Raw genomic sequence first — 45,700 nt, forward strand, 5'->3', positions numbered from 1 at the left:
GGCGGCTTCCGGACGGGAGCCGACGGCGAATGTGCCGTCCTCGGTGAAGAAGGACGCCCACTCCTCGATGCTGCCGTCGTCCAGCAGTTGCATGTGGTGGGCGTAGAACTGCTCCACCGACGCCCGCACCATGGCGTCCGTCCCGGGCTTCGTCTGCGTGGTCATTGCGGTCCGGCTCCTTCGGTCGCATGGTCCCGGGCCGACGGCCCGGTCGAGTCAGAGCTTCGCCTACGCGCTTCGAGAACCGATCGAAGCATCCATGGACTGGAGCGGGTCGATCGTCCGGTCGTGCAGCACCGCTTCCTGGATTCGCCGGAGTTCGTTGGAGGGCCTGAGACCCAGTTCCTCGGACAGGACACGGCAGGTTCTGGAGTACGCCTCCAGCGCCTCGTGCCTCCGGCCGATTCGGCCCAGGGCCAGGACGAGCAGGCCGTGGTACCACTCGTTGTAGGGGTGCTCAACTATCAGGGCCCGCAGTTCCGCCACCATCTGGTGGTGACGGCCCAGCCTGAGGTCCGCTCCGATCCGGAGATTGAGTGCCTGCATGCGCTGCTCCTCCAGCGCTGCGATGTATCCGCCCAGGACCGGACCCGGTTCCACGTTGGCGAGCGGCGCCCCTGGCCACATGTTCAGGGCCTCGCGGAGCTTGACGGTGACCAGATCCGGTCGGCCGGCCTCCATGAGCCGGTGTGCGTCGGCGGTGAGGCGCTGGAAACGCGTCAGGTCGACCTGCTCGGGATCGATCAGCAGGGCGTACCCCGGCGGCTTGGTGATCAGTACGTCCTTGCCGGTACCCGAGGAATGGCCGTCGGCGAGGAGCCGACGCAGCTGATAGACGTAGGTCTGCGCGGTCGTCGCGCCGCTGCGGGGCGGGTTGTCCTCCCACAGCTCCTTGATGATCGTTTCGAGCGCGACCACGTGGTTGGTGCGGGCGAGCAGCAGAGCGAGCGTCGCCAGGGCTCTGGGAGCGGTCAGAGCACAGGGCCGTTGGTCGTTCCAGACTTCTAACGGACCTAAAATTCTGAACTGCAGCATGAATGGAGTCCCCCTCTTCCAGATCAGCTTCAGGACAACCTGAATATAGGAAGAGATGCGTCGCTTAGCGCAAGGGATCATCCGAAGGACGCTACGGGGCGGGCCAGCGGATACCGGAACTGACCCACGAGGCAGCCCTGGGTATCTTTCGACCTCGGCAATGTGCTCCACATGTCCTGGCCCGCGTGTTTAAGAGCTTCGAACGCGGGTTCCGCAACCCCGGCCGCCGAACATATCCGGTTCCGGCGGAGCGGTATAGTTGAACGCTAACTAATCGCTTCTACAGTGAAAAGTTCGGCACAGAAATCGCCATCATTCCGTAAAGCCGTCGGCATGCGACTGGTCTGCGGGCTCAGGCACACCTGTGAAGAAGGCAGCGATCACCCGGCTGATTTGCGCCCTGGCAGCGGCGACGGCCGCAGGCGCGAACGCGCCGGTCCCCACTGGACGCGGCTCGACTGGGCGGATGCTTGCCGGGGTGAGCCACGGGGCGGCCCCGCGCGGGTGGCCGGTCACGCCGGGGGGCGGAAATGGCGGTCGATCGACAGCAAGAACTCCGCCACATCGGGCTCAACATCGGGGCACAGCCGCTCGGGATGGCCCGGGGGCGGCCCGACGAGAGCGGGGGGATCGGGCGGCGGCGGTGACACGTACATCGTTCCGCAGGCCATGAGGGCCTGACAGATCCATCCCCACTCGAACCCGGCGAGCATGTGCCGGATCTTCCTTATCATCCGACACGGAACCGGTTGATGGCGTCCAGGTGACGGGCCCGCAGATCCGGCGCGGTGACGCCAAGCCCTTCCTCGGAGGCCAGTGCGAGTACGCCCACCTTGCCCCGGTGCACATTACGGTGCACGTCGTGGACAGCCTGGGCCGCGTCGTCGAGGCGATAGGTGCGGCTGACCGTGGGGTGGACGACCGCGCGCCGGACCAGGTCGTTGGCCTCCCATGCCTCGCGGTAGTTAGCGAAGTGCGTACCGATGACGCGCTTGAGGTTCATCCACAGGTAACGGTTGTCGTACTCGTGCGTGAAGCCACTGGTCGAGGCACACGTCACCACGGTGCCGCCGCGGCGGGCCACGAACACGCTGGCACCGAAGGTCTCCCGTCCCGGATGCTCGAAGACGATGTCGGGGTCACGACCGCCGGTGAGTTCGCGGATCTTCGCGCCGAACCGCTTCCACTCCGCCGGGTCCTGGGTGTGCTCGTCCCGCCAGAAGCGATAGCCCTCGCCCCCGTCAGTCCCACGGTCGATGACCAGTTCGGCACCCATCGCCCGGCAGATCGCCGCCTTCGCGGCGCTGGACACGACGCAGACCGGGGTCGCGCCGGCGGCCAGCGCAAGCTGCGTGGCGTAGGAGCCCAAGCCACCCCCCGCCCCCCAGATGAGGACCACGTCGCCGAGTTTCATGCCCGCGCCGTTGCGTGACACGAGCTGCCGGTACGCGGTGCTGTTGACGAGTCCAGGGGCCGCAGCCTCCTCCCACGTCAGATGGGCCGCCTTCGGCATCAACTGATTGGCCTTGACCAGCGCCAGTTCGGCCAGGCCACCGAAGTTGGTCTCGTATCCCCAGATCCGCTGCTCGGGGTCGAGCATGGTGTCGCTGTGTCCGTCGGGGTGCTCCAGCTCCACCGACAGGCAGTGGGCAACCACCTCGTCGCCCGGATTCCAGGCGTTGACGCCCGGACCGGTGCGCAGGACAACCCCGGACAGGTCCGAGCCGAGGACGTGATAGGGCAGGTCGTGGCGGCGGGCCAGGTCGGAGGTCCGGCCGTAGCGTTCCAGGAAGCGGAAGGTCGGCACGGGCCGGAAGATTGAACTCCACACCGTGTTGTAGTTGACGGATCCGGCCATCACCGCCACCAGGGCCTCGCCGGGCCCGAGGTCGGGCACCGCCACCTCCTCGACCCGGAGGCTCTTGCGGGGATCTCGGTCACGGTCCGCCATCCCCTCGAACATTCCGGCCTCCTCGCGCCGGACGGTCACCGCACGGTAGTGGTTGGGCAGCCGCATGGCCGCGACATCACCGCTGGAACGGACCCCGCTCAGCAGGGCGTCACGTATCTCGCGCATCATCGGGCTCCTTCGGACGTCAACGGCTCATCGGCTCGGAGAGGATTTCCAGCACGGCCACGGACCAGGCGAAGCCGGCCCCGGCGCTCACCAGGACGCAGGTCTGACCCGGCGCCAGCGCGCCGGTCCAGGCGAGGTGGTCCAGTCCGGCGATCTGGTCGCCCGCACCCAGGTGCCCGACGCCGCTGCCCCACGACCAGGTGGTCCGGGCCGGGTCGATGTTCAGTGGGCGGAAGAACTGTAGATCCATCTTGGGGTGGCCCAGATGGGGCACGACGAACCAGTCGACATCGTCGACGCCCACCCCGGCCTCGGTCAGTGCCTGTCGAAACGCCTGTTGCTGGCCCGATCTGAGCCGGTCGATCAGAGTGCTGACGCCGAAGTCCCGCAACATCTGCGCGCGATGCTTCTCGATGCTGATCGGCGACCGTATACCCAGCGGGACCTCGCCGAACGGGTCGTCGCCGCGCCCCATGCTCTCCAGCTCAGGGTCCGAGACGGTCACCAGGCTGCGGAGCCGGGCGAAGCCGCCCTCGGCGGACAGGACCAGCGCCGTCCCGCCGTCACCGCACACGGTTCCCGGGTCGGTGTTCCAGCGATCGAACCCCGGCAGGCAGAAGCGGTCCCCGGTGGTGATGAGCACCGCCCGGCGGCCCCGCCCGGCCTCCAGGTACGCCACACCCAGTTCCAGCGCCGCCATCCCGCCGTTGGACAACTGGCGGACCTCGCTGGACAGGCAGTCGTTGCCCACGGCCGCCTGCTGGATGTACGAGGCCGGCGCCCACAGGTCGTGTCCCTGGAAGTAGGTGCACGCGTGAAGTACCAGGGAGATGTCTTGCGGGGCGGTGCCCGCCCGGTCGATCGCCCGGCGCGCCGCACGGAGCGCCATCTCCGGTCCCGAATCCACGGAGACGCACACCGAACGCATTCTCATGCGCCGGATCGTTCGTGCGTCGCACAGGCCCGCCTCCTGTGCCACTGCGACATCCATCGGGGCGGGCAAATCCAGCCCCGTACCGGCTATGTAGAGGCCCTCGACCCTCACCGCATCTCCTTTCGGGCGACGGACACACACATCTTCGCGGCGAGTTTGGGGCCGGGTTGTCGTGCTCGCTTCGAGAACGGACCGAGAAGCCGTTGTTCGAACCATCCTCCGACGCATCTCTGACGAATCTTGAAACCTTCGCCGTCCAATGCACTCATCGCGACGAAAGGTGAGCGGATGGCGACGCCGACCGACGAGCACCTCTTGCGGGTCGCTCTGCTCTTTCCCGGTCAGGGAGCCCAGCACCCGAGAATGGCCGCCGGGCTGTATGGACGGCTGGACGTCTTCACCGAGGCGATGGACGAGGCGTTCGAGTTGCTCGGTGATGAGGGCAAGCGACTGCGGGACACCTGGCTGTCCCGCCGGCCACCGGCCATGTACGACGACGTGACGGTCGCGCAGCCACTGTTGTACGCGGTCGACCTGGCCCTCGGCCGGCTGGTGCTGAGCTGGGGCGTACAGCCGGTCGCGATGCTGGGGCACAGCGTCGGGGAACTCGCCGCCGCAACCCTGGCCGGGGTGCTCGGCGCCGAGGACGGCTTCCGGCTGATGCGCGGACGGATCCGGCAGTTCGCCGACACACCGGCGGGCGGCATGCTCGCGGTGGCGGCGTCCACCGAGGAGGTCGAGGACGTACTCGGTGACGGCGTCTATCTGGCCGCCGTCAACGCCGCTCGGCAACTGCTGCTGGCGGGGCGGCGCGAGGACCTGGATGGGGTGGCCGTCCTGCTGCGGGAGAGGGGTCTGGTGTGCCGGGACGCCCGGGCCAGACAGGCCTTCCACAGCCCGGTGGTCGACGGTGCCGTCACCGCGTCGTTGCCCGACTGGCGGGCCACGCCGCTCGCTCCGCCCGGGCTGACGGTCTACTCCGCCTACACCCAGGCGGTGCTGACCGCCGACACAGCACGCGATCCGGTGTTCTGGGCCCGGCAGGCTGCCGAGCCGGTGCTCTTCGCACCGACGCTGGACCGGCTGCTCACCGACCACGATTGTCTGCTGGTCGAGGCCGGCCCCGGCAACAGTCTGACCACGCTGGCCCGCCGCCACCGCGCCGTGGTGAGGGGCCCCAGCCGGGTGTTGCCGCTGCTGCCCGACCAGCCACAGGGGGATGAGGCGGACCTCGAGTCGGTGCTGGCGGCACGGGAACGGATCCGGCACCTGCCGGTCCAGCAGCCGGCTGTCTGAGCGGGCGCCGGTAAGCGGCCCCGGCCCCCCACGGACGACCCTTGTCGCGGTTTCTCAACGGAGGATGAGATGCAGGGAACACAGTCGCCACCGGCACCGTCGGCAGGCGAAGCCATCGCGGTCGTCGGGCTCGCCTGCCGGTTTCCCGGCGCGGCCAACAGCACCGCGTTCTGGCGGCTGCTCGTCGAGGGCCGGGACGCCGTGGCCGAACCCGTCGACCACCGCGCCGGCCGCGCGGCGGCCGGCTACCTCGCCGGAGTGGACCTGTTCGACGCGGAACTCTTCGGGATCTCGGCGCGGGAGGCTGCCGCCATGGATCCCCAGCAGCGGCTACTGCTGGAGATCGCCTGGCAAGCCCTGGAGGACGCCCGGATCGCCCCGGACTCGCTGCACGGATCGGACACCGGCGTCTTCGTGGGAGCCTGCGCGGACGACTACGCGCTCCTCTCCCGGGCCCCCGGGAGCAGCACGATGTCGCCGTACACCCTGACCGGCACGGGCAGGGCCTTCCTCGCGAACCGGCTCTCCTACACCTTCGGTCTGCACGGCCCGAGCCTCACCACCGACACCGGTCAGTCCTCGTCCCTGGTGGCCATCCACCAAGCAGCCGAGAGCTTGCGGCGGGGCGAGTGCGACATCGCCATAGCCGGTGGGATCCAGCTCAACCTCGCCGTCGAAAGCGACGCCGCGGTCGAGGCGCTCGGCGCGCTGTCCCCCACCGGGCGCTGCCGCACCTTCGACGCGCGGGCCGACGGCATCGTCCGCGGCGAGGGGGGCGGCCTGCTCGTCCTCAGGACGCTCAACCGGGCGGTGGAGGACGGCGACCGGATCTACTGCACTCTGCTGGGCGGAGCCGTCAACAACGACGGGCGCGGTGCGGGGCTGACCGCACCTGGTCAGGAGCCTCAGCAGCGAGTGCTCAGCCAGGCGTACACGCGCGCCGGGGTGGAGCCGCGCGAGGTGGCGTACGTGGAGCTGCACGGCACTGGGACCAAGGCGGGCGATCCGATCGAGGCCGCAGCCCTGGGCGCGGTCCTCGGGCACGGCCGCCCGGCCGGTGCTCCGCTGCTGGTGGGGTCGGTCAAAACCAACATCGGCCACCTGGAGGGAGCCGCAGGGGTGGCCGGCTTCGTCAAGACGGCGCTGAGCCTCTTCCACCGGGAGGTCCCGCCGAGCCTGCACTACCAGGAACTCAACCCGGCCATCGAAGCGCAGGCACTGGGGCTGCGGGTCTGCGTCAAACGGAGCCCGTGGCCGACCGACCGGCCCCTCACGGCGGGTGTCTCCTCGTTCGGCCTCGGCGGTACCAACTGTCACCTGGTCCTGGGTGAGCCGCCCCGGGCGACGCAGCCGGAACGCCGGACACCTCCCGGGCCACTGCCCTGGGTGCTGTCCGGCCACACCACTGCGGCATTGCGCGGGCAGGCCGCCAGCCTCGCCGACTTCCTGGCGGACGATCCGGCGGCGGACCCGGCGGCGCTCGGCCTGTCCCTCGCGACCACCCGGGCCACCTTGCGCCACGGCGCCGCCGTCTTCGGCGGCGACCGGGCCACGCTGTCCGCCCGGTTACGGGCAGTTGCCCGCGGCGAGCGGACCGAGGGGGTCCTCGGTGGACTGCGCAGCGGCGGCGCCACCGCCTTCCTGTTGCCGGGCCAGGGCATGCAACGGCAGGACATGGGGCGCGAGCTCCACCAGGCATACCCCGTGTTCGCCCGATCCTTCGACGAGATCAGCGCGGCGATGGAGCCGGCGCTGGGCGCGAGTCTGCGCGAGGTGATGTGGCGGCGGGACGACTGGCTCGACCAACTCACCTACACCCAGCCCGCGCTGTTCGCGGTCGAGGTCAGCCTCTACCGGCTGCTGGAGTCGTGGGGCATCGTCCCCGACCACCTCGTCGGGCACTCGCAAGGCGAGATCACCGCGGCGCACCTCGGCGGCATCCTGTCGATGGAGGACGCGGCCGTCTTCGTGGTCGAACGCGGCCGTCTGATCGGCACGCTGCCGGCGGGCGGAGCGATGGTCGCCTTGCAGGCGGAGGAGGCCGAGGTGCGGGCCGCGATCGATGAGCGGGCGCCCGGGTCGGTCGGCATCGCGGCGATCAACAGCCCCCGCTCACTGGTGGTGTCCGGGGCGGAGACCGAGGTCGAAGCGGTCGCCGAGCGGTTCACGGCGCTGGGCCGGCGAGTCCGTCGACTGCGAATCGGCGTGGCCGGCCACTCCCCGCTGATGGCACCTATACAGGACGACCTGCTGGCAGCGGCGCGCCGTATGACGTTCCACCGGCCCCGGGGTCCGGTGATCGTGTCCTCGGTGACCGGGCGGGTGAACCAACCCGGACAACTGGACACCCCCGAGGCCTGGGCGGAGCACCTGTGCGCGACCGTACGGTTCGGCGAGGCGGTGCGAACGGCACACGAGTTGGGGGCGCGGTTCTTCACGGAGACCGGCCCCGGCCACGGGCTGACCACCATGGCCGGGGAAGTCGTCGGCGGCGGCGAGATCTTCACCACGCCACTGGCCACCTCGGACGAACTGGGCGGTGTGGCCGAAGTACCGGCGGCCGCCCATCTGTTCGGCCGGCCGGTGGACTGGCGGGCCGTGTATGGGCCCGATGTGCCGACAGCCGACCTGCCCGGGTACGCGTTCCAGCGGAATCCGTACTGGCTGGGCACCGAGACCGAGAACGCGCCGGTCACCGCGGATCCCGTCCGCCTCACCGACGTGACCGGCCTCGTCCTCGGCCTGACGCTGGAGGTTCTGGGTCGCCCCCGGGACACCCAGCTCGATCCGGACCAGACCTTCAACGACCTGGGCATCGACTCGCGGATGACCCTCACGCTGCGCAACCGGCTGGCGCAGAGCATCGGAGCGCCGCTGCCCGCCACCCTGCTGTTCGACTTCCCCACCCCGACCGGGCTCATCGAAGCCCTGCGGTCGGAATTCTCACGGTAACGGCCGACCGAAGTCCCCGTTCGAGAAGGGCACTGCTGAAGCGATGACTGATGCCGATGATTTCCGGCCGTATCCGGACGACGCGATCGTGGTCGTCTCCATGGGCTGCCGCTATCCCGGGGGCGTCCGTTCCCCCGAGGATCTGTGGCAACTGACTCTCGCGGGCACGGACGCAGTCTCCGACTTCCCGGCGGATCGTGGCTGGGTGATGGAGGACGTGTACGACCCGACGCCCGGCACGAACAATAAGTCCTACACCCGCAGCGGCGGCTTCCTGGAGGACGCCGACCGGTTCGACGCTCGTTTCTTCGGCATCTCCCCGCGCGAGGCCGCGGGAATCGACCCGCAGCAACGGCTGCTGCTGGAAGTGGCCTGGGAGACGTTCGAGCGGGCCGGGCTCGACCAGCCGACGCTGCGCGGCAGCAACACGGGCGTGTTCATCGGTGCGATGGCACAGGACTACGGGCCCCGGCTGCACGAGGACAGCCAGGGTGCGGGCGGTTACCGCATCACCGGCAGCACCACCAGCGTCGCCTCCGGGCGGATCGCGTACTTCTTCGGACTCCGGGGGCCGGCCCTGACGGTCGACACCGCGTGCTCGTCCTCGCTGGTGAGCATCCACCTGGCCGCGCAGGCCCTGCGCGGCGGTGAGTGCGATCTCGCGCTGGCCGGCGGAGCGGCGGTGATGCCGACACCCGGTCTGTTCATCGACTTCAGCCGGCAGAACGGCCTGTCCGCGGACGGCCGGTGCAAGGCGTTCTCCGACGACGCCGACGGCACCGGGTGGGCGGAGGGAGCCGGTCTGCTGCTGCTGGAACGCGCCGCCGACGCGGTCGCCCGGGGCCACCGCGTCCTGGCCGTGCTGCGCTCCAGCGCGGTCAACCAGGACGGCGCCAGCAACGGGCTCACGGCACCGAACGGCGCGGCCCAGCAGGAGGTCATACGGCAGGCCCTGGACCGGGGCGGTCTGCGCCCGTGCGACGTCGACGCAGTGGAGGCGCACGGCACCGGGACGCCTCTGGGGGACCCGATCGAGGCGCGGGCCCTGGCGGCCACGTACGGCAGGGAGCGGGCCGGCCGCGAGCCGCTGTGGATCGGATCGCTGAAATCCAACATCGGGCACGCCCAGGCCGCCGCCGGTGTCGGTGGTGTGATCAAGATGGTGCAGGCGATGTCCGCGGGTTCACTGCCGGCCACCCTGCACGCGGAACGGCCCAGCCGGCACGTCGACTGGGAGAACTCGGGCCTCGCTCTGCTGACCGAGGCGCGCCCCTGGCCGACGGTGAAGCGTCCGCGCCGCGCCGCGGTCTCCTCCTTCGGCATCAGCGGCACCAACGCGCACGTCATCCTGGAGGAGGCGACGCACCGTTCCGCGGAGCCGGAGCCGGAACAGGGTGCGGCCGAGGGGCCGTACGTGTGGCCGGTGTCCGGCCCGACAGCCGAGTCGCTGGCCGTCCAAGCCGCGGTGATCCGCGACTTCGTCCGCGAAAACCCCGCCTCGCACCCGGCGGACGTCGCCCGCACCCTCGTCGCCCGGACTCGGTTCCGGCACCGGGGTGTGGTGGTCGCCGACCGCAGGGAGGACCTCCTGGCAGGACTGGAGACGCTGGCCTCACGGGGACCGGTGCCTCCTGCCCCTGGCCGCTACAAGTCCCCGACGCTCAGCCGCGGTGAGGCGGCTGGCGACCAGCGGCCGGTGTTCGTCTTCCCCGGCCAGGGCTCGCAGTGGCGTGAGATGGGCCTGGAGCTGATGGAGTCCTCGAAGGCGTTCCGGGAGTCGATGCTGGCCTGCGCCGACGCCCTCGCACCGTACTGCGACTGGGAACTGATGGCCGCCCTGCGGGGCGAGGCCGCCGACACGGTGGACGTCGTGCAGCCCACCCTGTTCGCCGTACTGGTCTCGCTGGCGCGGCTGTGGCGGTCGTTCGGTGTCGAGCCGGGCGCGGTGGTGGGGCACTCCCAGGGGGAGATCGCCGCTGCGCACGTGGCGGGCGTGCTGAGTCTCGCGGACGCCGCCAAGGTGGTGGCCCTGCGCAGCAGGGCGCTGCGCACGGTCGCGGGCACCGGTGGCATGGTCTCCGTGCCGTTGCCGCTCGCGCGGACCCAGTTCCTGCTGGACACCCTCGGCGGCCGGGTGAGCGTCGCGGCCGTCAACGGTCCGTCGATCACCGTGGTGGCCGGAGAGTCCACCGCGCTCGAGGAGCTGCTCACGGCCTGCGCGCGCGAGGACGTCGAGGGCCGTCGGGTCGAGGTGGACTACGCCTCACACACCGGTGACATGGACGTCCTGCGTGAGCAGTTGGCTGTGGACCTGGCGGATGTGACGGCACGGCCGGGCACCGTACCGATGTATTCGACCCTGACCGGCAGGGTCGCTGACACCACCACGATGGACGGCTCCTACTGGTTCGAGAACCTCCGTAACACCGTGCGGTTCGATCCGGCGGTACGTGAGCTGGTCAGGGACCGCAGCCGGGTGTTCGTGGAGATCAGCCCTCACCCGGTGCTCACCTTCGGAGTGCAGCAGATCCTCGACGACATGGGTGTCGAGGGGACGGTCCTGAGCAGTCTGCGGCGCGGCAGCGGTGGGATCGGGCAGTTCCTCGCCTCGGCGGCCGCCGCCCACTGCGCCGGCGTCCGGGTGGACTGGTCGACGGCTCCCGGGCAGGGCACGGTCACCGTGCTGCCCTCCTTCCGCTTCGACCGCAGCCGGTACTGGCTGACTGCCACGTCGGCGCAGTCCTCCGGTGCGGTCCCGGCCCTGTTGGCCAGCGCCGTTGATCTGCCGTCCGGGCAGAACGTGATGACCGGTGAGATCTCCACCGGCCGGTTCCCCTGGATCGCGGACCACGTGGTGGATGGAACGACGCTGTTTCCCGCCACGGCGTTCCTGGAGGTCCTCGCGGAGGCCGGAGCCCAGCTCGGCTGCGCCGCGGTGGCGGAGCTGACCCTGCGCGAGCCGCTCGAGGTTCCCGACGGCGCCGCCGTCGACCTGCGGGTCCTGGTGGAGCCTGCGCACGGTGATGGTCTGCGAGTGCTGACGGTCGACTCACGAGTTCGGGGCACGGACACGTGGCACCGGAACGCGGACGCCGTGCTGGATGCGCGGAGCACCGCGCCGCAGACGGCACCGGTGGCATGGCCGCCGGCCGGCGCGACCCCGATGGACGTCGACGACGCCTACGGCCGACTGGCGGAGCGGGGTTACCACTACGGTCCGGCATTCAAGGGACTGAGGGCCGTGTGGGTGCGGGGCGCGGAGGTGTTCGCCGAGGTGGCACTGCCTGCCGCGGCCCGGGACGGCGCCGGGTTCACCCGTATCCACCCGGCACTGTTCGACGCGGCGCTGCATCCCGCGGCACTGCGTCAGGACGGAGGCCTGCTGGTCCCGTTCACCTGGCGTGACGTCACGCTGCGGCCTACTGGTGCGAGCATCCTGCGGGTGTCGGGCCGGATCGAGCGGGGGCGCTGCTCGCTCATGGTCACCGACGCGAGCGGCGCGGTGGTGGCGAGCGTCGGCTCGCTGACACTGCGGCCGTCCATGGGCGCCGACCGCGGCAGTCTGCTGGACGTGACCTGGCGGCCGGTGACTCCCGGTACCCCCCTGGCACCGCAGGCGTGGGCTTCGCTGGGCTCCGGTGAACTCAGGGCCGCGCGCGACTACTTCGACTTGGACGCGGTGCCGCACCCGGCGCCGGAGGTGGTCGCGGTTGTCTTCGACGGGCGGGGCACGCTGCCCGGCGCGATGGCCGACGCGGCCGAGAGCGCCCTTGAGCTCCTGCAACGCTGGCTTCTCGTGGGACGCTTCGCGTCCTCGACCCTGGCGGTCGTCACACGGGAGGCCGTCTCGGTCACCGGTCGGGAGCAGGTGGCGGGACTGGCCGGGGCGACCGTCTCGGGTCTCGTCCGGACCGCACAGGCGGAGCATCCCGGACGTGTACTGCTCATCGATGTCGACGGTGACCCGGCCTCGCTCGACGCGTTGCCCACGGCGCTGGCGTGCGGGGAGCCGGAGATAGCGGTGCGTGCCGGCAGGCTGTACGCGCGACGACTCGCACTGCCCGCTGAGCCGGAGCTGAACGTGCCCCCGCAAGGCGGAAGTTGGCGACTGGACGTAACCGCCAAGGGCACTTTGGACAACCTGGCGTTGCTTGCGCACCCCGAGGCCGACGCGCCGCTGGGTCCGCGGGAGATACGGCTGGAGGTGCGGGCCGCCGGACTCAACTTCCGTGACATCGCGGTCGGCCTCGGGCTGGTGTCCAGCGAGAAGACCATGGGGAGCGAGGGTGCCGGCGTGGTGACCGAGGTCGGCGCGGAGGTGACCGGGACGGCGGTCGGCGACCTGGTGTTCGGCGTCTTCGAGCGCTCCCTCGGCCCAGTGGCGGTGGCCGACGCGCGCATGGTCCGCCCCGTCCCGCAGGGCTGGTCGTTCGCCCAGGCGGCAGCCGTCCCGATCGTCTTCATCACCGCTTACCAGTGCCTGGTCGAGGTCACCCGTGTGCGGGCGGGTGAGTCGGTGCTGATCCACACCGCGACGGGCGGTGTCGGCATGGCGGCCATCCAGTTGGCCCGGCACCTGGGCGCGGACGTCTTCGCGACGGCCGGCCCCGGCAAGCACGGTGTGCTGCGGGCGTTGGGCATCCCCGAGGACCACATCGCCTCCTCGCGGTCGCTCGACTTCGAGCAGCAGTTCCGCGACGCCACAGGCGGCCGGGGCGTGGATGTCGTGCTCAACTCGCTGGCGGGTGAAGCGATCGACGCGTCCCTTCGGCTACTGGCGCCGGGCGGCCGGTTCGCCGAGATGGGCAAGACGGATATCCGGGACGTCGAACGGACGGTGGCGGAGCACCCTGGGATCAGCTACGCGGCCTACAACATCCTCGGCATCGACCCGGACCGGATCGGCGAGGTACTCGACGAGGTGATCGCGCTCTACGCGAGCGGCGCCCTCGACCATCTGCCCCTGACCACCTGGGACGTACGGGAGGGCCCGCGCGCGCTGCGCTCCCTCAGCCGGGCGGAGCACCGGGGCAAGATGGTCGTGACCATGCCCCGCTCCCTCGATCCGGAGGGGACGGTGCTGATCACCGGAGGCACCGGAGCCCTGGGCGGCCTGGTGGCCCGGCATCTCGCGACGGCGTACGGGGCCCGGCGGCTGCTGTTGGTGAGCCGGCGGGGCGAGGCGGCCGAGGGCACCGCCCGGCTGACGGCCGAGCTGACGGCCCTCGGCGCCGAGGTGACCGTAGCCGCCTGTGACGTCAGCGACCGGGCACAACTCGCGCGGCTCATCGAGCAGCACCCGCCGGCCGCCGTCGTCCACGCAGCCGGGGTGCTCGAGGACGGCCTGCTCACCGGCATGACGACCAAGCAGCTCGCCCGGGTCATGCGGCCCAAGGTCGACGCCGCATGGCACCTGCACCAGCTCACCGAGCACCTCGACCTGTCGGCCTTCGTCCTGTTCTCGTCGGCGGCCGGAGTGCTGGGGGAGGCGGGCCAGGGCAACTACGCCGCCGCCAACACGTTCCTGGACGCTCTGGCCCAGCACCGCCGGGCCGTGGGCCTGGAGGCGACCTCGCTCGCCTGGGGGTTCTGGGAACAGCGCGGCGGCATGACCGCGCACCTCTCGCGAACCGACGTCGAGAGGCTGCGCAGGTCCGGGATCGCACCGCTGGCCACCGACCGGGCACTGGAACTGCTCGACGCCGCCCTGGCCTCCGGCAGGGCGCTGACCGTACCGATCCGGCTGGACCTGACCGCTTTGCGGGGCGAGCGGGCGACGAAGGTGCTGGAAGAGTTGCTGCCCGACGATCGTGGGGCGGGTGTGCCAATCGCCGCGGGCACGCAGGCGCCGGTCACGGCGCCCGTGCCGGACGCCTTCGGGCCAGACGCGCTGCGGCAGTTCTCGTCGAAGGCCCAGGCGGCGGCGCTGATGACCCTGGTGCGTCAGCAGGCCGCCGAGGTCCTCGGCTACGGCAACACCGACGAGATCCAGCCGGACCTGAGTTTCAAGGAGCTGGGGTTCGACTCGCTCCTCGGCGTCGACCTGCGCAACCGCCTCAACGCGGTCACGGGACTCCGGCTGCCCGCCGAGGTGGTGATCCAGAACCCTACGCCCGAGCTGCTGGTCGGCTTCATCCGGTCTCAACTGACGCACCCCTGACTCGCGAGCACAAAGAGTCCTGGATCAGGACTGGACAACCGCCTGACACAGTTCGGGCGCGGTTACCCAAGGAGGACTTCTGATGGACCACCAGCACGCTGGCACTGCCCTGGTCACTGGTGGGACCAGCGGCATCGGACTGGCGACCGCTCATGAACTGGCCTCGCGTGGCTTGCGCGTCTTCCTCTGCGCACGCGACGGCGACCGGGTCGCCGCGACCGTGGCCAAGTTGCGGTCGGAGGGCTTCGATGTCGCGGGCACCGCGTGCGACGTGCGCAGCGCGGACGACATCCTGCGGACCGTCGAGCAGGCGAGCGCGTTCGGCGAGATTGGCGTCCTGGTCAACAATGCCGGTCGCAGCGGCGGCGGCGTGACCGCGCAGATAGCGGATGACCTCTGGCACGAGGTATTGGAGACCAATCTGACCAGCGTCTTCCGCATGACCAAGGCGGTACTCAACAGCGGCCTGCAAGAGCGGGGCTGGGGGCGGATCATCAACATCGCCTCGACGGCCGGCAAGCAGGGCGTCGTCTACGGCGCGCCGTACTCCGCCTCGAAGCACGGTGTCGTCGGCTTCACCAAGGCCCTCGGCCTGGAGCTCGCCGGTAGCGGCATCACGGTCAACGCGGTGTGCCCCGGGTACGTCGAGACGCCGATGGCCCAGCGCATCCGGGCCGGTTACGCCGAGCACTGGCAGATCACCGAGGAGGACGTGCTGGCCAAGTTCAGCGGCAAGATCCCGCTGGGCCGCTACTCCACCCCGGACGAGGTCGCCGGCCTGGTCGGCTACCTGACCACCGGCACGGCGGACGCCATCACCGCCCAGGCCATCAACGTGTGCGGCGGGCTCGGCAACTTTTGAGCCACCCGACCGTGCACGGACACGCCACACCCGCGCGTCACGACCCAGCCATCACAGTGAGGAGGGAGACATCAGTGAGCGTCACACGGGTGACCCACCGGATCGATGTCCCTGCGCCTGCGTCCGTGATCTACGACATCATCGCCGACGTCGGCTCCTGGCCCCTGTACTTCCCACCGACCATCCGCGCTGAGCGGGTGTCGGGCGACGCGAGTGACGAACGCATCCGCATCTGGGCGCTCGCGAACGGCGAGTTGCGGACCTGGATCTCCCGGCGTCGGCTCGACCGGAGCGCCCTGTGCATCGAGTTCGAGCAGACGGAGCCCCGTGACCCGGTCGCCGAGATGAGCGGAGCCTGGCAGATCGAGGAGCGCGCGGACGGGACGTGCCACGTCACGCTGGTTCACACCTACCGGGCCACCGGGGACGACCCGGAGAACCTCGCGCGCATCACCCATGCCGTCGACACCAACAGCCGGTCCGAATTGGACGCGCTCCGGGCGGCCGTTGAACGGCACGCGGACGAGCACGAGGTGCTGGTCGTCTTCGAGGACTCCGACACGGTCACCGGCTCGCTCGAGGAGGTGTACGACTTCGTCTACGACGTCGCGAAGTGGCCGGACCGCATCCCGCACGTCTTGCGCATGGAGGCCACCGAGAACGTCCGGGGACTGCAGTTCATGGAGATGGACACCAGGTCGCCCGACGGCTCGGTGCACACCACGCAGTCCGGGCGAGTGTGCGTGCATCCGGAGTCGATCGTCTACAAGCAGACCCGGCTGCCCGGTCCGCTGCTGGCACACACCGGCGAGTGGGTCTTCGAGACCGTGGCGGACGGCCGGATCCGGGTCACCTCCCGGCACCGGGTGCTCCTCGACGTCGACGCGCTCACCGCGCTCCCCGAGCCGCCCGCGTCGCTGGCCGCTGCGCGGACGGCGGTGCGCAATGCCCTGGGCGCCAACAGCCGGGCCACCATCGCCGCGGCCAAGGCGTACGCGACGGCCGGCGACTCTGCCGGCCGCCTCTGACCGCACGTACCCGCACCACCACACACGAGAGAGGTAACGACCATGGCTCAGATGACTCTCGACGAGCTCAAGGGCTTCCTGCTGCGCGCGATGGGAGAGGACGACTCGGTCGACCTCTCGGGGGACATCCTCGACCAGAACCTGACAGACCTGGGCTTCGACTCCCTGGCGGTCATCGACACGACGAGCAAGGTCGAGCAGCACTACGGGGTCAAGCTTCCGGAGGATGTCGCCTCCGCTATCACGACACCCGGGGAGCTCCTCGACGCCGTCAACAGCGCGCTGAGCGTGGCCAAGTGACGACTGCCGCCCCGGATGAGAAGAGGCGTCGGACATGACCGGGATCTTCGCCGAGCAGGTCGCGGCCGAGCACGAACCGGTCGCGAGGGCACTGATGCTCGGCTACCTCAACCGGGCGGCGGCCCTCCACGGACAAGGATATGCCGACCGTGCGACCGTGGACACGGCCATGCGGCTGGGCTGCGGGCTGCCCGAGGGGCCGTTCGAGATGATCGACCGGCTGAGCACGGACGAAGTGCGCCGGTCCTTGACCGAGCTGTGGGCGGCGACCGGTGACGACACCTACGCCCCGGCCCCCTGGCTGCGCTCGCCCGGCCGACCGGTCCCCCACGCCCCTGCGCCCGCCCCCGGGCCCGGGGACGCCGCGTCGGCGGCTCCCGTCCGCCGCTTCGGCGTATTCGGCTCGGGCACGATGGCTCGGGGGATCGCCGAGTCGGCGGCCCGCAGCGGCGTCCCGACCGTCGTGGTGGCGCGTTCCACGGACAGCGCCGAGCGGGCCAGGGCCGATGTCGAACAGTCGCTGGAGCGGTCGGTGCGTCGGGGCCGGACGACCGCCGCCGCGGCGGCCGGGGTGGCTGCGCTGCTGCGATACACCACCGACCAGGACGCTCTCGGTGACCGCGATCTCGTGGTGGAGGCGGTGGCTGAGGATGCGCGGGTCAAGCGGGACGCATTCGAGGTGCTCGGGGCCGTGTGCGCACCGGGAACCGTCCTGGCGACGACCACGTCCAGCCTCTCGGTCACCATGTGCACGGCCTCGGCCGGGCGGCCCGGTGAGGTTCTCGGCCTGCACTTCTTCAACCCAGCGCCGGTGATGAAGCTGGTCGAACTGGTCCGCACCCCGACGACCACCGCGGCCACCGCCGCGGCCGCGCGGGCGTTCTGCGCCACGCTCAGCAAGGTGGTGGTGGACTGCGCAGACCGGGCGGGCTTCATCGTCAACTACCTGCTCTTCCCCTATCTGGCACGGGCCATCCGGTTGCTGGAGACGTCCGCGAGTGGGGCCGGGGAGCGGTACGGGACGGCGGTACGGGTCGACGAGGCGGTGGTCGCGGGTTGCGGCTTCCCGGTGGGCCCGTTCGCGCTCCTGGACATCATCGGCCTGGACGTCTCCGCGGCCATACTCGACCGGCTTCACCTGGAGTTCGCGGAGCCCGACTTCGAACCGCCGGCGCTGCTGCGCCGGATGCTGGACGACGGCTGCCTCGGCCGCAAGAACGGCCGGGGATTCCGTACCGTCTGAGGGCGACCGACACGCACGTGGCCACCGAGGAGTGATGATGACCGCTGACCTGCTGGACCGGGTACGGGATTTCGCCGCCGCGGAACTCATGGACCGGGAGGGCTACTTCGACGCCCGGCCGGAGGTTCCGGTGCCGGCCTCGGCCGCACTGCACCAGGCGGGGCTGGCCAACTGGTGGCTGCCCGCCGAGTACGGTGCCGCGGGTGCCTCTCTGGAGACCAGCGTTGACATCGTCTCCGAACTCGCTTACGCGGACGCCGGTTTCGCGTTCTCGTCGTTCCTCTCGATCTTGGGCACCACTATCCTCCAGCTCTTCGCGGATCCGTCGACGGCGGCGGAGCACTTGGGCCGGATGGGCCGCGACGGCGGTTTCTGCGGCATCCTGGTGAGTGAGCAGGACGCGGGCAGTGAGCTGGGTCGGACCTCGACGACGTACACGGTCCGTGACCGCCAGCTGCTGCTCAACGGGGACAAGTACTTCTCCACCAACACTGACGCGGCGGACTTCCTCCTCGTCGCGGCTCGTTCGGAGCAGGACGAGTCGGAGTTCAGCGTGATCATCGTCCCGCGGGACGCGTCCGGTGTCGAGATCGTCAAACGCTGGGACATGATCGGCATGCGCGGCTCGGGCACCTACCAGGTGCGGTTGAACAACTGCGACGTCCCGGTGGAGAACCTGGTGCCGGGACATGGTCTGCGCCATCTGGAGGCCGGCCTCAACGCCAGCCGCATCCTGATCGCAGCCACCGCCATCGGCGTCTCGCGCCGGATCCGGGACCTCTCGATGCAGTATGCGGCCACCAAGAAGGTCAAGGGCGCGTCGCTGATCAACAACGCGGTTTTCGCCGGCAAGCTAGGGCAGATCGAGATGTATATCGACGTGATGCGCAACCAGTGCCGGGCCGCGGCGGCCCAGTTCGACGAGGCGGTGTCTTGCGGTGATCCGGGGAGCACGCTGTACCGCATGGGCACGCTCAGGTCGGCCCTCGCCGCGAAGATGTACTGCGGACAGGCCGGCTGGGCTGTGGCCACCATCGGTTCGGAGATGTTCGGTGGGCTCGGGTACACCGAGGACCACCCCATCGGCAAGCTGGTCCGCGACCTCCGTTACGTCGGCCTGGTGGAAGGTGGCGACGACGTCATCCGGGACCTGCTCTACACCCGTTATGTGATTCCCGTGGCCAGACGCCGCTGACCGAAGTGCCTTCCCGCCCTCCGCCCGTGGGCACACGGCCGCGTGCCTCCACCGCCTGCGGCTGCCGCTTCGCCGTGCTCGCTCGCCGTGCCCCGCGGCGACCGCTGATATCAGGTGCTCCGGTCATGCCCTGAGTCAGCGGTTGTTGCCCGGCAGGGAGACAACGACTGAAGTCGGCCAATGGCACGCTGAGGGGGGTGGGGTCCGCTACCGGCTTCCGCCAGGTCCCGTTCAGCAGATGCTGCGGCAGGCCCGCGGGCGGCGGTGGCCGGCCGGTTCCGCCCGTCACCAGCCGTTCCTTCGCTCCACCGGGGCCGGCAGACCCCGGGCCTAGTCCTGTATCCGCCGTCGTGGATCCGCCCAGGCGAGCCGGCCTGTCCTGGGCCGCTACAAGAGACTTATCAGCCTCGCCACATAGTGCACCGTCTTAGAGTTGCATTGCGACCCAAGTAACCCCGTGTCAAGCTATTTCGAAAAAAAGTCTGGTTGAGCGATGAGTGTCCTGAGGAAAGGTGCTTCGTGGCGGCCCGTCTCTATACGGGCTGCCCGTTTCATATGTAGGAAGAGCTGAAGGGACAGCGAGGCGTCGACATGAGCGATCCCACGGACATAGTTCTGGTCAGCGGGAGCACCCTGTTCCTGGAAGGGTTGTGCCGACTCCTCAGCGATGAGGGGGACATGAGGGTCGTGGGCGAGGCGAGGACTGCGGAACGGGCCCTGCGCATGGTGGCGTCCGAGCACCCCGACATCGTCGTCGTCAGCAGCGACATGAAGAATGGCGCGGTGGCGACGATTCCCGAGCGCGTACTGATGACCGGGGTCGGCAGCAAGGTCGTGGTGGTGGGCACGGAGATATCACCGCCGCACGTACGCGAACTCGTGCGCCTGGGTATCTCTGCCTATCTCCCGGTGAGCGCCACACACAGTGAATTGAAGGCGGTAATACGGTCGGTGGTCGCCGACGCGGAGCGGGTGACCATTTCTCTCACGCGGGACGAGGTCAGACATATCTACGGCTCGGAGAAGGGGAGCCTGACCCGCCTGGAAGTCAATATTCTCGAAATGGTGGCGGCTGCCATGACCAATGGCCAGATCGCCAGCCGGCTCTCCCTGAGCGAAGCAACCGTGAAACGACATCTGCGCAAGATATTCCGACGGCTCGGCGCGGTGTCACGCCTCGACGCGGTGAACAAGGCGAACAACGCGCACATTCTGGTGTGACGGTTCGGCCCCTCGTTGTCGCGCGCATTCCGCTTCCAGTTCCGCAGCCGGGGTGTACGGCGGTCGGGGAGGCCCACCCCCTGACCGCCGTACCCCCTGCGAGGCACGCCTGGGATGGCCCTCAGGGGCGCGTGACCACCAGTGCCGAGGCGAAGCCCCCGCGACCGCGGGCCAGGACCAGCGCCGCGCGGATGTCCAGCGGCCGACCGGTTCCAGTCACCAGGTCGATCCGGTGATCGGTCCGGCTCGGCGCCACGTTGACCGTCGGCGGTACCGTACGGTCCCGGATGGCCAGCAGTGCCGTCGCAACGTCCAGCGGCGCCCCGCCCGACAGCAGGCGCCCGGTCATCGTCTTGGGGGCGCTCACCGGTATACCGCCGTCCCCGAAGAGCGCGGACAGCGCCGTCGCCTCGGCCCGGTCCAGCGACGGAGTGCCCGCCGCATCGGCGAAGACCACGTCGATGTCCGAAGCCGTGAGGTCGGCGTCCGCCAGGGCCGTACGGGCGGCCCGCAGCAGGCCGTCCCCGCCGGACTCCGCCGGCGCCGGGTCGAACGCGGAGCCGTACCCGGCGATCAGCCCGTGGATCCGGGGAGCCTGGCGGCTCTCGGCGTCGGCGCGGGACTCCAGGACGAGGATGGCACCTCCCTCACCGATCGCGTGCCCCGCCGCGTCGGTGTCGAATGGCAGGTAGGCGCGGTCGGGGTCGGTCCGTGTACTCACCTCCCGGGCGGAGGACTGGATCGCTGCGCCGTAGGGGCAGATGAGGCCGTCCATGCCGCCGGCGGTCATCACCGCCACGCCCTTGCGGACCCGGCGCCGGGCGAAGGCGAGGGCGTCCAGGCCACCGGCCTGCTCGGAAATCACGACGCCGCCGGGGCCCCGCATGCCGTTCTTGATGGAGATCTGGCCGGTGTGAACGGCGTAATACCACGCGAAGGACATATAGGCGCTCACCGACTCCCAGCCGGTGCCCCACAGTTGCTGGAGCTCACGCTGGCCAAACTCCAGCCCGCCAGTCGAACTGGAGACTGATACGCCCATGGAGAACTCGGGGAGTTCCTCGGGCCGGATCGCCGCGTCCTCCAACGCGAATGCGGAGGCGAAGATCGACAAGCGGGTCAGCCGGTCCGTCTGCGGCACGAGCTTCTTGGCGAAATCCTTCTCGGCGTCGAATGCGGGAATCTCGCCGGCCACGCTGACCGGATAACCGGTCGCGTCGAACCTGCTGATCGGGCGGATGCCTGAAACCCCGTTCAGGGTGGACTTCCAGAATGCGTCGGACCCGACGCCGTTCGGTGCGGTCACACCGATCCCGGTCACCACGACGTCCTGCTTCATCACGCGTCACGCTCCACATTGGCCAGTACCATCGCGCTCTGGAATCCGCCGAACCCACTGCCGACGGTCAGTACGGCGTCCAGTCGCTTCTCCCGGGCGGTCAGCGGCACATAGTCCAGGTCGCAGGCTGGATCGGGCTCGCGCAGATTGGCAGTGGGCGGCACCACCCCGTGCTGCATGGCCAGGGCACAAGCCGCGATCTCGATCGAGCCGATCGCGCCGAGCGAGTGGCCCACTGCCGCCTTGATGCCGCTCATGGCGGTCTGGTAGGCGTGCCGGCCCAGGCTCCGCTTGACCGCCGCCGTCTCGTGCAGGTCGTTCTGCTTCGTGCCCGACCCGTGGGCGTTGATGTAGTCGATGTCCACGGGGTTGACCCGCGCCTCGGCCATCGCCGCGTTAATGGCTTCCGACATCTCGCGGCCGTCGGGTTTCAGCCCTGTCATGTGGAAGGCGTTGCAGCGAGTGCCGTAGCCGGCCACCTCGGCGTAGATCCGGGCACCGCGGCGTACCGCGTGCTCGTACTCTTCCAGCACCAGGACGGCCGAGCCTTCACCGAGGATGAGGCCGGTGCGGGTGCGGTCGAACGGGCGGCAGGCACTGGCCGGTTCGTCGTTGCGCGCCGAGGTGGCCTTGATTACGTCGAAGCAGGTCAGGGTGATGGGCGAGAGGGGCGCGTCGGTGGCGCCGGTGATCATGATGTCCGTGTCGCCGTCGCGTATCAGCTCGGCCGCGTAGCCGACCGAGTCGATGCCCGAGGTGCAGCCCGTCGATATGACGGCCGCGGGGCCCAGGGCGCCGGTGCTCAGCGCCACCTCCGAGGCGATGGAGCTGGGCAGGAAGTAGTCGTACAGGTGTGGGACCGCGAAGGAGGGATCCACTAGCCAGTCCGCCCCCGAGTTGCTGAGGACGGCGTACTCCCGCTCCATCGTGGTCGTGCCGCCCACCGCGCTGCCGATGGCCACGCCGGTGCGCTCGGCGCTGTGCCCGTCGATCCGCAGCCCGCTGTCCTCCACAGCCTCCGCCGCCGAGACCATGGCGAGCTGGGACACCCGGTCGGTACGACGGACCTGCTGCCGGGTCAGGCCCAGGGCGAGGGGATCGAAGTCGCATTCGGCGGCGACCCGGCAGCGGTGTCCCGAAGCGTCGAACTGGGTGATCGTCCGCGTCGCCGTCGCGCCGCTGCTGAGCAGGTCCCAGAAGGGTTTCTTGCCGATGCCGCCCGGTGCGGTGACGCCGATGCCGGTGATCACGGCCCTGCGGGTCATACGAACTCCTTCACAGCGGCGGCGAGCATGTCCAGCTGCCGCACATCGGTCGAGCAGGGGATGAAGGTGACTTCGTCACAGCCGGCCTGCCGGTACGCGGCGACCGCCTCCGCGATCGCCTCGGGAGTCGTCAGGGCGCTCCCGGCGATCAACTGGGCCACCGGACCGGCGAACGCGTAGTAGGACCCGAGGTGCCGCTGTGCCTCCTCCACCCCGTCCGGACCCAGGGAGAAGTACGTCTGGGCGACCAACGTGGGCCGGCCCACGCGGCCGTGTTCCTTCCAGCACTCCAGTGCCTGTCCGGCCCGCTCGGCGAACTGCAGGGGCGGCGCGACGACGACGGTGCCGGCCCCGTACCGGGCCATCCGTACGAGAGCGGCGCGGCTGCGTCCGCCGACCAGGATGGCGGGGCGGTCATCGTGCAGGGGCGGGCCGATCGACCCGTCGCCCCAGAGCCTCCTCAGGTCCTCAAGCAGCCGGTCCAGGTCCTGACCCCGGCGGTGAAAGTCGGTGCCCGAGATCTCGTGGTCGTCCGCCCTGATGCCAGCCGCCACGCCCAGGACCAACCGTCCCCCGGACATCCGGTGGATCGTCGCGGTCTGCTTGGCCAGCAGGGCGGTGTTCCCCCGATAGGTGGGGACGAGTACCTGGGTGGACAGCCTGACGTGCTCGGTCACTGCCGCCGCCGCGGCCAGCGCGACCAGCGGCTCGGCCCCGTCGCACACCAGCCGGTCGAGCACCGCGAGACCCGAGAAGCCGTACTCCTCCGCACCCTCCGCCCACGCCTGGAGTTGTCCTGTGGTCAGACTGCCGATCATGGTCGGCAGGCCAACGCCAATGTCCATGGCCCGGTCCTCTCCACTCACTTGTTCTTGACGGCGAAGTCGGTGAAGGCCGTGGCCGCGCGCTCGAAGCGCAACGCCGCGTGCGTGGAGGCCACCGAAATGTCGCGCCAGTGACGTTGCAGCGGGCTCTGGGTGTCCTGGCCCCCGGTGCCGGCCGTCTGCATGAGTTCATGGGCCGAGGCGACCAGCATGCGGCTCACATGCGCGGTGTCCCTGGCGTTGCGGACGCCGTGTCGGCGGGCCTCTCCGGTATCAAGTGCGGCCGCCGCCCGCTCGGAGAGAAGGGTGGCGGCGTCCAGATCGGCGGCTGCGCGCGCCAGGGCCGCGTCGTTGACGGCCGTCCCGGAATTGGGGGCACCGTGCACGGCCGCTGCCCGCTTGCCCGTCACCAGAGCGGTGTACGCCGCGAGCATGCCGCCCGCCGCGCCCAGGATTGGGGCTACACAGGTGAGCCCACCCACCGCCATCAGCGGCACGTTGTGCTGCACACGGTCGGAGACGCTATTGGTTCCTGCGGCGACCTCAGCGAGCGCGACCGACCGATAGGCCGGAACCGTGACGTCGGACAGCACGACCATGTGACTGCCCGTACCGCGCATGCCGACGGTGTTCCACGTCCGCTCCACGGTGAAGTCGGCCCGGGGCACAGCGAAGAAGCGCGGCGCCGGCGCGCCGGGCCCCTGCCGGGGACCGGCCAGCAGCGCCCAGTCGGCGAACAGGGCGCCGCTGACATAGCTCCAGCGCCCATTCAGGACGAAACCGTCACCGACGGCGTCCGCGCGGCCCGACGGCACGAGCCCGGAGACCCACAGGGTGTCGGGACTGTCGCTCCAGAACTCCTCCTGCGCCTCGATCGGCAGGTGGGTGCAGAAGCGGGCGGAGTAGGCGAACATCGTTCCGCACCAGGCGGCCGAGGCACAGGAGCGGCCAATCAGCGCCGCCGCCCTGGTCATGTCGGTGAAGGTGCCGTCGCTGCCACTCCACTTGGCCGGGACGAAATGGCGCGGGAACCCGGCGGTGGTCAGCGCCCGCACCACCTCCGCATCGAGCTCGCCGGTCCGGTCCGCCTCGGCCGCGTGCTGCCCTGCCAGCTCCGCGGCACGGCGGACACGGGACGCCATGTCGTTGGTCAGCGTGTCTGCCACGTCTTCTGCTTCCTTCTCGTCCGTACCGATGTCCGGGACAGTGCGGACCGGGCGTCCGACCCCGCGCTGTATCCGCAGGGTGCAGGCATCGCTTCGACGTCCGATCCAGACGCATCGGAAGCCGTCGGCGGTCACCGGGGCCCGGTGACCGCCGACGGGCCGCTTCGAACGACTCTCTACGGCGCCTTGAACGAGGCCCAGGAAGGTGGCCAGGTCAGTACCCCGTCCCAGCGAGGAGGGTTCATGCCCGAACAGCCGATCCCGGACGTACGCAAGTCGGTGACCGTCCCGGCCTCCGCCGAGGAGTGCTTCAAGGCGTTCACCGAGCGCCTGTCCGACTGGTGGCCCCCCTCCCACGTCCTATTGCGCAAGGAGCGCGCCGGCCTCGCCTTCGAGCCGGGCGTGGGCGGCCGTTACTACGAATGGGACGTCGAGGGGACGGAGGTCGACTGGGGCCGCGTACTGGTCTGGGAACCGCCCTATCGACTGGCCATGACCTGGCGGGTCGACGGCCGGTTCCAGTCGATTCCCGATGATGAGCGGGCCAGCGAGATCGAGGTGGAGTTCAAGCCGGTGGACGACCATACGACCGTGGTGGAGCTGGCCCACGTCAAGCTCCACAAACATGGCGACGATGCGATGCGGATCTTCACCGCACTCGCCGGGCGAAGCCCGGGCGAGACTCTGGAGCGTTTCGCCAAGGCCTTGTGATGCCCGTCCCCCCTGTCCACAGAGCCGACGGAGTCCGTGCCGTGACCGAACTGGGCGACGCTCTGCTCGTCAAACCCGACGCCTCAGCGCTGCGTACTGCGATGGGGCGCTTCCCGACCGGGGTGGCCCTCCTCACTCAGGGCTGCGGGGACACCGCTCAGGCACTGACCGTGAACAGTCTGGTGTCCGTTTCCCTCGACCCGCTGCTCATCCTCGTGTCCGTCAAGCGGAGCGGACGGATGCGGCCCGGCGTGGTGCGGTCCGGGAGCTTCGTCGTCAACATCCTCACGCAGGCGCAGCGCGCCCTGTGCGTCGAGTTCGCCCGCCCCGACCGGCCCGAGGGCATGCGGATGATGCGCAGAACCGACGCGGTTGAGGGATTCACTGGCAACCCGGTGATCCCCTCGGCGGCGGCACTGGAGTGCGTGCTGCACGCCGAGGTGCCTGCCGGTGACCACGTCCTGCTGATCGGACGGGTGACCGTGATCCACCCGGGCGCTCCGGACACCCGGCCGCTGGTCTTCCACCAGGGCTCGTTCTTCGGCCTGTCCCCCATCGAGGAGGTTCCATGAACGCCCCTCCGCTTGCCCCTGCCGCGCCCACGCTGCGCGAGATCGCCGACGGGGTGTACGCCTTCGAGCAGCCATCCGGCGGCTGGTGCCTCAACAACGCCGGTCTGATCACGGACGGCCGCCGGTCGGTACTCGTCGACACCGCCGCCACCGAGCGGCGCGCCCGCCGTCTGCGGGCGGAGGTGGAGCGGATCGCCCCGGGTGGTCCGGACGTGGTGGTCAACACCCACTTCCACGGGGACCACGTCTTCGGCAACTTCCTGTTCTCCCCAAGGGCGACGATCGTCGCGCACGAGGGCACCCGCTCGGACATAGCCGACGCGGGTTTCGGCCTGCGCGGGCTGTGGCCCGACGTCGAATGGGGAGACCTCGAGCTAGTGGTTCCCGATCTGACGTTCCGGGACTCCCTGACGTTGCGTGTCGGGGACCTGACGGTGGAACTGATCCAGGTCGGGCCGGCGCACACCGCGGACGACGTGGTGGCCTGGATACCAGAGCGGCGGGTGCTCTTCACCGGCGACGTGGCGTGGTCGGGAGTGACGCCGTACATCCTGATGGGGTCGGTTCGCGGCTCGCTGGACGCCCTGGAGCGGCTGCGGGCCCTTGGCCCGCTCACGGTCGTCGCCGGGCATGGCCGGGTCGGCGGGCCCGAGGTGCTGGACGCCACCGAAACCTATCTGCGTCGGCTGGACGAACTGGCTCGGAAGGGCCTGGCCGAGGGGGTGTCGGCGCTGGAGGCCGCGCGTTCGGCCGATCCGGACGAGTTCGGCACGATGATCGACGCCGAACGGCTGGTGGGCAATCTGCACCGCGCCTACGCGGAGCTCCAGGGCCTCGCGCCGGGCGCCCGGATCGATGTGGCGGCCTCCGTGACGGAGATGTTCGAGTTCAACGGTGGCCCACCGCAGTGCCTCGCATGAGCCAGCGGGCGCCGCCTCCAGGATGGAGAGCAGCGTCCGCACAGTTACCGCTCAGATCCGCGTCTACGACACCACACACCCGACCCGACCCCGATACACGTACCGGATCGGCCTGTCCAACGAACTGATCCTCGCCGTGTCCCACCCTCGTCGAGTCGCAGTCGGCCGGGCGGGGAACCGCCCGGCGCACTTCGCCCGTCGAGCGCCACCAACAAACGGCACGCCAGAACCGGGAGTTGGACAGCGCGTGCGACATGGGGCCCTGGCCGGGGCCCCTTTTTGCGGGCCCCGGACGCGTGCTGGTGTGCGCGCACGATGGTGGAGTCCACCGAGACTGCCCAGTTGAGGTCCTTCTCGGCTGTCGGCCTGCGCGATGAGCGTAGTGAAAACCCGCTCCCAAGTGCCGTCGGCCCACATCCACAGCCGGTTGTAGACCTTTCGCCAGGTGCCGTACTTCCAGGGGAGGTGAACCCGCCACCGACCACCCCGCCTCGGCGTCCGATCCGGGAGCAACGGCCTCTACCGCGGCGGGAGTTGCGGCCGCTGCGCTGTGGGCTGGTGCCGTCGTGGGCGAAGGACGTGAAGGTGGGCGCTCGGATGATCAACGCGCGGGTGGAGACGGTGCACGGGAAGCCCGCCTACCGCCGCGCCTTCACCCGGCGCCGCTGCCTGCTGCCCGCCGACGGCTTCTACGAGTGGGAACAGATCAAGGACCCGGCCACCGGCAAGGCCCGCAAACAGCCGTACTCATCCACCCTGCGTCGGCTCCACCGGTCACGTCGGCCCGTCCTACGGACTCACCTCGCACATCGGCTATCACATCGCCGACGACGACCGTCCCGCTCCCACCATCGCGGCGTGCCTACACCTGCCCGAACTCCGGCCGTACATGAGCGATCCTTCCTACGGGTTCTCCAGACTCTGATCGTCATGCAGCGCAGCGCACCGGTCACCGCCCGCGGGCGCGAGGCGGCCGTCCGTCCCCGCGCCCGCGGGAGCGTGCCGGTCAGCGCAGGGTCAGCGGGGTCTCCGACGCCAGGCGGGACAGCTTCTCCGGGTTGCGGACGTAGTAGAGGCCCGTGATGCGGTCGTCCTCGACACGGATCGCCATGACGCCGTCGACCTCGCCGTCCAAGCGGACGAGGAGCGCGGGGTAGCCGTTGACCTCGGTCGGTTCCGCCGTGAGCGTGCTCTTGATCTTGCCGATGCCTCCGGCGAACATACGGGCCACCTTCTCGGAGCCCCTGACCGGCCGCAGCGCGGCGTGCTTGATGCCGCCGCCGTCGCTCATCAGGACGACCTCCGGGGCCAGCACCTCCAGGAGGGCCTGCGGGTCCCCGGTCTCGATCGCGCGCAGGAAGGACTCCAGCACCGCGTGCCCCTCATGGGAGGGCACCACCTGCCGCGGACGGCGGGCATCGACGTGCTGGCGGGCCCGGTGGGCGATCTGCCGGACGGCGGCGGGGTTCTTGTCGACGGCGGCCGCGATCTCGTCGTAGCCGATGTCGAAGACCTCACGCAGCACGAAGACGACCCGCTCGGTCGGTGACAGCGTCTCCAGGACCAGCATCAGCGCCATCGACACGTTCTCGGCGAGCTCGACCTCCTCGGCCACGTCCGGCGCGGTGAGCAGCGGCTCGGGCAGCCACGGACCGACGTACGCCTCCCGACGGCGCTTGAGGGTGCGCAACCGGTTCAGTGCCTGTCGGGTCGTGATCCGGACCAGGTAACTGCGAGGCTCTCGCACCTGGTCCTGGTCGGCCTTGACCCATCGCAGCCAGGTCTCCTGGAGGACGTCCTCGGCGTCGGCCGCCGACCCGAGAATCTCGTAGGCGACGGTGAAGAGCAGGTTGCGCTGGGCGAGGAACGCCTCGGTCGCCGGGTCGGTGGCGTCGTCGCTCACTGTCGTTCCTTCCCTCGTCCGCGGGCGGCCGACCAGGGCGTCCGGTCACCCGCGACATCTACGACAAGATCCTCCCATCTTGTGCCCGTCAGGCCACCCGGCCGGCGGTGGCACGTGTCGCGGCGTGCCCGGTGCGCAGCAGCTTCCGGCGCTTGGCGACACCTCCCGGCATGCGGTGCAGCTTGTAGGAGCCGGGCTTGTGCGCCTCTCCGGCAAGGTGCCCCGGGATGCTCTTGCAGATCGTCTCCTTGATCCTGGCGCCCAGACCGTCGCTGAGGTGCAGCCACACCGCGACGTCGGACCTGTTGGCGAACTGGTAGACGCCCGCGCTGCGGCCCAGACTGAGGCACTGGGCGCCCAGCGCCTGGTGGATGTCGTCGGGCCGCTCACCGGCGAGCCTGCTCAGTACGGTGTCGGCGGCCCGCGCGCCCAGCGGGATCGCGTTCAGACAGCTCATCCGCAGCGGCAGGCCGGACGGTGCGGCCGAGTCCCCGGCCGCGACGATACGGTCGTCGTCGACACTGGTCAGCGTCTCGTCGGTGAGCAGGCGGCCCACGTCGTCCGTGCTCAGTGCGCTGCGGCGGGCCAGATCCGGCACGCCGAACCCGGCGGTCCAGACGGTCACCTCGCTCGGCAGCTCACGGCCGTCCAGGAGTACAGTGCCGGCGGTCACCTCCGTCACCTTCGCGTCGGGGCCGTCGATCACTGTCACTCCCAGCTCGGCGAGCCGCTCGGCGACCGATCGCCGGGCCCGGGTGCGCAGGTACGGACCGAGGACGCCGCCGCAGACCAGGGTCACCAGGCGCCCGGCCTCCGCCAGCTCGGCGGCGGTCTCGATGCCGGTGGGACCTGCACCGACCACCGTCACCGGGGCCGTCGCGGGTACGGCGTCCAGGGCCGGACGCAGCCGCTGCGCGTCCTCCAGGGTGGCCACCGGGTACGCGTGCTCCTCCGCCCCCGGCACACCCGGGCCGGCGCTGTGGCTGCCCACGGCATAGACGAGGTAGTCGTAACCGAGTGTGCCGCCGTCCTCCAGCGTCACGGCACGCCCGGCCGCGTCGATCCGCGTGACCGTGTCGACCACCAGCCCGACGCCCTCGGCCAGGACGTCCCGGTAGGCGACCACCGCGTCGCCGGAGCCCCCGCCAGCTGGTGCAGGCGGACCCGGTGGACGAAGTCCGGGCGCGGGTTGATCAGCGTGACGGTCACCCCGGTGCGCCACGTCAGACGGTTGGCAGCCATCACGCCCGCGTATCCGCCACCGATCACGACCACCTGCGTGTTGCCGTCATGGTGCCTCCTCTGTTTCCAGGTGCTCAGCCTCAAGACACCGCCTGATCGGCTCCTGTGACATGACGTGAGTCAGATCACTTGAAGGGAGGCTCGGTTTCACCCGCAAAGCAGCAGAGCGGACCCTCGTCCGTCGCCGGGGGAGAAGCAGCCCGGGGCGGCCCGACGCGACGGCCGGTGCGGGTCCGCGCCGGTCGCTCCGGTCGCTGGATCCGCCCGGCGGATCCAGCCCCGCTCCAGGCGCGCTTGAGACGGTTCACGGCATCAGCGACTGAACGGGAGCGACTGAACGGAACGTCGGTCGCTGTCCGGTCACTCGGAGAAAGCACAGGTCAGAGCCGATTTCCGGGCAGGATCAGCGACTTAAGCGACTCAAGGTACGGGTTTGTGAGGACATTCGCGCGTGCGCATGTGTGTGTGCGCGCCCGCGTGTGTGCGTCATATATAGGTACCTTGAGTCGCTTCAGTCGCTGTCTGGGCACTCGTAAGGGCTCTGACCTGGGTCTTTGTGAAGCTACTGAGGGAGCGACTCAAAGTCGTCCAGTCGCTGGGGTCCGTGGAACAGTCGCTGCGTGGGCGCGGGACAGCGGGCAACGGTTCTTCACAGCACCCCCTTCTGCCACCACAGCTTCGCTACTCTGTGGCTGATATTGAGTCGCTTCAGTCGCTCACGGGGGATTGGCATGACTGATGAACTCGGCTTTCCGCGCGGCGACTTACCGGCTGTCCTGCCCGGCCGGAACGCTTCGCGGTCGCTGGCCACCGCCCGCTGGTGCGCGGGGCGGGGCTGGCCGGTTCACCCCCTCGCGCCCGGACGCAAGATCCCTGCGGGCAACTGCACCGCCTGCCGCTCCCACGGGCACACCCACCGCGGATGCGGCTGCCTCGCCAAGGGGCTGTGGTGCCACGGGTTCCGCGCCGCGACCCTGGACTTCGCCCGCATCGAGCAGTGGTGGGGCGCCAACCCCCGCTTCGGCGTCGGGATCGCCTGCGGCCCCGCGGGCCTGGTGGTCATCGACATCGACGCGCACGCGCGCCGACTGCCCGACCGGGACCGGGTCCTGCCCGGGATCCCCATCTCCGACACGGTCGACCTGACCGGACTCGCCAACGGCTTCCACACCATCGGCGTCCTGGCGGCCCTGAGCGGCGCCACGACCCCCGCGGAGGACGACTCGACGCTGCGGGTGCGCACCCCCTCGGGCGGCCTTCATGTGTGGTACCGGGCCCACCGCGGGCACCACTGGCACAGCTCCGCCGGCGCCGGCGCGGGCCGCGCTCTGGCCTGGCAGGTCGACATCCGTGCCCAGGGCGGCTACATCGTCGCCCCGGGCACCGTGACGCAGGCGGGCGTCTACGAGCCCGTGGACGAGGCACGGGAGCCCGCCCCGCTGCCGGACTGGCTCGCCCGCGAACTGGAGCGCACCGGGCACCTGCCGCCCGCTCACGTGCTCGCCCCCCGCCCGGTCCCGCCACGGGCCCGTCAGGCCGTTCTGGCCGCCCGGGGCGGCCACAGTGCCGCTCAACGGGCTCTGGCGCCGCTGCTGGCCGAAGTGACGGCCTGCGCCGCCGTGGCCGAGGGCGCGGGCTTCACCGAGAAACTCAACCGGGCCGCCTACACAGCCGGAGGACTCGTCGCCGCGGGCCTGCTGGACGAGGAGGCGGCCCTGGACGCCCTGACACAGGCGGCCGCGCGCGCCCGGCCGGGCCAGGAGCGGCGCTACGGCGCCGTCATCCGCAGCGGGCTGAGCGCCGGGCGCAGCCACCCGCTCCCCCTGGGAGGGCGCATATGACCGCCGGGCAGGACGACACGCTCTTCGACACCCGTGCGGTCGCCGCGCAGATCCTGGCCCAGCCGGTCCCGCGGCCCCGCCCCGGCGACCACAACGGCCCCCTGCCGCGCGAGCGCAGCGATTGCCTGCCGGGCGTCGAGCCCGCCGGTTCCCTGCTGGCGGGCGAGGCCACCGCGGACGGGCTGCTGCCCGACACGCTCTCCGACCGCGGCAACGCCAAACTGTTCGTCAGGCTCTACGCCGACGACTACCGGCACGTCCCCGGTCTCGGCTGGTTCCGCTGGGACAGCACCCGCTGGCACATCGACGAGGACGACACCGTCCTGTGGGCCGCGGGCGACCTCGCCGAGTCCCTCGCCACCGTCGACCCGCGCGGCGTCTTCAGCACCGTGGCCCTCCAGCAGCACCGGCGCCGCGCGCTGAGCACCAGCGGGATGAACGCGATGCTCCTGCAGGCCAAGTCCGCGCCGGGCATGGTCCTCAAGGCGGGGCTGCTGGACGCCGACCCGTACGCACTGTGCACGCCCGCCGGCATCGTCGACCTGCGCACCGGCCTGATCCGCGCCCCCGACACGAACAGGGACTTCCACTCCCGCTCCACCACCACCCACCCCGAACCGGTGCCCACCCCCCGTTGGGACCGCTTCCTGACCGACACCTTCGGCGACGGGCCCGAAGGCGCGGAGATGATCGACTTCCTGCACCTGCTGCTGGGCTACTCCATCACCGGAGACGTCGGCGCGCAGGTCATGCCGTTCCTTTTCGGGTCCGGCAAGAACGGCAAGTCGGTGCTGCTGGACGTACTGATGAAGCTGCTGGGCGACTACGCGGACGCCGCGCCGCCCGGGTTCCTGATGTCCCGCCCCTACGAGGGGCACCCCACGGACCTGGCCGAACTGCACGGCCGCCGCGTCATCGTGTGCAGCGAGGTCAAGCCCGGCGACCGCTTCGACGAGGCCCGTGTCAAACTGCTCACCGGCGGTGACCGCATCAAGGCCCGCCGGATGCGCCAGGACTTCTTCAGCTTCGCCCCGACCCACAAGCTGTGGCTGCTGGGCAACCACCGCCCCGAGGTCGGCACCGGCGGCTTCGCGTTCTGGCGCCGTATGCGCCTCATCCCTTTCGAACGGGTCGTCTCCGACGAGAACAAGGTCGACAACCTGGCCGACATCCTGGTGACCGAGGAGGGGCCGGGCATCCTCAACTGGCTCATCACCGGCGCGCGCCGCTACCTCGCCGGGGAGAAGGACCTCATGGGCCCCGAACGGGTCCGCATCGCCACGACCGCCTACGCTGAAACCGAGGACCACACAGGGCGTTTCCTGAGCGAATCCTGCCGCCTCCAGCCCGCCTTGAGGGCGGAACAGGCACAGCTCTACGCGGCCTACAAGACGTGGTGTCAGAATGAGGGGGCCCCGGCCGTTTCGTCCCGTGCCTTCGCGACACGGGTCCGTGAGGTGGTGGGACTGGCGTCGCCCAAGGAGATGATCCTGTCCAACCAGCGGAAGTACTACCCGGGCATCGGACTGGTTTCCGACGAGGAGACAGCGTGAGCGCCCTCATCGCAGAAGACGAGATCGAGCACGAGGCCCAACTCGTCTGGCTCGAGGACACCACCGCCCTCGACTACGTGCGCCAGAGCCTGGACCGGCTGCCGACCCGCCGCGGCAGACCCGCCTACCACCGCGACGGCCGCATGGTGGGGTACGCCCTCCTCGGACCGGACGCCAAACCCTCCCGCTCCTCCGGCACCTTCCGCCGACGCGTCTTCTGGCTGCTCCCGCACGACCGGGACAGCGCCCCCGACGGCCTCTACGCCACCGGAGCCCCCGCCGAGGCCGTCGACCCGCGCACCCTGGCGCCGCGCAGCAAGGGCCGCAAGACGGAACGCTCCGAGGGCGGCCCGCCCTCCTCGGCGACGTGGGAAGCGGTCACGCTTCCGCAGTGACCAAGCCGCCGCGACCAAGCCGTGCGGGCCGACGCTGCCCCGCACAGACGTCACGGCCCCGCTGCCCGGCGGTCTTCCCCGGGCAGCGGGTACCGGAAGGTCCCGGCCTACAGCCCCGTACCGCCGGACGCGTCGATGCATTGGCCCGTCACCCAGCGCGAGTCGTCGGAGGCGAGGAAGGCCACGACGTCCGCGATGTCCGCCGCCTGTCCTATGCGGTCGAACACCGAGAGCGCGGCGTGGGCCGCCTCCGCCTCCGGCGTGGACCAGCGCTGCTTGTTCAGCTCCGTCCTGACGAAGCCCGGCGACACCGAGTTGACCGTGATCTGCCGGGACCCCAGCTCCTTGGCGAGCGTGCGGGTGAGCGCCTCCAGGACGCTCTTGGCCATGGTGTAGGCGAGGGCGGAGGTGGAGCGCCACACGGGTGAAGGGCTGCCGCGGCTGCGGGAGGGAGGCCGGATCGTCAACATCAGCTCGGCGGCCCGCGGCGCCTTGGCGAGCACGGCCATCAGCCGGTCGAAGTCCTACGGCGTCACCTCCGCCACCCCGCCGCGGATGTTGAAGCCCGCGTTGTTGACCAGCACGTCCAGCGCCACCGGCTCGCCCAGCTCCTCCAGGCAGCGGTCGAAGCGTTCGTACAGCATCCTGGTGTCGTCCGGTACGCCGAGCGGGGCGCCAGTTGCTGGTGGGGGAGCGCGGGGGCGTGGTCCATGCGCAGGATGTGGGGCCAGGTGGGGCGGGCGGGGTGCGGGACGGCCATCTCCGCCAGCAGCAGGGCTGCATCCACGGCCTTGGTCGCGTGCGGGCACAGCACGGCGGCGAGGATGGCGCGGGTGGCGACGTCGATGGCGATGGTGAGTTCGGGGCGGGCGAGGCGGCCGTCGTCGAAGAGGGCGAGGACGTCAAGGCAGGTGGTGTCGATCTGGACCTGCTCGCCGGGCCGCAAGGCCGTGGTGGGAGTGAAGGCGCGCCCGTCGAAGCTCGCGGGCGTGGGCCGGACGGGTCCGGTGGGCAGTTCGCCGGGGCGGGCCAGGGTGGTGACAAGCCTGTACAGCGTGGCCTGGGACGGCGCGGGCACGGTGCCGGGGCCGTGCCGGTCCTCGAGGATCTGGTTGATCAGCGGGAACAGGCCGTTGATGGTGCCTTTGGAGCGGCCGCGCCGGCGGCGCAGCGCCTCGCGGACGGCGGCGACGACCCGTTCGTCGGCCCGCCCGGTGGGCGTGGGAGCCCGGGTACTGCGGTGGTCGAGGAGCCCCCACAGGCCTTGTTTGCGGTAGGCGAGCCGCATGCGCTGCACCGTGGTGCGCGAGACGCGGCCGAAGCCGAGCACGGTCAGCTCCTCGGCTTTGGCCAGTTCCCGCTCGGCCAGCGTGCGCCGTGCGGGGTCGTACTGCGGCCGCACCGCCCCTTCGCTGCCGGGCCCGCCGGCACGGCCGCATTCGACTTCCCTGACGTGCCGCTGCCAGGCCAGTGCTTTCTCGCGCGCCGCGGCGGGGGCGCTCTCGAACAGCCCCCACTGCGGGGCCGCCTGGGGCGCGTCGGCCCCGATGACGGTGAAGCCGGGGTCGGCGAACAGATGCCCGGCGAGCACCACCTGGCCGCCTCCATCCGGGCCGAGGAGGTGGATGTCCTGCCCGGACAAGGCGACCACCTGCCACTTCACGCCGCCAAAGCGGACATGCGCCCCGACCTTCACGGCCGGCCGGGCAGTGCGCCGCGCGCTCACCCGGCGCCGTCCGTCTTGGCCAGGCTCCAGCCCTGGGGGCCGACCAGGACACGTTCGTGCAGCGGCGTCTCCAGGTCTGCCGTCACCCGTCCGTGCCACAGAGCGTTAAAGACGGCGGGCAGGACCTCGATCGGGTCGCCGACTGCTTCGGCGCCTTCGATCAGCGGCCGCGGCCGGGTGAACGTCTTAAGGACTGCCGCGGTCAGGCCGGGACGGCCGGCGTTGCGGGGGTGGCGGTAGCCGGCCAGCCATTTCAGGTTGGCGGCCGCCACGTCATCGAGCGGTGTCAGGCGCCGGTAGGTCCAGCCGATGTGCGCGCACGCCTCGGTGACCGCCTGGGCGGCGCGCAGGGCACGTTCGCCGCCGGCGTCTGGGTGGCTGGGGCAGTCGGCCAGCAGAGCGGTGCCGTCGGTGTAGCGGGCGAAGAGCTGCGGCACCCAGGAACGCACCTGTCCGCGGGGGTTGCGCCACAGCAGGCGCACCGGCCGCCCTGCCAGGGCGGTCACGTCCGGGTCGCGGTCCAGGGCCATCAGCGACGAGCTTTCTCGGCGCTGCCGCAGGTCCTTCAGCCGCCGTCTTCCTCCTGGCCGGCCGTCAGCAGGTTCATCAAGGCGTCAGCGGACATTCCCGCCCACTGGGCGACCTCGTCCAGGGGCATCCCGGCGTTCAGCGCGGCCAGGGCGGTCCGTTTCCAGGCGTTGTCGATCAGGGCGGCGCTGTGGCGGAGGTTGCGCAGGAGCTGCTGAGCGACGTCGGCGGTCGGCCCGGTCTGAACCCCGCGCAGCTGCAGTAGCTGCTCCTCAGCACTCTCGATCGCCCGGGTGATCAGGGTGCGTTGTTCGGCGGGCACCGCTGCCCGCCACATCCTCCCCGAGCCGGGCGCCTTCTTCTCCTTGCCCAGCACCCGCAGCTGCCCGGCCATGGTCGCGCTCTGGTGTTCCCGGCGCAGCCACCAGGGGTCGTTGTCGTATCCGGGGGCCCGTCGGCACCGCGGCGGATGCGGATGACGCTGCCCATCCAGGAGGTCAGCGGGCCGCCGTGGTTCGGTCGCGGCCAGCGGCCCCAGCCATGGGCGGCCCACCCGCTCGCCGAGCCGGCGGAAAAACGCCCCGTCGGCGGGCAGCGGCCGTGGCCGCCCGGCCCCGCTGTCCCGCCACACCAGCTCGGCCATGGCGGGGTCCAGCAGTGCGTCGGCGACGGCCACCACCTCGGGGAAGACGGCCGCGTCCCGGCCCACGATCCGCCACTGCTCCAGGTCAGTCCCGGCGCTGCCGCCGGCGACGTGGTGCAGGCGCTGCGGCCAGATGGTCTCGTGCTCCCAGTGAAGGGCCTGTTCCCACCACCGGGCCACCACCGCATGGGCCAGCGCGAACACCCGCTCCGGCTCTGCTCCGGCCCGTACCGCCCGCCGCGCCACCCCGGTCCAACCGCCGCTGCGCCGCGGCCACCTCCGGCAGCTGTCGCACGTCCAGATGTTCCAGCGGCTGGTCGGCGTCCGCGTCCAGGAGCCACCTGCCGTGCTGCACGCACATCCGCTCCCAGAGCGGCGCGTACCGCACCATCCGCACGGCCGTCCCCGTGCGCCGGGCCGCGCACAGTCGGCAGCCGAAGGCGACCGGCCCGGCGACCGCGCCGCCGATCCGCCACGCCGCCGCCGGCACCCCGTCCTGCCTGTCCGGCAGCTTGCCGTCCTGCTGCCCCCAGGACGGTAACGCCCGCGCCAGCACGTCCTCGGTGACGCCGCACAGGCCTGCCAGGAGCTGCCGTCCGTCTGCGTTCAACAGCACCTCGGCATCGGCCCGCGCACCCCCGCCGTCGTGCCCGGGCTGGTAGTTGCGCCAGTGCCAGCACGACCGCAACACCTTCGCCTCCAGCCCGTAGCGGCTCGCGATACGGCAGATCAGCGACGAGGTCGTCTCTCCCTGCAGGGGAGCGATCCGCAGGAGGCCGGGGTAATGGGTCACTCCAGCACGGTCTCGTCTTCGCCGTCCCGGCGGGCGATTTCGCAATGGATGCCCAGCAGATCGAGACCACCTCACCCCTGCCGACCGGAGCCGTCGCGATCAAGGCGACCCTCAGCGGCCGCCCCGGTGCCGGCTCGTCTCACAGCGCCAGACCCGCGCCTCCTCCCCAGGGCCGCCACCCGACTCGACGGGCCCTTCCAACTCCACGCCAGAGCGATTTCCTGCCACTTCCTGCAACCCCTGTGACCTGCGAAAACGATGCGACAGACGGGGAAGCGGGGGGAGTTGGGAAAAAATGTTGCCGTCCGGCATCCGGATCCGGGCCCCAGCGGCGTGTAAGGGATGAGGGCCTCGGCCTTCATCAACGAGTTCGTCACTACTGGGAGGCCTGGTCGATGACTTGGTCGTACTGGGTGGGAGCGGGCGGGGTGTCACTTCCCGTGCTGGTCCTGCTGTTCTTCGCGATGCGCCGTGCCAAGGGCGTCGTGGAGATGCTTGTGAAGGCGCACATCGAGACCCGGGCGGAGCGCGAGCAGCGCGCCACCATGGTCGCGATGGCGCAGTCCCTGCCCGACGGCGGCGCCGCAGCCCGCTTCGAGGAGGGACGGCCGGCGTGGCTGTTCCGCAAGGACGCAGCCGACCCGGCTGGCCACCGGGCCATCGCCACGCGGGAGGCTGCGTGAGCGAGGCCGCACCGGGAGTGGACTTCGAGTCCTTCGTCCTTGAGACGGCCGAGGTGTTCTCCCGACAGGCCCGGGCCCAGGCGGGCGACCTGCACAGCGCCCAGGACGCTGTGCAGGACGTCTACCTGAACATGTACCGCCGGTGGGACAAGCTCATCGCCGGGCAGGGTTCTTTGACCGCCTACGGCCGCATCGCGGTGAAGCGGGCGGTCATTGACCAGTTCCGCCGCAACAAGCGGATGGTCACGGTGCCCGTTCATGAACTGCCGGAAACTGAATCAGGCATCGGTATCCCCGAGGCCGCATACGAAATGATCAAGGAAGGTATCGACGAACTTGTCGCAAGCCTTCCTGCGAAGCAGCGCGAGGTCATCACCTTGTGTGTTCTGGGTGACCTCAGCATTGAAGTGGTTGCGCAGCGCCTCCGGATTAAGGAGGAGTCGGTGAAGCGCTACATCAAAGCCGCCGCCAACAACCTGAAGAAGTCCATCAACGAGCACAGCGAGGAGGCAACCGCATGACGTACCTGTCCGCTTGGACGCACCAGCCCGAGGAGCGGGGAGCCATCCGGCTCCTCGCTCTGTGGCTGCTGCTCGAAGGCTGTGAGCAGGCAGTTTCCAAGAGTCCTCGGATCGGCGAGGACTCTGTCCAGGCGGAGGGGGGCCAGCCTTCGGGCTGGCCCCCGGCCCCCGCCGCCTGCCCGGACAATCCCGGAAACGGAAATCATCGGCTCAGCGTATTCCGTGAACTACGCGCTCTCCTGAAGAGGGAAGTCGATGATTCCGCAACACCAGAAGAAACACGTCGTGTAGCAGAAATCCTTGAGTTCCTGGACAGGGATGATGAAGCGCGAAGCTGGTGGGAAAAAGCAGCTCTCAAGGGCGACGAAGATGCGCGAGACTATCTTTATGTCCTCGACTCTGAGAGGGAAGAGAAACTATCGCCATGCTCTGGGCAAGACGGAGAACGCATCGATGAAGCCTTCAGGTCGTTCGTGAGTGGCTTCGTATGCCCATCCGCTGGTGTTCGCGTAGCCGCAGAGAGAGTCGATTCGGCTTTGGGGGAAGCCGGGATCGAGCTGTCTGAAGCAACGCAAGCTCTAGTGCGTGAGATCGAGGACTTCCTGACGCACCTAGGCCACACCACCGGCGGGCCGCGATGCTGAGCCGCTGCTCCGCTTCTTGCCCCCAGACAGGAGTGTCTGTATAGACCAGCCTCCGTAAAGCCTTCGCGCTAGAAGGCCAGACGACTCGTTGAAGTGGCGGCCGCCCCGATCCCAAGGGGCGGCCGCCACTGCGTTGGGCGTGAAAGGTCCGTAAGTCGTTTTACGGAGCTGCCCTGATGGCGGCCGAGCAGCCCGCACTGCTGGTGCCACAGAGATACGCCGCTGACGATCTCCTGCGCTCTCTCCGGTGAAAGCGGCTCGACGACCGCGCGCTCAGATGACCTCGACCCCGCCAGCGTCCTGCACCGTCCCCACACCCGAACACGAGACCTCATCGACTCCCGCACCGTTCCCACAACAGCAGTTCGCGCTCGGAGACCGGCTGACTGGCAAGGCGACGACACATCGAACGTCCAGGACCGTGACTCGGTCGGCGTCAGGTCAGTAGTCGAGGTCGAGGTAGTCGATGTCGTTGAGGGTGACGTCGGAGAGTCCTGCGGCGCGGGCTCCGCCGTCCTGGAAGTAGATCTCTTTGAATCCTTCGGCGATGATCTGGCGCATCTGGTGGTCGCCGGCGCCGGTGTTGCGGGCGTCGAAGAGGCGTTGTGCGTAGGCCGGGGGAAGGTGCACGGTCAGGCGCCGGAATCTTCCGTCGTCGGTGGTGCCGATGGGTGCGGTGTAGCCGAACCGGGCGCGGGTCTCCACGGTGATCCCGGTCGCGGTGGCCGCCTGCTGCTGTCGGCGTTTGCGTACCTGGGGCTGCCATCGCTGCCGTACCGCGTTGTCGATCTTGGCGGCGATGTCGGGGCGGGCGTGTTTGCGGGCGCCGCGGCGGTAGCGGTTGACGGAGTCGGCGGTGACGCCGATCTCGCGTGCGACGGCCTTCGCGCTGCCCAACTGCCGGATCAGGTAGCCGATCTGCCCCTTGAGCGTCTTGGGCGGTTGGCGGGTGAAGGCTTCCCGGTCGGCCCGCTCGATGGCCTCGTCGATCTCCCCCACGGCCTTATTCTCCTTCGTCCAGGACGGCGTCGCCGCCCTTGATGTGGCGGGCGGGGTTGTGGCCCTGTTCCATGAGGTCGACTGCCCAGAGCATGGACTGGACGCCTTCGAGTTTGGCCAGGCCTGGGGTAGGTCCGAGGCGGAAGCCGCCGGGCTGGGGCTTGCCGCTGGCGGCGTAGGGCAGGAAGTCCAGCGGGCTCTCCCCGGGGGAGGGGTAGACGACGCAGTCGGAGAGTACGGCGAGCGGATACAGGCCCGTCATGGCGGCCATGTTGCGCAGTTTGCGGTGCATGTTGATGCGGGCCTTGGAGATGACGGCGGCGCGGATGTCGGGGCGCCAGGTCGGCCGCTGGAGGGCCGGCCACCGCTCACCCTCCTGGTACTTCTTGCCCTGGGGGCGTTCGCGCAGCTTGCCGATACCGCCCTTGACGGTGGCCTTGATGGCGGCGAGGACGGCGGCCAGGGCGGGATCGGCGTCCTTGTGCTGCTCCATCGCCGCCAGGAACTCCGCGTCGCTCAGGTCCTTGGTGACGCCGAGGTCGGCGAGGGTGTCGACGTAGGCGTTCTTCAGCCGGTCGTGCCACGGGTCGAGGTAGGCGCCGGTCTCGCGGCGCAGGTACGCCTCAATGGGCTGGACGCTGTAGCCGAGTTCCTGGGCGTAGGCGACGGTGTGCGTCTGATACCAGGCCGGGCCCGTCGGCCGGGTGCCGTCCGGCGTGAACGGCGAGGGCAGGCGCGGGTCCACCTCGACGTGGGAGAGGTCGACCAGCCAGGAACCGGGGATCTTCGGGTTGAACGTCGGGGCGTGGAAGTGGTCCGGGGCGGACAGGCCGACTACCAGGCGGGCCGCGGCGGCGAGAAAGGCGGTGTTGAGGTCGAGGCCTACCGCGTACGGCAGCGTGCACTCCTCATCGTTGAGCAGGTTTACCGGCCGCACCCACTGGTACGCCTCCTCATTGAGAAAGCCGCCGTTCCAGCCGCTGTCGACGACGACGGGGTGTTCCGGGGTGGCCTCGGGCGGGGCCGGGTCCATCGGCTCCGTGCCCAGTGAGCCGGGGTTGTGGCCGGGCACCCAGTTCCCCGTCTGCGGGTCCTGCACCGCGCGGGTGGGCGGGCGCAGCGCGGTCATCAGTTCCAGCCCGGACACGGCCGTGGAGCCGCGCGGGGTGATGACCCGAGTCGCGTACACCCCCAGGATGCGCGCGATGTCAGTCGGCTCCATTTTGCTCACACCGGGCCAGGACCGCTCATCGAGGGCGTCCCACGACAGGATCGCCAGCTGCACGCACTGCCGCTCACGCCCCTGGACCTTGCGGTAGATCCTTGCCCACGGCCCGAACCCACGCTGGGTGAGCCGCCATTTCGCTTTCACCACCTGCTTGACCACGGGGTGGTCCTCCGGCAGGCGCAGGGAACGGCGCTGCTCATGGCCTTCCAGGCGCTCGGGCAGCCCGAGCTTCACGGCGGCCGCGGCGGTGAGCACGATGAGCGGGTCGCTGTCCTTGCCGTTGCGGTGCAGACGCGGCGCACCGAGCCCGGACTCGCGCAGCGTCCACTCCACCAGCTCCACCACGCTTGTCGCCGGGCAGTCGAGCACGATGCCGCCCGTGCCGTACGCGGAGCCGTCACCGTCCAGGACCGCGAGCGGGCCGTGCGGGAACCGCGGATCGGCTGCCGGCCTCGCAGCCTTCTGAGGGGCCGGGCGCCGCGATGCCGCGGCAGGCCGGGTGGCGGGACGCGCCGGGCCCACACCTGGAACGTCGACAGGCTGCGGGGCGCCTGCCGGCTCCATCTCGGACGCGGCCGGTGCGGCAGGCGCTGCCGGCACCGTCGCGGCCCCCGGCGCGGCACCGGGGGCCGGATACTTTGCCGCCCACCCGTTCAGCAGCCGCTGGTAGGCATCCAGGCGCGGCGACTTCGGCTCGCTGCGGCCGTTCTCCCAGTTCTTCACCGACTGGGTCGTCGTCTTCAACGCGGTGGCGAGGCGGGCCTGAGTGATGCCGGCAGCCTCACGCAGCCGGGCCCGCTCCGCCGGAGGCGGCAGGTGCGGCTCCTCATTCAGTAGAGCGTCGACAGACGCGAACAGCTCTTCCTCAGATGGCATGCACCGCACCCTTTACTCGAGGGCCAACCAAAACTTATCCACTAACTTACCCCTTCCCTTAACCTTCTGCAGCCCATTCGAGTCCCAGCGCGGCGAGCGCCTGGAGTTTGTCGGCGGTGAGTTTGGAGCGGCGGGTTTTCTGGTTCATGGTCCAGACTCCGAGCTTGACCTCTGTGCCGTCTTCCAGCGTCTCTACGTGCCCCCTGGGCACTGTCAGGTGCCCTTCTCGGGTCTTGTACTGCGTGAGGGCCGCAACGCCGCGCTCGAAGGCGCTCAGCGGCGTCGCGGACGGCCCCGCGGGTGCCTCCGGCTCCGGGGCGAGTGGTGTGATGCCGAGCTGCTCGAGGCGTTCGCGCTGCCCATCTGTCAGGGCTTGCCAGACCTCGGGCTTGCGCTGCTTGGCCAGCCATTTCCCGATGTCCATGCCGTGGACCGTGAACCCGGGCAAGACCTCCGCCTGGCCCTCTTCGTCGGCGACCAGCTCGCGTAGTGCGGCGTAGTGGCGTTGCCACTCCGCCGGCCAGTCCGGGTTCCAGTCCTCGTCTACGGCTTCCAGCGCGGTCTTCCATTCGGGGTGTCCGTCCAGCGCACCGGGCCGGCGCAAATTCGAGAGCCACTGTCCCACCGGTCGGTCCAGCATGGTGGCGGAGCGGGGTGCGCAGAGTGTCCAGTGCTGGTCGTAGTAGGCCTTGGCGGCTTCCAGGTTCTCCTGGAAGCGTTCATCTGCCAGGGACCAGACCATGCCGAGTTGTTCGAGCCGGCGGGCGCGTTGGCCGGTCATCTGTCCGGCTGTGTAGGCGCGTCGTTGTTCTGCGACCCATTGTCCAAGCGGTGTGGCGCCCTCGCGGTGTCCGTAGGGCACGCGGGCGTTCCCGACCCGTTCGACGTACGTCTTCAGTTTCGCCCAGGCGCGGGCCCAGTCCTGGCGTTCGGTGTCGATCACGTTGAAGGAGACCCAGTCCGCGACCATCACCGGGTCACGCGGGGCGGCGAAACGGAGCAGCAACCGCGATTCTTCCGCGCCGTCTTCTAGCGCGATACCGATGTTCACAGACGGTTGCGCGACGTCTTTCTGGGGCTCCTGGGGAATCGCCAGCAATTCCACCACCTCTTCATCGTGAGCCCGCAGCCCTTCCAGGACTTTCACCAGAGGCCGGTAGGAGCCGGAGGTGAACATGTCCTCGGGCTGCTCCCCGGGCTGGAGGAAGACGGGCACGATCAGGGAGGCCAATTTCCCCTGTCCGGGCTTCTGCCGGAGTGCCCGGCCGATGGCCTGGACGATGTCGTGCGGCGCCCCCTTCGGGTCCAGTAGAGCCACTGAGTCCACCGCGCGGATGTCGACGCCCTCGCCCAGGACACGGCAGTTCGAGAGCACGGCCCGCTGCGCCGTGGACCCGAACGAGCCGAGAACCTCCTGCCGACGCTGAGGGACGTGCTCGCCGCACAGCCAGTCCGCCCAGATCCGCTTCGGGTACGTCTCGGGCTGATCCACGTGCAGCTTCGCCGCGACGCGCTCCAAGCCCTCCGCGTACGCCTGTGCCTCGATGGTCCGGTGGTGGAAGGTGATGCACGTCGACAGCTCATGCTGCGCCATCGTGTGCAGGAGCGCGGCCTGCAAGGCCCCCAGCCGCTGCCCGCGCACCTCTTCGGTGTGCCGCTCCTCGCCCATCAGCCGCTCGGGTGTGACGACAGGGTCCTTCAGCTCCAGCACGATGATCTGGTACCGCGCCAACAAGCCCCGCGAGACGGCAGATGCGAGCGAGAGCTTGTACAGGACGGGCCCGAAGACCTTCTCGTCATCCATGGACGCCGCCATCTCCCGCGGCAGCGGATCCCGCACCCCCTCAGCAACCTCCCGACTGAGCCGCTCCTCCCAGATCCGCGGCGTCGCCGTCAGATACAGCCGCCGCAACGCCGGGATGACGCTCTGGTCGTGGATGTCCGCCCACGCCTTCCCCATCGACCCCGACGTCCGGTGCGCCTCATCAACCACCGCCAAGTCCACCGGGTCCAACTGCTGCCCGTACACGCCCTCGAACGCCTCCGCCAGAACACCCAAAGACGCGTAGGTGGCGTAGATGGTCACCGGCCCCTGTCCGTGCCACAGCGCCAACTGGATCGGGTTCGTCGTGGAGCGCACCTTCAACGACCACAGCCCCGGATCGTCCTGAAGCGAACACACCGCAACCGCCGGCCCCTTGTGCCCGGCCTCGTGCCACGCCCTCACCGTCTGCGCCAGCAGATCCAGCGTCGGCACCAGCACGAGCACACGCCCCCTGGGCACAAGCCGCCTCGCCGACGCGGCAGCCATGATGGTCTTCCCCGTCCCACACGCCGCGTGCACCTGCCCACGAAGACCATTCCAGGGAATACCACCCGGCGGAACATCAAGACCCCGCACAATGGCAGCAACGGCCTCGATCTGGTGATCACGCAGCTTCACGACCATGCCCCCGTGTTCTCCTTTTCGCGGAATGCAGCGCGTAATAGAAAATGGAATCCAGGCGCAAGGTGCGCGACGGTAGGGGTGTAACATCTGATCCCAGACTCTACACAGTCTCAACTCGTGATGCATCACCCGCATACCAACTTTGCACTCGAGGGTGGCACAGTGACTCAATCCATCCGCGAACGGCCGGTTGCCCTGTATGCTGACAGGTCATTGGCTGAAACATGTCGGGACAGGTTAGACAGTGAGGGAGGGGTTCAGGGTGGAGCGCAGCGGAACCCGTCACTACAACGAGGCCGGCACCCCGTCAGTCCGACGGCCCGTCACATTCGTTACTGAGATGGTAGCTTGGAATCTCAATCCCCACACAGTCCCGCAAGTGATGCACCCGCCCCTTACTGCCAGCCCCAGGAATCCCGCTTGCGGGATTCCATCAATTCGCGCGCGCGCGAATTGACACACACTCAGAATTCCGCTTGCGGAATTCGATTCCCGCGCTTGCGCGGGAATCTGGCGGAGCGTCAGCGGAGCCGTTTCTTATGCAGCGCGCCAGCGCTGCATAACCCGCTCCGCGGG

General features: G+C 70.0%; 35 protein-coding genes and 3 pseudogenes (1 of these 38 cut by a window edge). 19 read left to right on the top strand and 19 right to left on the bottom strand.

The window, feature by feature from the left end:
• From ACZ39I_RS39715 to ACZ39I_RS39735, 5 genes are all read right to left on the bottom strand, one after another.
• Window positions 1–165: the start of a nuclear transport factor 2 family protein gene (locus ACZ39I_RS39715; RefSeq protein WP_467250306.1), read on the bottom strand. The gene continues 270 nt to the left of window position 1, outside the view; 165 of the gene's 435 nt are visible here — the first part of the coding sequence; it begins with the start codon at window positions 163–165; its stop codon lies beyond the left edge, outside the window.
• 63 nt (window positions 166–228) lie between these two features.
• Window positions 229–1,035 (bottom strand): AfsR/SARP family transcriptional regulator, encoded by an 807-nt coding sequence (locus tag ACZ39I_RS39720; protein WP_467250308.1) that lies wholly within the window; start codon window positions 1,033–1,035, stop codon window positions 229–231.
• A 512-nt stretch (window positions 1,036–1,547) separates the two neighbouring features.
• Window positions 1,548–1,769 carry a DUF6059 family protein gene (locus ACZ39I_RS39725; RefSeq protein ID WP_467250310.1) on the bottom strand — a complete coding sequence of 74 codons (222 nt, stop codon included), beginning with the start codon at window positions 1,767–1,769 and terminating at the stop codon, window positions 1,548–1,550.
• Entirely contained in the window at window positions 1,766–3,112 is a 1,347-nt protein-coding gene (ccrA, locus tag ACZ39I_RS39730) for a crotonyl-CoA carboxylase/reductase (RefSeq protein ID WP_467250312.1), read from the bottom strand. The genes ACZ39I_RS39725 and ccrA overlap by 4 nt, the downstream gene beginning before the upstream one ends.
• 19 nt (window positions 3,113–3,131) lie before the next feature.
• The gene (locus ACZ39I_RS39735; protein ID WP_467250314.1) at window positions 3,132–4,046 is read right to left on the bottom strand and encodes a ketoacyl-ACP synthase III family protein; all 915 of its coding nucleotides are present in this window, start codon (window positions 4,044–4,046) and stop codon (window positions 3,132–3,134) included.
• 288 nt (window positions 4,047–4,334) lie between these two features.
• Here ACZ39I_RS39735 and ACZ39I_RS39740 point away from each other — a divergent pair, with 288 nt between their 5' ends.
• The 9 genes and pseudogenes from ACZ39I_RS39740 (at window position 4,335) to ACZ39I_RS39780 (ending at window position 20,303) form a co-directional block, all read left to right on the top strand.
• Window positions 4,335–5,342, top strand: a complete 1,008-nt coding sequence (locus ACZ39I_RS39740; RefSeq protein WP_467250316.1) for an acyltransferase domain-containing protein — start codon at window positions 4,335–4,337, stop codon at window positions 5,340–5,342.
• Window positions 5,343–5,411: 69 nt separating this feature from the next.
• Window positions 5,412–8,294, top strand: coding sequence for a type I polyketide synthase (locus ACZ39I_RS39745; RefSeq protein WP_467250318.1), 2,883 nt, complete (start codon window positions 5,412–5,414; stop codon window positions 8,292–8,294).
• A 79-nt stretch (window positions 8,295–8,373) separates the two neighbouring features.
• Window positions 8,374–14,454 (top strand): annotated as a pseudogene (locus ACZ39I_RS39750) (type I polyketide synthase); the annotation flags it as partial.
• A gap of 82 nt (window positions 14,455–14,536) precedes the next feature.
• On the top strand, window positions 14,537–15,316 hold the full coding sequence (locus ACZ39I_RS39755; protein ID WP_467250320.1) for an SDR family NAD(P)-dependent oxidoreductase: 780 nt from the start codon (window positions 14,537–14,539) through the stop codon (window positions 15,314–15,316).
• Between the two features lie 74 nt (window positions 15,317–15,390).
• Entirely contained in the window at window positions 15,391–16,344 is a 954-nt protein-coding gene (locus tag ACZ39I_RS39760) for an aromatase/cyclase (RefSeq protein ID WP_467250322.1), read from the top strand.
• Window positions 16,345–16,386: 42 nt separating this feature from the next.
• Window positions 16,387–16,644, top strand: coding sequence for an acyl carrier protein (locus ACZ39I_RS39765; RefSeq protein ID WP_467250324.1), 258 nt, complete (start codon window positions 16,387–16,389; stop codon window positions 16,642–16,644).
• 34 nt (window positions 16,645–16,678) lie between these two features.
• Window positions 16,679–17,887, top strand: coding sequence for a 3-hydroxyacyl-CoA dehydrogenase family protein (locus ACZ39I_RS39770; RefSeq protein ID WP_467250326.1), 1,209 nt, complete (start codon window positions 16,679–16,681; stop codon window positions 17,885–17,887).
• A gap of 37 nt (window positions 17,888–17,924) precedes the next feature.
• Window positions 17,925–19,082: an acyl-CoA dehydrogenase family protein gene (locus ACZ39I_RS39775; protein WP_467250327.1), complete on the top strand. Its 1,158-nt coding sequence runs from the start codon at window positions 17,925–17,927 to the stop codon at window positions 19,080–19,082.
• Between the two features lie 591 nt (window positions 19,083–19,673).
• On the top strand, window positions 19,674–20,303 hold the full coding sequence (locus ACZ39I_RS39780) for a response regulator transcription factor (RefSeq protein ID WP_467250329.1): 630 nt from the start codon (window positions 19,674–19,676) through the stop codon (window positions 20,301–20,303).
• 121 nt (window positions 20,304–20,424) lie between these two features.
• Here ACZ39I_RS39780 and ACZ39I_RS39785 read toward each other — a convergent pair whose 3' ends face one another.
• From ACZ39I_RS39785 to ACZ39I_RS39800, 4 genes are read right to left on the bottom strand one after another with little or no spacing between them, the layout of a single operon-like run.
• Entirely contained in the window at window positions 20,425–21,642 is a 1,218-nt protein-coding gene (locus ACZ39I_RS39785; RefSeq protein ID WP_467250376.1) for a ketosynthase chain-length factor, read from the bottom strand.
• Window positions 21,642–22,907, bottom strand: coding sequence for a beta-ketoacyl-[acyl-carrier-protein] synthase family protein (locus ACZ39I_RS39790; protein ID WP_467250331.1), 1,266 nt, complete (start codon window positions 22,905–22,907; stop codon window positions 21,642–21,644). Before ACZ39I_RS39790 ends, ACZ39I_RS39785 begins: the two co-directional genes overlap by 1 nt.
• Complete coding sequence (locus ACZ39I_RS39795; protein ID WP_467250333.1) at window positions 22,904–23,752, bottom strand: LLM class flavin-dependent oxidoreductase; 849 nt, start codon at window positions 23,750–23,752, stop codon at window positions 22,904–22,906. Before ACZ39I_RS39795 ends, ACZ39I_RS39790 begins: the two co-directional genes overlap by 4 nt.
• Before the next feature lie 17 nt (window positions 23,753–23,769).
• The gene (locus ACZ39I_RS39800; RefSeq protein WP_467250335.1) at window positions 23,770–24,897 is read right to left on the bottom strand and encodes an acyl-CoA dehydrogenase family protein; all 1,128 of its coding nucleotides are present in this window, start codon (window positions 24,895–24,897) and stop codon (window positions 23,770–23,772) included.
• Between the two features lie 243 nt (window positions 24,898–25,140).
• Here ACZ39I_RS39800 and ACZ39I_RS39805 point away from each other — a divergent pair, with 243 nt between their 5' ends.
• The 4 genes and pseudogenes from ACZ39I_RS39805 to ACZ39I_RS39820 form a co-directional block, all read left to right on the top strand.
• Window positions 25,141–25,608 carry an SRPBCC domain-containing protein gene (locus ACZ39I_RS39805; RefSeq protein WP_467250337.1) on the top strand — a complete coding sequence of 156 codons (468 nt, stop codon included), beginning with the start codon at window positions 25,141–25,143 and terminating at the stop codon, window positions 25,606–25,608.
• A gap of 41 nt (window positions 25,609–25,649) precedes the next feature.
• Window positions 25,650–26,180, top strand: a complete 531-nt coding sequence (locus tag ACZ39I_RS39810) for a flavin reductase family protein (RefSeq protein ID WP_467250340.1) — start codon at window positions 25,650–25,652, stop codon at window positions 26,178–26,180.
• Window positions 26,177–27,100, top strand: a complete 924-nt coding sequence (locus ACZ39I_RS39815) for an MBL fold metallo-hydrolase (protein ID WP_467250342.1) — start codon at window positions 26,177–26,179, stop codon at window positions 27,098–27,100. The genes ACZ39I_RS39810 and ACZ39I_RS39815 overlap by 4 nt, the downstream gene beginning before the upstream one ends.
• Window positions 27,101–27,466: 366 nt before the next feature.
• A pseudogene (locus ACZ39I_RS39820) lies at window positions 27,467–27,847 on the top strand (SOS response-associated peptidase family protein); the annotation flags it as partial.
• A 259-nt stretch (window positions 27,848–28,106) separates the two neighbouring features.
• On the opposite strand, the gene ACZ39I_RS39825 reads toward ACZ39I_RS39820, so the two are convergent.
• Both ACZ39I_RS39825 and ACZ39I_RS39830 read right to left on the bottom strand, forming a co-directional pair.
• Window positions 28,107–29,003 (bottom strand): RNA polymerase sigma-70 factor, encoded by an 897-nt coding sequence (locus ACZ39I_RS39825; protein ID WP_467250344.1) that lies wholly within the window; start codon window positions 29,001–29,003, stop codon window positions 28,107–28,109.
• Window positions 29,004–29,091: 88 nt separating this feature from the next.
• Window positions 29,092–30,245, bottom strand: a pseudogene (locus ACZ39I_RS39830) (NAD(P)/FAD-dependent oxidoreductase).
• Between the two features lie 731 nt (window positions 30,246–30,976).
• Here ACZ39I_RS39830 and ACZ39I_RS39835 point away from each other — a divergent pair.
• Genes ACZ39I_RS39835 through ACZ39I_RS39845 form a run of 3 tightly spaced genes read left to right on the top strand, consistent with a single transcriptional unit; the run spans window position 30,977 to window position 34,034 of the window.
• Window positions 30,977–32,086 (top strand): bifunctional DNA primase/polymerase, encoded by a 1,110-nt coding sequence (locus ACZ39I_RS39835; RefSeq protein ID WP_467250346.1) that lies wholly within the window; start codon window positions 30,977–30,979, stop codon window positions 32,084–32,086.
• Complete coding sequence (locus ACZ39I_RS39840; RefSeq protein WP_467250348.1) at window positions 32,083–33,639, top strand: DNA primase family protein; 1,557 nt, start codon at window positions 32,083–32,085, stop codon at window positions 33,637–33,639. Before ACZ39I_RS39835 ends, ACZ39I_RS39840 begins: the two co-directional genes overlap by 4 nt.
• Window positions 33,636–34,034: a DUF6009 family protein gene (locus ACZ39I_RS39845; RefSeq protein ID WP_467250350.1), complete on the top strand. Its 399-nt coding sequence runs from the start codon at window positions 33,636–33,638 to the stop codon at window positions 34,032–34,034. Before ACZ39I_RS39840 ends, ACZ39I_RS39845 begins: the two co-directional genes overlap by 4 nt.
• Window positions 34,035–34,141: 107 nt before the next feature.
• On the opposite strand, the gene ACZ39I_RS39850 is transcribed toward ACZ39I_RS39845, so the two are convergent.
• Genes ACZ39I_RS39850 through ACZ39I_RS39870 form a run of 5 tightly spaced genes read right to left on the bottom strand, consistent with a single transcriptional unit; the run spans window position 34,142 to window position 37,724 of the window.
• On the bottom strand, window positions 34,142–34,543 hold the full coding sequence (locus tag ACZ39I_RS39850; protein ID WP_467250352.1) for an SDR family oxidoreductase: 402 nt from the start codon (window positions 34,541–34,543) through the stop codon (window positions 34,142–34,144).
• Between the two features lie 23 nt (window positions 34,544–34,566).
• Window positions 34,567–35,697, bottom strand: a complete 1,131-nt coding sequence (locus ACZ39I_RS39855; RefSeq protein WP_467250353.1) for a hypothetical protein — start codon at window positions 35,695–35,697, stop codon at window positions 34,567–34,569.
• A 59-nt stretch (window positions 35,698–35,756) separates the two neighbouring features.
• The gene (locus ACZ39I_RS39860) at window positions 35,757–36,329 is read right to left on the bottom strand and encodes a TnsA-like heteromeric transposase endonuclease subunit (protein WP_467250378.1); all 573 of its coding nucleotides are present in this window, start codon (window positions 36,327–36,329) and stop codon (window positions 35,757–35,759) included.
• Window positions 36,326–37,111: a hypothetical protein gene (locus tag ACZ39I_RS39865; RefSeq protein WP_467250355.1), complete on the bottom strand. Its 786-nt coding sequence runs from the start codon at window positions 37,109–37,111 to the stop codon at window positions 36,326–36,328. Before ACZ39I_RS39865 ends, ACZ39I_RS39860 begins: the two co-directional genes overlap by 4 nt.
• Window positions 37,017–37,724, bottom strand: a complete 708-nt coding sequence (locus ACZ39I_RS39870; protein WP_467250357.1) for a TniQ family protein — start codon at window positions 37,722–37,724, stop codon at window positions 37,017–37,019. The genes ACZ39I_RS39865 and ACZ39I_RS39870 overlap by 95 nt, the downstream gene beginning before the upstream one ends.
• 395 nt (window positions 37,725–38,119) lie before the next feature.
• On the opposite strand from ACZ39I_RS39870, the gene ACZ39I_RS39875 reads away from it, so the two are divergent.
• Genes ACZ39I_RS39875 through ACZ39I_RS39885 form a run of 3 tightly spaced genes read left to right on the top strand, consistent with a single transcriptional unit; the run spans window position 38,120 to window position 39,572 of the window.
• Window positions 38,120–38,407 carry a hypothetical protein gene (locus ACZ39I_RS39875; RefSeq protein ID WP_467250359.1) on the top strand — a complete coding sequence of 96 codons (288 nt, stop codon included), beginning with the start codon at window positions 38,120–38,122 and terminating at the stop codon, window positions 38,405–38,407.
• On the top strand, window positions 38,404–38,928 hold the full coding sequence (locus ACZ39I_RS39880; protein WP_467250361.1) for an RNA polymerase sigma factor: 525 nt from the start codon (window positions 38,404–38,406) through the stop codon (window positions 38,926–38,928). The genes ACZ39I_RS39875 and ACZ39I_RS39880 overlap by 4 nt, the downstream gene beginning before the upstream one ends.
• Window positions 38,925–39,572: a hypothetical protein gene (locus ACZ39I_RS39885; RefSeq protein ID WP_467250363.1), complete on the top strand. Its 648-nt coding sequence runs from the start codon at window positions 38,925–38,927 to the stop codon at window positions 39,570–39,572. Before ACZ39I_RS39880 ends, ACZ39I_RS39885 begins: the two co-directional genes overlap by 4 nt.
• 441 nt (window positions 39,573–40,013) lie before the next feature.
• On the opposite strand, the gene tpg is transcribed toward ACZ39I_RS39885, so the two are convergent.
• From tpg to ACZ39I_RS39900, 3 genes are read right to left on the bottom strand one after another with little or no spacing between them, the layout of a single operon-like run.
• On the bottom strand, window positions 40,014–40,571 hold the full coding sequence (gene tpg, locus ACZ39I_RS39890; protein WP_467250365.1) for a telomere-protecting terminal protein Tpg: 558 nt from the start codon (window positions 40,569–40,571) through the stop codon (window positions 40,014–40,016).
• 4 nt (window positions 40,572–40,575) lie between these two features.
• Entirely contained in the window at window positions 40,576–42,675 is a 2,100-nt protein-coding gene (gene tap, locus ACZ39I_RS39895) for a telomere-associated protein Tap (protein ID WP_467250366.1), read from the bottom strand.
• A 58-nt stretch (window positions 42,676–42,733) separates the two neighbouring features.
• Entirely contained in the window at window positions 42,734–45,124 is a 2,391-nt protein-coding gene (locus ACZ39I_RS39900; RefSeq protein ID WP_467250368.1) for a helicase associated domain-containing protein, read from the bottom strand.
• Between the last annotated feature and the right edge of the window lie 576 nt (window positions 45,125–45,700).

The organism is Streptomyces sp. NPDC024687 (assembly GCF_055559055.1).

Bases quoted from the DNA above. Each gene is read 5' to 3' on its own strand.
- ACZ39I_RS39790 (WP_467250331.1), bottom strand. From the start codon at position 22,907: ATGACCCGCAGGGCCGTGATCACCGGCATCGGCGTCACCGCACCGGGC.
- ccrA (WP_467250312.1), bottom strand. From the start codon at position 3,112: ATGCGCGAGATACGTGACGCCCTGCTGAGCGGGGTCCGTTCCAGCGGT.
- ACZ39I_RS39735 (WP_467250314.1), bottom strand. From the start codon at position 4,046: ATGAGAATGCGTTCGGTGTGCGTCTCCGTGGATTCGGGACCGGAGATG.
- ACZ39I_RS39900 (WP_467250368.1), bottom strand. From the start codon at position 45,124: ATGGTCGTGAAGCTGCGTGATCACCAGATCGAGGCCGTTGCTGCCATT.
- tap (WP_467250366.1), bottom strand. From the start codon at position 42,675: ATGCCATCTGAGGAAGAGCTGTTCGCGTCTGTCGACGCTCTACTGAAT.
- ACZ39I_RS39805 (WP_467250337.1), top strand. From the start codon at position 25,141: ATGCCCGAACAGCCGATCCCGGACGTACGCAAGTCGGTGACCGTCCCG.
- ACZ39I_RS39780 (WP_467250329.1), top strand. From the start codon at position 19,674: ATGAGCGATCCCACGGACATAGTTCTGGTCAGCGGGAGCACCCTGTTC.
- ACZ39I_RS39765 (WP_467250324.1), top strand. From the start codon at position 16,387: ATGGCTCAGATGACTCTCGACGAGCTCAAGGGCTTCCTGCTGCGCGCG.
- ACZ39I_RS39885 (WP_467250363.1), top strand. From the start codon at position 38,925: ATGACGTACCTGTCCGCTTGGACGCACCAGCCCGAGGAGCGGGGAGCC.
- ACZ39I_RS39815 (WP_467250342.1), top strand. From the start codon at position 26,177: ATGAACGCCCCTCCGCTTGCCCCTGCCGCGCCCACGCTGCGCGAGATC.
- ACZ39I_RS39740 (WP_467250316.1), top strand. From the start codon at position 4,335: ATGGCGACGCCGACCGACGAGCACCTCTTGCGGGTCGCTCTGCTCTTT.
- ACZ39I_RS39785 (WP_467250376.1), bottom strand. From the start codon at position 21,642: ATGAAGCAGGACGTCGTGGTGACCGGGATCGGTGTGACCGCACCGAAC.
- ACZ39I_RS39775 (WP_467250327.1), top strand. From the start codon at position 17,925: ATGACCGCTGACCTGCTGGACCGGGTACGGGATTTCGCCGCCGCGGAA.
- ACZ39I_RS39720 (WP_467250308.1), bottom strand. From the start codon at position 1,035: ATGCTGCAGTTCAGAATTTTAGGTCCGTTAGAAGTCTGGAACGACCAA.
- ACZ39I_RS39840 (WP_467250348.1), top strand. From the start codon at position 32,083: ATGACCGCCGGGCAGGACGACACGCTCTTCGACACCCGTGCGGTCGCC.
- ACZ39I_RS39770 (WP_467250326.1), top strand. From the start codon at position 16,679: ATGACCGGGATCTTCGCCGAGCAGGTCGCGGCCGAGCACGAACCGGTC.
- ACZ39I_RS39745 (WP_467250318.1), top strand. From the start codon at position 5,412: ATGCAGGGAACACAGTCGCCACCGGCACCGTCGGCAGGCGAAGCCATC.
- ACZ39I_RS39725 (WP_467250310.1), bottom strand. From the start codon at position 1,769: ATGATAAGGAAGATCCGGCACATGCTCGCCGGGTTCGAGTGGGGATGG.
- ACZ39I_RS39875 (WP_467250359.1), top strand. From the start codon at position 38,120: ATGACTTGGTCGTACTGGGTGGGAGCGGGCGGGGTGTCACTTCCCGTG.
- ACZ39I_RS39755 (WP_467250320.1), top strand. From the start codon at position 14,537: ATGGACCACCAGCACGCTGGCACTGCCCTGGTCACTGGTGGGACCAGC.
- ACZ39I_RS39835 (WP_467250346.1), top strand. From the start codon at position 30,977: ATGACTGATGAACTCGGCTTTCCGCGCGGCGACTTACCGGCTGTCCTG.
- ACZ39I_RS39850 (WP_467250352.1), bottom strand. From the start codon at position 34,543: ATGGCCGTGCTCGCCAAGGCGCCGCGGGCCGCCGAGCTGATGTTGACG.
- ACZ39I_RS39795 (WP_467250333.1), bottom strand. From the start codon at position 23,752: ATGGACATTGGCGTTGGCCTGCCGACCATGATCGGCAGTCTGACCACA.